At 57.8% G+C, this 55,801-nt stretch carries 60 protein-coding genes (2 of these 60 only partly in view); 26 read left to right on the plus strand and 34 right to left on the minus strand.

Features of this window, described 5'->3' with window-relative positions:
- Both GOW40_RS13685 and GOW40_RS13690 read left to right on the plus strand, forming a co-directional pair.
- Window positions 1-190 carry the final stretch of a sulfite exporter TauE/SafE family protein gene (locus GOW40_RS13685; protein ID WP_171100994.1) on the plus strand. The gene continues 728 nt to the left of window position 1, outside the view, so the window shows 190 of its 918 coding nt (coding positions 729-918); its start codon lies off the left edge, out of view; the stop codon is at window positions 188-190.
- A 2-nt stretch (window positions 191-192) separates the two neighbouring features.
- Entirely contained in the window at window positions 193-957 is a 765-nt protein-coding gene (locus GOW40_RS13690; protein WP_171130857.1) for a TIGR02186 family protein, read from the plus strand.
- Window positions 958-985: 28 nt separating this feature from the next.
- Here GOW40_RS13690 and GOW40_RS13695 read toward each other — a convergent pair whose 3' ends face one another.
- From GOW40_RS13695 to GOW40_RS13720, 6 genes are all read right to left on the minus strand, one after another.
- Window positions 986-2,518: an ATP-dependent RecD-like DNA helicase gene (locus GOW40_RS13695; RefSeq protein WP_171130859.1), complete on the minus strand. Its 1,533-nt coding sequence runs from the start codon at window positions 2,516-2,518 to the stop codon at window positions 986-988.
- Window positions 2,519-2,543: 25 nt separating this feature from the next.
- Window positions 2,544-3,218 (minus strand): acyl-homoserine-lactone synthase, encoded by a 675-nt coding sequence (locus tag GOW40_RS13700; RefSeq protein ID WP_171130861.1) that lies wholly within the window; start codon window positions 3,216-3,218, stop codon window positions 2,544-2,546.
- An 83-nt stretch (window positions 3,219-3,301) separates the two neighbouring features.
- Entirely contained in the window at window positions 3,302-4,021 is a 720-nt protein-coding gene (locus GOW40_RS13705) for a LuxR family transcriptional regulator (RefSeq protein ID WP_171130863.1), read from the minus strand.
- The gene (locus GOW40_RS13710) at window positions 3,960-4,178 is read right to left on the minus strand and encodes a hypothetical protein (RefSeq protein WP_171100726.1); all 219 of its coding nucleotides are present in this window, start codon (window positions 4,176-4,178) and stop codon (window positions 3,960-3,962) included. Before GOW40_RS13710 ends, GOW40_RS13705 begins: the two co-directional genes overlap by 62 nt.
- Before the next feature lie 202 nt (window positions 4,179-4,380).
- Window positions 4,381-5,673 carry a crotonyl-CoA carboxylase/reductase gene (gene ccrA, locus GOW40_RS13715; protein WP_171130865.1) on the minus strand — a complete coding sequence of 431 codons (1,293 nt, stop codon included), beginning with the start codon at window positions 5,671-5,673 and terminating at the stop codon, window positions 4,381-4,383.
- 136 nt (window positions 5,674-5,809) lie between these two features.
- Window positions 5,810-7,168, minus strand: a complete 1,359-nt coding sequence (locus GOW40_RS13720; protein WP_171130867.1) for a 1-acyl-sn-glycerol-3-phosphate acyltransferase — start codon at window positions 7,166-7,168, stop codon at window positions 5,810-5,812.
- 147 nt (window positions 7,169-7,315) lie between these two features.
- Between GOW40_RS13720 and GOW40_RS13725 the strand changes: the two genes are divergently transcribed.
- The 3 genes from GOW40_RS13725 (at window position 7,316) to deoD (ending at window position 10,437) form a co-directional block, all read left to right on the plus strand.
- Window positions 7,316-9,283 carry a protein meaA gene (locus GOW40_RS13725; protein ID WP_171130870.1) on the plus strand — a complete coding sequence of 656 codons (1,968 nt, stop codon included), beginning with the start codon at window positions 7,316-7,318 and terminating at the stop codon, window positions 9,281-9,283.
- A 116-nt stretch (window positions 9,284-9,399) separates the two neighbouring features.
- Window positions 9,400-9,708: an H-NS family nucleoid-associated regulatory protein gene (locus tag GOW40_RS13730; protein WP_171130872.1), complete on the plus strand. Its 309-nt coding sequence runs from the start codon at window positions 9,400-9,402 to the stop codon at window positions 9,706-9,708.
- Window positions 9,709-9,726: 18 nt separating this feature from the next.
- Complete coding sequence (deoD, locus tag GOW40_RS13735; protein ID WP_171130874.1) at window positions 9,727-10,437, plus strand: purine-nucleoside phosphorylase; 711 nt, start codon at window positions 9,727-9,729, stop codon at window positions 10,435-10,437.
- Window positions 10,438-10,461: 24 nt separating this feature from the next.
- On the opposite strand, the gene GOW40_RS13740 is transcribed toward deoD, so the two are convergent.
- From GOW40_RS13740 to GOW40_RS13790, 11 genes are all read right to left on the minus strand, one after another.
- Complete coding sequence (locus GOW40_RS13740; RefSeq protein WP_171130876.1) at window positions 10,462-11,325, minus strand: DUF1989 domain-containing protein; 864 nt, start codon at window positions 11,323-11,325, stop codon at window positions 10,462-10,464.
- A 377-nt stretch (window positions 11,326-11,702) separates the two neighbouring features.
- Entirely contained in the window at window positions 11,703-12,482 is a 780-nt protein-coding gene (locus GOW40_RS13745; protein WP_170414955.1) for a succinate dehydrogenase iron-sulfur subunit, read from the minus strand.
- Window positions 12,483-12,579: 97 nt separating this feature from the next.
- Entirely contained in the window at window positions 12,580-14,238 is a 1,659-nt protein-coding gene (locus GOW40_RS13750; protein ID WP_171130878.1) for a glycosyltransferase, read from the minus strand.
- Between the two features lie 71 nt (window positions 14,239-14,309).
- Window positions 14,310-16,115 carry a succinate dehydrogenase flavoprotein subunit gene (gene sdhA / locus GOW40_RS13755; RefSeq protein ID WP_171136485.1) on the minus strand — a complete coding sequence of 602 codons (1,806 nt, stop codon included), beginning with the start codon at window positions 16,113-16,115 and terminating at the stop codon, window positions 14,310-14,312.
- A gap of 18 nt (window positions 16,116-16,133) precedes the next feature.
- Window positions 16,134-16,505 carry a succinate dehydrogenase, hydrophobic membrane anchor protein gene (sdhD, locus tag GOW40_RS13760; RefSeq protein WP_171130882.1) on the minus strand — a complete coding sequence of 124 codons (372 nt, stop codon included), beginning with the start codon at window positions 16,503-16,505 and terminating at the stop codon, window positions 16,134-16,136.
- A gap of 11 nt (window positions 16,506-16,516) precedes the next feature.
- Window positions 16,517-16,903, minus strand: a complete 387-nt coding sequence (gene sdhC / locus GOW40_RS13765) for a succinate dehydrogenase, cytochrome b556 subunit (RefSeq protein WP_171130884.1) — start codon at window positions 16,901-16,903, stop codon at window positions 16,517-16,519.
- A gap of 215 nt (window positions 16,904-17,118) precedes the next feature.
- Entirely contained in the window at window positions 17,119-17,781 is a 663-nt protein-coding gene (locus GOW40_RS13770) for a DUF1194 domain-containing protein (protein WP_171130886.1), read from the minus strand.
- Between the two features lie 45 nt (window positions 17,782-17,826).
- On the minus strand, window positions 17,827-18,855 hold the full coding sequence (locus GOW40_RS13775; protein WP_171130889.1) for a MaoC family dehydratase: 1,029 nt from the start codon (window positions 18,853-18,855) through the stop codon (window positions 17,827-17,829).
- The gene (locus tag GOW40_RS13780; RefSeq protein WP_171100961.1) at window positions 18,855-19,061 is read right to left on the minus strand and encodes a DUF1737 domain-containing protein; all 207 of its coding nucleotides are present in this window, start codon (window positions 19,059-19,061) and stop codon (window positions 18,855-18,857) included. Before GOW40_RS13780 ends, GOW40_RS13775 begins: the two co-directional genes overlap by 1 nt.
- A gap of 12 nt (window positions 19,062-19,073) precedes the next feature.
- Window positions 19,074-19,628, minus strand: a complete 555-nt coding sequence (locus GOW40_RS13785; protein ID WP_171231055.1) for an NnrU family protein — start codon at window positions 19,626-19,628, stop codon at window positions 19,074-19,076.
- A gap of 6 nt (window positions 19,629-19,634) precedes the next feature.
- On the minus strand, window positions 19,635-20,492 hold the full coding sequence (locus GOW40_RS13790) for a CoA ester lyase (RefSeq protein ID WP_171130893.1): 858 nt from the start codon (window positions 20,490-20,492) through the stop codon (window positions 19,635-19,637).
- A gap of 183 nt (window positions 20,493-20,675) precedes the next feature.
- Between GOW40_RS13790 and GOW40_RS13795 the strand changes: the two genes are divergently transcribed.
- Window positions 20,676-20,969 carry a hypothetical protein gene (locus tag GOW40_RS13795; protein ID WP_171131226.1) on the plus strand — a complete coding sequence of 98 codons (294 nt, stop codon included), beginning with the start codon at window positions 20,676-20,678 and terminating at the stop codon, window positions 20,967-20,969.
- On the opposite strand, the gene GOW40_RS13800 is transcribed toward GOW40_RS13795, so the two are convergent.
- Window positions 20,966-21,721 carry a sulfite exporter TauE/SafE family protein gene (locus GOW40_RS13800; RefSeq protein WP_171100953.1) on the minus strand — a complete coding sequence of 252 codons (756 nt, stop codon included), beginning with the start codon at window positions 21,719-21,721 and terminating at the stop codon, window positions 20,966-20,968. The genes GOW40_RS13795 and GOW40_RS13800 overlap by 4 nt on opposite strands.
- A gap of 161 nt (window positions 21,722-21,882) precedes the next feature.
- Between GOW40_RS13800 and mdh the strand changes: the two genes are divergently transcribed.
- The 10 genes from mdh to lpdA all read left to right on the plus strand — a co-directional run bounded on the left by mdh (window position 21,883) and on the right by lpdA (window position 33,000).
- Window positions 21,883-22,845 (plus strand): malate dehydrogenase, encoded by a 963-nt coding sequence (mdh, locus tag GOW40_RS13805; protein ID WP_171100951.1) that lies wholly within the window; start codon window positions 21,883-21,885, stop codon window positions 22,843-22,845.
- Between the two features lie 318 nt (window positions 22,846-23,163).
- On the plus strand, window positions 23,164-24,357 hold the full coding sequence (sucC, locus tag GOW40_RS13810; RefSeq protein WP_171130895.1) for an ADP-forming succinate--CoA ligase subunit beta: 1,194 nt from the start codon (window positions 23,164-23,166) through the stop codon (window positions 24,355-24,357).
- A gap of 14 nt (window positions 24,358-24,371) precedes the next feature.
- Entirely contained in the window at window positions 24,372-24,596 is a 225-nt protein-coding gene (locus tag GOW40_RS13815; protein WP_171231056.1) for a hypothetical protein, read from the plus strand.
- Between the two features lie 61 nt (window positions 24,597-24,657).
- Window positions 24,658-25,539: a succinate--CoA ligase subunit alpha gene (gene sucD, locus GOW40_RS13820; protein ID WP_171130898.1), complete on the plus strand. Its 882-nt coding sequence runs from the start codon at window positions 24,658-24,660 to the stop codon at window positions 25,537-25,539.
- 3 nt (window positions 25,540-25,542) lie between these two features.
- Window positions 25,543-26,229 (plus strand): hypothetical protein, encoded by a 687-nt coding sequence (locus GOW40_RS13825; protein ID WP_171231057.1) that lies wholly within the window; start codon window positions 25,543-25,545, stop codon window positions 26,227-26,229.
- Window positions 26,226-26,768, plus strand: a complete 543-nt coding sequence (locus GOW40_RS13830) for a DUF805 domain-containing protein (protein ID WP_171130902.1) — start codon at window positions 26,226-26,228, stop codon at window positions 26,766-26,768. The genes GOW40_RS13825 and GOW40_RS13830 overlap by 4 nt, the downstream gene beginning before the upstream one ends.
- Window positions 26,765-29,722, plus strand: a complete 2,958-nt coding sequence (locus GOW40_RS13835) for a 2-oxoglutarate dehydrogenase E1 component (protein WP_171130904.1) — start codon at window positions 26,765-26,767, stop codon at window positions 29,720-29,722. The genes GOW40_RS13830 and GOW40_RS13835 overlap by 4 nt, the downstream gene beginning before the upstream one ends.
- 2 nt (window positions 29,723-29,724) lie before the next feature.
- The gene (gene odhB, locus GOW40_RS13840) at window positions 29,725-31,236 is read left to right on the plus strand and encodes a 2-oxoglutarate dehydrogenase complex dihydrolipoyllysine-residue succinyltransferase (RefSeq protein ID WP_171231058.1); all 1,512 of its coding nucleotides are present in this window, start codon (window positions 29,725-29,727) and stop codon (window positions 31,234-31,236) included.
- 2 nt (window positions 31,237-31,238) lie between these two features.
- Entirely contained in the window at window positions 31,239-31,508 is a 270-nt protein-coding gene (locus tag GOW40_RS13845) for a hypothetical protein (RefSeq protein ID WP_171100940.1), read from the plus strand.
- A gap of 103 nt (window positions 31,509-31,611) precedes the next feature.
- The gene (lpdA, locus tag GOW40_RS13850; RefSeq protein WP_171130908.1) at window positions 31,612-33,000 is read left to right on the plus strand and encodes a dihydrolipoyl dehydrogenase; all 1,389 of its coding nucleotides are present in this window, start codon (window positions 31,612-31,614) and stop codon (window positions 32,998-33,000) included.
- Between the two features lie 20 nt (window positions 33,001-33,020).
- Here the strand turns inward: lpdA and GOW40_RS13855 are convergent, their stop codons facing one another.
- Window positions 33,021-33,599 (minus strand): TetR/AcrR family transcriptional regulator, encoded by a 579-nt coding sequence (locus GOW40_RS13855; RefSeq protein WP_171130910.1) that lies wholly within the window; start codon window positions 33,597-33,599, stop codon window positions 33,021-33,023.
- 101 nt (window positions 33,600-33,700) lie between these two features.
- Here GOW40_RS13855 and GOW40_RS13860 point away from each other — a divergent pair, with 101 nt between their 5' ends.
- Window positions 33,701-34,294: an NAD(P)H-dependent oxidoreductase gene (locus tag GOW40_RS13860; RefSeq protein ID WP_171100933.1), complete on the plus strand. Its 594-nt coding sequence runs from the start codon at window positions 33,701-33,703 to the stop codon at window positions 34,292-34,294.
- A 13-nt stretch (window positions 34,295-34,307) separates the two neighbouring features.
- On the opposite strand, the gene GOW40_RS13865 is transcribed toward GOW40_RS13860, so the two are convergent.
- The 4 genes from GOW40_RS13865 to GOW40_RS13880 are packed head-to-tail and all read right to left on the minus strand — an operon-like array spanning window position 34,308 to window position 37,213.
- Window positions 34,308-34,913 carry a pyridoxamine 5'-phosphate oxidase family protein gene (locus GOW40_RS13865; protein WP_171130912.1) on the minus strand — a complete coding sequence of 202 codons (606 nt, stop codon included), beginning with the start codon at window positions 34,911-34,913 and terminating at the stop codon, window positions 34,308-34,310.
- Window positions 34,900-35,640 (minus strand): 1-acyl-sn-glycerol-3-phosphate acyltransferase, encoded by a 741-nt coding sequence (locus tag GOW40_RS13870; protein WP_171100929.1) that lies wholly within the window; start codon window positions 35,638-35,640, stop codon window positions 34,900-34,902. The genes GOW40_RS13865 and GOW40_RS13870 overlap by 14 nt, the downstream gene beginning before the upstream one ends.
- Window positions 35,640-36,539 carry an ABC transporter permease gene (locus GOW40_RS13875; RefSeq protein ID WP_171130915.1) on the minus strand — a complete coding sequence of 300 codons (900 nt, stop codon included), beginning with the start codon at window positions 36,537-36,539 and terminating at the stop codon, window positions 35,640-35,642. Before GOW40_RS13875 ends, GOW40_RS13870 begins: the two co-directional genes overlap by 1 nt.
- On the minus strand, window positions 36,536-37,213 hold the full coding sequence (locus tag GOW40_RS13880; protein WP_171100925.1) for an ATP-binding cassette domain-containing protein: 678 nt from the start codon (window positions 37,211-37,213) through the stop codon (window positions 36,536-36,538). The genes GOW40_RS13875 and GOW40_RS13880 overlap by 4 nt, the downstream gene beginning before the upstream one ends.
- A gap of 185 nt (window positions 37,214-37,398) precedes the next feature.
- Here GOW40_RS13880 and GOW40_RS13885 point away from each other — a divergent pair, with 185 nt between their 5' ends.
- Window positions 37,399-38,154 (plus strand): zinc-ribbon domain-containing protein, encoded by a 756-nt coding sequence (locus tag GOW40_RS13885; RefSeq protein WP_171130917.1) that lies wholly within the window; start codon window positions 37,399-37,401, stop codon window positions 38,152-38,154.
- A gap of 9 nt (window positions 38,155-38,163) precedes the next feature.
- Here the strand turns inward: GOW40_RS13885 and GOW40_RS13890 are convergent, their stop codons facing one another.
- From GOW40_RS13890 to argH, 5 genes are all read right to left on the minus strand, one after another.
- The gene (locus tag GOW40_RS13890; protein WP_171130919.1) at window positions 38,164-40,704 is read right to left on the minus strand and encodes a TIGR02302 family protein; all 2,541 of its coding nucleotides are present in this window, start codon (window positions 40,702-40,704) and stop codon (window positions 38,164-38,166) included.
- A 36-nt stretch (window positions 40,705-40,740) separates the two neighbouring features.
- A complete protein-coding gene (gene lysA / locus GOW40_RS13895) occupies window positions 40,741-42,006 on the minus strand; it encodes a diaminopimelate decarboxylase (RefSeq protein WP_171100918.1) in 1,266 nt (421 codons plus the stop codon).
- Between the two features lie 68 nt (window positions 42,007-42,074).
- Window positions 42,075-42,224, minus strand: a complete 150-nt coding sequence (locus GOW40_RS13900) for a hypothetical protein (RefSeq protein ID WP_171130921.1) — start codon at window positions 42,222-42,224, stop codon at window positions 42,075-42,077.
- Between the two features lie 22 nt (window positions 42,225-42,246).
- On the minus strand, window positions 42,247-42,429 hold the full coding sequence (locus GOW40_RS13905; RefSeq protein WP_171100915.1) for an argininosuccinate lyase: 183 nt from the start codon (window positions 42,427-42,429) through the stop codon (window positions 42,247-42,249).
- Complete coding sequence (gene argH, locus GOW40_RS13910; protein ID WP_171130923.1) at window positions 42,429-43,817, minus strand: argininosuccinate lyase; 1,389 nt, start codon at window positions 43,815-43,817, stop codon at window positions 42,429-42,431. The genes GOW40_RS13905 and argH overlap by 1 nt, the downstream gene beginning before the upstream one ends.
- A gap of 21 nt (window positions 43,818-43,838) precedes the next feature.
- On the opposite strand from argH, the gene GOW40_RS13915 reads away from it, so the two are divergent.
- The 7 genes from GOW40_RS13915 to GOW40_RS13945 all read left to right on the plus strand — a co-directional run bounded on the left by GOW40_RS13915 (window position 43,839) and on the right by GOW40_RS13945 (window position 50,147).
- Complete coding sequence (locus GOW40_RS13915) at window positions 43,839-44,405, plus strand: TlpA disulfide reductase family protein (protein WP_171130925.1); 567 nt, start codon at window positions 43,839-43,841, stop codon at window positions 44,403-44,405.
- Between the two features lie 230 nt (window positions 44,406-44,635).
- Window positions 44,636-44,827, plus strand: a complete 192-nt coding sequence (locus tag GOW40_RS13920) for a hypothetical protein (protein ID WP_171130927.1) — start codon at window positions 44,636-44,638, stop codon at window positions 44,825-44,827.
- 94 nt (window positions 44,828-44,921) lie between these two features.
- Complete coding sequence (locus GOW40_RS13925) at window positions 44,922-45,755, plus strand: EAL domain-containing protein (RefSeq protein WP_171130929.1); 834 nt, start codon at window positions 44,922-44,924, stop codon at window positions 45,753-45,755.
- A gap of 193 nt (window positions 45,756-45,948) precedes the next feature.
- Window positions 45,949-47,124, plus strand: coding sequence for an acetyl-CoA C-acetyltransferase (locus GOW40_RS13930; protein ID WP_171100906.1), 1,176 nt, complete (start codon window positions 45,949-45,951; stop codon window positions 47,122-47,124).
- A 189-nt stretch (window positions 47,125-47,313) separates the two neighbouring features.
- Window positions 47,314-48,036: an acetoacetyl-CoA reductase gene (gene phbB, locus GOW40_RS13935; RefSeq protein ID WP_170379024.1), complete on the plus strand. Its 723-nt coding sequence runs from the start codon at window positions 47,314-47,316 to the stop codon at window positions 48,034-48,036.
- 303 nt (window positions 48,037-48,339) lie between these two features.
- On the plus strand, window positions 48,340-49,284 hold the full coding sequence (locus GOW40_RS13940; RefSeq protein ID WP_171130931.1) for a transcriptional regulator GcvA: 945 nt from the start codon (window positions 48,340-48,342) through the stop codon (window positions 49,282-49,284).
- Window positions 49,281-50,147, plus strand: a complete 867-nt coding sequence (locus tag GOW40_RS13945) for a DMT family transporter (protein WP_171130933.1) — start codon at window positions 49,281-49,283, stop codon at window positions 50,145-50,147. Before GOW40_RS13940 ends, GOW40_RS13945 begins: the two co-directional genes overlap by 4 nt.
- Here the strand turns inward: GOW40_RS13945 and GOW40_RS13950 are convergent.
- The 3 genes from GOW40_RS13950 to GOW40_RS13960 all read right to left on the minus strand — a co-directional run bounded on the left by GOW40_RS13950 (window position 50,144) and on the right by GOW40_RS13960 (window position 51,415).
- Window positions 50,144-50,308 carry a YdcH family protein gene (locus tag GOW40_RS13950; protein ID WP_170350663.1) on the minus strand — a complete coding sequence of 55 codons (165 nt, stop codon included), beginning with the start codon at window positions 50,306-50,308 and terminating at the stop codon, window positions 50,144-50,146. The genes GOW40_RS13945 and GOW40_RS13950 overlap by 4 nt on opposite strands.
- Window positions 50,309-50,432: 124 nt before the next feature.
- Window positions 50,433-51,203 carry a tRNA1(Val) (adenine(37)-N6)-methyltransferase gene (locus GOW40_RS13955; RefSeq protein WP_171231059.1) on the minus strand — a complete coding sequence of 257 codons (771 nt, stop codon included), beginning with the start codon at window positions 51,201-51,203 and terminating at the stop codon, window positions 50,433-50,435.
- Entirely contained in the window at window positions 51,200-51,415 is a 216-nt protein-coding gene (locus tag GOW40_RS13960; RefSeq protein ID WP_170353555.1) for a DUF2007 domain-containing protein, read from the minus strand. Before GOW40_RS13960 ends, GOW40_RS13955 begins: the two co-directional genes overlap by 4 nt.
- A 56-nt stretch (window positions 51,416-51,471) precedes the next feature.
- On the opposite strand from GOW40_RS13960, the gene GOW40_RS13965 reads away from it, so the two are divergent.
- Window positions 51,472-52,470 carry a polyprenyl synthetase family protein gene (locus GOW40_RS13965; RefSeq protein ID WP_171130938.1) on the plus strand — a complete coding sequence of 333 codons (999 nt, stop codon included), beginning with the start codon at window positions 51,472-51,474 and terminating at the stop codon, window positions 52,468-52,470.
- Here GOW40_RS13965 and GOW40_RS13970 read toward each other — a convergent pair.
- The 3 genes from GOW40_RS13970 to GOW40_RS13980 form a co-directional block, all read right to left on the minus strand.
- Entirely contained in the window at window positions 52,463-53,272 is an 810-nt protein-coding gene (locus GOW40_RS13970; protein WP_171130940.1) for a 4-(cytidine 5'-diphospho)-2-C-methyl-D-erythritol kinase, read from the minus strand. The two genes, GOW40_RS13965 and GOW40_RS13970, sit on opposite strands and share 8 nt — an antisense overlap.
- Window positions 53,262-54,974: a tetratricopeptide repeat protein gene (locus GOW40_RS13975; protein ID WP_171130942.1), complete on the minus strand. Its 1,713-nt coding sequence runs from the start codon at window positions 54,972-54,974 to the stop codon at window positions 53,262-53,264. Before GOW40_RS13975 ends, GOW40_RS13970 begins: the two co-directional genes overlap by 11 nt.
- A gap of 103 nt (window positions 54,975-55,077) precedes the next feature.
- A protein-coding gene (locus GOW40_RS13980; RefSeq protein ID WP_171130944.1) for an electron transfer flavoprotein-ubiquinone oxidoreductase crosses the window boundary here: on the minus strand, window positions 55,078-55,801 show its 3' end. 923 nt of this gene lie beyond the right edge of the window; only the last 724 of its 1,647 coding nucleotides appear in the window; its start codon lies off the right edge, out of view; it ends in the stop codon at window positions 55,078-55,080.

Consider the following 55,801-nt stretch of genomic DNA (forward strand, 5'->3'; position numbering starts at 1 on the left):
GGCTGTGCTTTTGCTGGTTGGTGGCGTGATCGGTGCTCAAATCGGTACCGTGATCGGTGCCAAACTGCCCGCTGAACAGTTGCGGGTGATGCTGGCCGCTCTGGTTTTGGCTGTGTGCATCAAGCTGGGCCTAGACCTTCTTTTGCAACCGACCGAGCTCTATTCGCTCGGTACTGCAGGAGGGCACTAAGCATGTATCGTCTCATCGCCGCCCTATGCCTGTTCTGCTTGCCCGCAGCCGCCGCCCAAGAAGAGGTTGTGCTGGGTCTGAGCCAAGACCGCGTGTCCATCACTGCGGACTTCGACGGATCTGAAATCCTGATTTTCGGCGCTGTCAAACGCGAAGCGCCGATCCCCGAAGGGCCGCCACTTGAAGTTGTGGTCACTGTCGCCGGCCCGTCCGAGCCTGTTATCGTGCGCCGGAAAGAACGGAAGTTCGGTATCTGGGTCAATGCCGACAGTATCGAAGTTGATTCAGCGCCCAGCTTTTATGCTGTTGCAACCTCAGCCCCGTTTCACGACTCGCTGACCAACACCGAAGACTTGCGATACAAAATCTCAGTTGAACGTGCCATCCGTTCCGTTGGTGCCGACATGAATGTGGAAGGTGCTCAGGATTTCGCAGCTGCTGTTATCCGAATTCGCGAGAACGAAGGGCTTTATTCCATCCTTGAAGACACCGTTGCTGTTGACGAACAAACCTTGTTTCGAACGTCAATTCAAATGCCCGCCGACTTGACCGAAGGCGACTATGCGGCGCGTATTTTCCTGACTCGCGGTGGCAAAGTCGTATCGACGTTTGAAACCTCGATCGACGTCCGCAAAGTGGGTTTGGAGCGCTTCTTATACAACATGTCACGCCAGCAACCCATCTGGTACGGGCTTATGTCCCTGGTGATCGCGATCGCCGCTGGTTGGGGTGCATCGACCGTGTTCCGCCTGCTGCGCGAAAACTGACCAAGGTTTTCGCGCGCGCGCGTTGGCGTTAAAGCTCCTCGGCTTCCAACGTAAGCGAAGCCGCTGGAACCTTGCGCAGGTCGTCCACACGCAACGGGTGCGTCGGCTTGGACAGCCGGTTACGCACAACCCAGATCAACCTGTCCTGCGCGCGCGTGATGGCTACATAGGCCAATCGCTTCCACAAAGGCTGCCCGGCCTCAGACCGCCCCATGCGCGCCGCTGCATAGATATCGGGCGCGAACACCTGAACCGTATCCCATTGGGAGCCCTGCGCTTTGTGGATCGTCACCGCCGCCCCGTGCAGAAAAGTTGCGCCCATGCGAGCGGCATAGGGAATAAAGGGCTCTTCCTCATCCGGTTTTTCGATCTGGACAATAGACGCCGCGCTAACCTGTGGGTCTTCTGCCCCCATGACATGCAGCCGCGAAAACCCTGGCTTGCGACCGGGGCCCAGATAGATGACCTGAGCTCCTTTGATCAGCCCGCGCGCTTCTAGATCCAACCGTTTCTTGCGGTGCTTCAACGGCAACTCGATCCCGTCGCAAATCAGCGGTTCACCTTCCAATAGCTCGGTTTCAGGCGCACCGTGGACGTGACGAAACGCCTGGATCAGACGAATACGTGTTGCATTGCGCCAGACCAGAACCGGGCTACGGGCCATCAAGTCAACTTCGACCCGCTGACCCCAGACAACACGGTCATCCTTGCGGGCCGTGTCTTCGACCAAGCGCTCGAATTCCTCGAACCCCATTGCCGGGTCAGCCAAAGCGTGGGCCAAATCCAGAATCGGGTTGTCAGCAGTTTGACGATGCACCCGGTGTAGTGTCAGCTTACGCGGCTCGGGCAAACCCTCGAATACCATAGAGCCGGATTGATTAACCGGTGCCAACTGCGCTGGATCCCCGAACAACAAGAGCGTTGGAAAGATCTCTTTCAGATCTTCGAATTGGCGATCGTCCAGCATGGAAGCTTCGTCGACAAAGCCGATATCCAACGGCTCTTCGCGGCGTTTCCAGCCGGTGATGAAATCCGAACCACGCAGCCCGGCTGCCGCCAAAGCGCCTGGGATGGACTTGTTATTTGCGTAAAACGCCTCTGCCCGGTTCAAAGCTTCGTCGGTCAAACCCTCGATCTCGGGACGTTCTTCGTTACCCGCCAGCCATTCGGCAATACGCTCATATTCGGGGTCGTAGACTGGTGTGTACAAAATGCGGTGGATGGTTGTCGCGGGCACACCGCGTAGACGCAAAACACTGGCGGCTTTGTTGGTCGGTGCCAGAATAGCCAAGCTGCGTTTGTCGCGAGATTTCCGGCTTTCGAAGTCGCCCGATACCAGATTGACACCGGTTTCAGCCAATGCCTTGTAAAGCTCGGCCAGTAGTAGTGTTTTACCAGACCCCGCCTTGCCAATCACGGCCATCACGCCGGATTTCCCAGCCCCTGGCAGCTTGAGCAGCGCGTCATCTTCCAGATCCACACCCGCACTTCGCAGCATTTCTGCAATGCTGTCATAGGCGGCGGCCTGGTCTTCGGAAAAGGTAACCTGGGGCAAGGACATGGCGCGACCCTACAGGGCCGCACCGCTATCGACCAGATGCCGATTTCGCTTTTCTGTGCCTTCTGGCAGACAAGGCGAACCGGTGTTGATTTGCTGCCCCAAAGGCGGTCTTGAACCACAGGCGCGACAGCTCACGCGGGATACCCGCTCGGGCAGCGACGCGATTGCAGTCTTCGGCGGAATAAGGCCACAAACCAACCGAGATCTGATCACGACCCGCCCCTTGCGAACCCAACACAACGGGAGACGATCCGATCATGCGGTAAATCCGGATCATACGCGCATCAAAGACACCTGCAATATGGGTCAACCCAAACCCTTCCATGATCTCACCACCGCTTAGCATTATGGCCCCAGCCGTGTGCGGATTGGCAGTGCGCGACAGGCAAAAGCGAGTGACCTCCCAAATCAGCGGGCTGCGAATCGGGCTGCCTCCGGTCAGGTGGCCAAAGACCTCATTTACCATGACGGGCCCGGTTGTCGGCAGAACCCGCATCGACCCGCCATGCGAGCCATCCGGCTCTTCCCAAATCACATAAAGCGGGTTCAGATCATCATATTGATCCCGTTCTTCCCCTTTTTCATTGACCGAAACGTCCCACCCTAGGCGGGTCTTGAACTGATCGGCACGGTCGCGAAACATCCCCTCAGCCAGCACCGGATATTTGTGCAATTCATCTGCATATACATAACGCAGCATGACGTATTCCCCTTGTCGTCCATGTCTGGAACAAAAGGAGTACGTAAGCTTGGTTAATTAACCATTTGGGCACCGTTCGGTGGTTAAACGACTATTAAACCTCTGGTCAGCGCGGTGGCGATCGCATGGGTCGTATTCTGCGCGCCCAGCTTTGATCGTGCGCTTTCGATATAAGCGCGCAGAGTATGTTCTGAGATTGAAAGCGAATGCGCGACCTGTGCCCGGCTGTATCCAAGCGCCAGCAAAGTCATCGCATCGATTTCGCGCGGAGACAGGTTGCGCGGTGTATCTGGCTGCCGCTCTCGGGCAAATTCCAAGGCCTTACGGTTGATGAAATGGGCAATCAGGATCAGATCGCAGCGATAATCACTGATAAAGCTCTCCCATTCCTCATCGCTGCAACTGTGATTAACGGTGAAAAGGGCAAATTGCCCATTAGGTCCGCGCAATGGGACGGAATAGCCTTGATTACCAACACCATGTTCGCGCGCATCCTGCAAAAACGCCTTTGCGGCCTTGCCTGACCAATCCAACTGTTTCCAGTCGACCGGGTGAAATCGTTGAAAACATCCCAGAATGACCGGATCGATACGGTGATAGTTGCGGGCTCTGTAGCGATCACCCCAAGCCTCGGAGTAGGTGAAAAACCCATATTGGTCACCAGCCCCATCAACCCAGTGATAGATAATATGGTCAAGCTTAAGATTGTCCCGCAGGCGGATCGACGCTTCGGTAAGCTCTTCAAGCGTGCTGGTGTTTTCCAAATCCTCTGGGATCTGGCTCAAGTCGAATTTTCTTCCCATTCGTGGGCGTCCGCGCCTCTTCCTGCATGGACGATATCTCGGCCGCAGCGATCAGCCGTGTATCATTCAGCTGTTCGGCAAGCGCGGTCATACCATTTGCCACCGCAAAGGCGTTGAGATCCGACAACACGTCCAATATCCACTCATTCTGCGCCATCAAGGTGTCCCCGAAATAGTTAACGAAGGGTTAACACAACCATAACATGTATGAGTTAATTCGGCATATTCACTGCTTTCTACTCCCCAAAAATAGTGGGTCATCAAAAAACAAGCCGTTGAAATCGCATCTATCGTGAAAACTGTTGACCGGCCCGCCGCGACAGTCCTCGTCGCGGCGGGCCCAAGGCATGGCACACGCGCTACCCGCGGCCTCCGGCAGCCAGAACTTCTTCCAGCGTGCGCATTCCGGTTTGTGGCGCTTGCACCAAAACCGACATATTGCCCGGCTTATGCTCGTTCCGCATCATCTTCATATGCGCCTCGGGCAAGTCCTTCCAGGTGAAGACCTCGGACATACACGGATCCAAACGGCGCTCTACCATCAGTTGGTTTGCCGCCGAAGCCTGTTTCAGATGGGCAAAATGCGAACCTTGCAGGCGCTTTTGGTGCATCCACATATAACGCACGTCAAAGGTCAGATTATAACCCGTGGTGCCGGCGCAGATCACAACCATGCCTCCCTTTTTCACCACGAATGTGGAAACCGGAAAAGTGCTCTCACCGGGGTGTTCGAACACCATGTCGACATTCACGCCTTTACCGGTAATGTCCCAGATCGCCTTGCCGAACTTGCGGGCTTCTTTGAACCATTCGGCATATTCGGGGGTGTTCACCGTCGGCAGTTGCCCCCAACAATTGAAATCCTTGCGGTTCAGAACACCCTTGGCGCCCAGATCCATCACAAAGTCACGTTTGCTTTCGTCCGAGATCACACCAATGGCATTTGCACCCGCAGTATTGATCAACTGGATCGCGTAAGAGCCCAAACCACCCGAAGCGCCCCAGACCAGAACGTTTTGGCCGGGTTTCAGATCATGCGGCTCGTGCCCGAACAGCATCCGATAGGCCGTCGCAAGCGTCAGAGTGTAACAGGCGCTCTCTTCCCAGGTCAGGTGTTTGGGACGTGGCATAAGCTGCTGGGCCTGCACATTGGTAAACTGTGCAAACGAGCCGTCCGGCGTCTCGTACCCCCAGATCCGCTGGCTCGGGGAATACATCGGGTCACCGCCGTTGCAGTATTCGTCATCGCCGTCGTCCTGGTTGCAATGGATCACAACCTCATCGCCCACTTTCCAGCGTTTGACCTTGTCGCCAACTGCCCAGACGATACCCGATGCGTCAGAACCCGCGATGTGAAACGGCTGACCGTGGCCGTCAAAGGGGCTGATCGGTGTGCCCAGAGACGCCCATACGCCGTTGTAATTGACACCCGCCGCCATCACCAGAACCAGCACCTCATGACTGTCCAGCTGCGGGACATCCACGACCTCAAGCTGCATCGCCGTGTCAGGATTGCCATGGCGCTCACGCCGAATGGCCCATGCATACATTTGTTTGGGCACATATCCCATCGGGGGGATTTCACCCATCTCATAGAGGTCTTTTTCCGGCGCCTCGTACGACGCGATGCCGCTGTCGATGTCCAAAGCCATGCTGGCCTCCTTACATTTTCATCTATTGCCGCGATGCAGAATCGCGCCTTGTGAGACTGGAATATGGATCACAAAGTAATTTTGCAACCTTTTTTGCTGTCAATTTGAAATTTTATAACCCTGCGACCGCAGAAATTCACTCTGCAACTGCAGCATCCGGTCTGGAATTGGTGGTTGCGGCTGATTCTGCGTAGTAGGTAAGCAGGTCTTTTCGCCGGCCCGAGGACCGCAAAACACCACCGTCTCGCACAAGGATGTTGCGCTCAATCAATTGCTCGACAGCGTCGTGAACAGCTTGTTCCGCATTTTGCAGCGTATCCAGCCCCGCCATGGCCGAGACACGCTGGAACAAATCGGCCTCTTTGACTTCGCCATCCTGATGAACGATGTGACATACGGCTGGAAGCGGCGCGAAAGGAACGGCTGATTTGATGCGGGTCATAAGCTCGCGCGCAAGATCGGTGGTCAGGTCGCGACCCGCGTGCTCTCGGAACTCGTGCAACGAGATCGGGCGGCCATAGCGTACTGCAGCAATTCCGAATCTTTTATAGCGCCCAATCAAGCGTCTCCAGATCTGCTTTAGCGTCCACCGCGTGATAACCCCGATCCGTGCATGGAACCGACGCTCCGAGCCAAGCGCGGCGGTTGTCAGAATTGTATCTTCAAGCACCCGGTCGTAATTCAACGCGACCGGCACAAAGACCACGTCGCGATCTTGCGCTTCGGTCGCGTCGATCATGTATTTCAACAATCCAAGCTTGGGGCGCCCAAGCCGCCCTGTCAGGCTAAGACCGCCTTCGGGGAACATCGCCTGGGTGACGCCTGCCTCCGTCGCCAGGCGAACATAGCTGGCCAGCACTTGCCGATAGAGGTCGCTGCCCGACTTTCGCCTTATGAAATAAGCCCCCATGGCACGGATCAAACGGCTAAGCGGCCAAACCCGCGCCCATTCGCCAACCGCGTAAGACAGAGCCGAACGTTGCGCTGCCAAGTAGGTAACAAGCACGTAATCCATATTGCTGCGATGGTTCATGACAAAGACAACCGTCGCGTTGGGGTCGATCGTGTTGATGGCTTTTTCGTCCTGATAGCTGAGCCGGACGTCATAAAACGCGTTACTCAGCATGCGCGCCATTCGGATCGCAAAACTGAAATAGGCAAAGGCAGAAAACGAGGGCACGATCTCGCGCGCATAGCGCCGCGCGGTTTCTGAGGCCACGGCTTCGGGCACATGCTCTTGCTGCGCATAGGCTTGAACGGCCTTGCTGACCTGCGGGTCATAGCGCAGCCGCTGAATCATGTCGTGGCGCCCAGCCAGCTTGAACGGCTGGATTGGGCGTTGCAGCCGCGTATTCAGCCGCGCAACCGCGCGTTCAAGCCGTCTGCGAAAGAACCATCGCACCGAGGGAAATAGGAAATGCGAGGCGAAGGTGACCGCGGCAAACACCAGGATCAGCACAAAGAGCCAAATCGGAAGTTCCACGGTCTGAGTCATGGCGCAACAGTGCCATCAAACGCCGCGACCCACAATCTGAAGAAACACGGCATATGCCGCAACGCAGCGAATTGACATGTTCCGAAAATTACGGTTTAGAAGCATCAAGCGTAATTTTGTTACCCAGACGATCACGAGGTCTCACCCATGACGCAATCGCAGAAAGATCGCCCCTGGCTTATCCGGACCTATGCGGGTCATTCAACCGCGCAGGCATCGAATGCCCTGTACCGCAGCAACCTGGCCAAAGGCCAAACGGGCCTGTCGGTGGCTTTCGATCTGCCAACACAAACCGGCTATGACAGTGATCATACGCTTGCGCGCGGAGAGGTGGGCAAGGTGGGCGTACCGATTTGTCATCTGGGCGACATGCGGGTGCTGTTCGACCAAATTCCGCTCGAACAGATGAACACCTCGATGACCATCAATGCCACTGCGCCTTGGCTTTTGGCACTCTATATAGCTGTCGCCGAGGAACAGGGCGCGGATGTGGCTCAACTGCAAGGCACCGTGCAGAACGACCTGATCAAGGAGTACCTAAGCCGAGGCACGTATGTCTGCCCTCCGAAACCGTCGCTGAAGATGATCGCGGATGTGGCTGAATATTGCTATTCCAACGTGCCGAAGTGGAACCCGATGAACGTGTGTTCCTATCACCTGCAAGAAGCCGGTGCGACGCCCGAACAGGAACTGGCTTATGCGCTGGCCACCGCAATCGCGGTATTGGACGAACTGCGCCCACGTGTCCCTGCCGAAGATTTCCCTGCGCTCTGCGGTCGGATCTCGTTTTTTGTGAATGCAGGCATCCGTTTTGTTACCGAAATGTGCAAAATGCGTGCCTTTGTGGATCTTTGGGATGAAATCCTGCAACAACGATATGGGGTCGAGAACCCCAAGTTCCGCAGGTTCCGCTATGGCGTTCAAGTCAACTCGCTGGGGCTGACTGAACAGCAGCCGGAAAACAACGTCTACCGCATCCTGATCGAGATGCTTGCGGTGACGCTTTCGAAAAATGCACGCGCGCGCGCGGTACAACTGCCAGCCTGGAATGAGGCTTTGGGTCTGCCGCGCCCTTGGGATCAGCAATGGTCGATGCGGATGCAACAGATCCTGGCTTATGAGACCGACCTTCTGGAATATGGCGACCTGTTCGACGGCAATGCCGTGGTCGATGCCAAGGTCGAAGACCTGAAAGAAAGCGCTCGGGCTGAACTGGCCAATCTCGAGTCGATGGGAGGCGCGGTGGCCTCGATCGAATACATGAAATCCCGGCTGGTAGATTCGAACGCGGAACGTCTGAACCGCATCGAGCGGAACGAAACCGTTGTGGTCGGTGTGAACAAATGGACCGAGGGCGAGGCCTCACCCCTTCAGACCGAAGATGGTGGCATAATGGTTGTCGACCCTGCCGTAGAACAGGAGCAGATTAACCGATTGAATGCGTGGCGGTCCGAACGCGACAGCGCGGCGGTTGCCAAAGCGCTGGCCGATCTGCGGGAAACCGCGCGGGCGGGTGGCAATGTCATGCAACCCTCGATCGCGGCGGCCAAAGCCGGGGTAACTACGGGTGAGTGGGCGGAAGAGATGCGTAAGGTCTATGGCACCTATCGGGGGCCAACCGGCGTTTCCGGCTCGGTCTCTAACAAAACCGAAGGGCTGGAAGATCTGCGCGCCGCCGTTGATGCCGTCAGCGACCGGCTGGGACGTCGTCTTAAGTTTATGGTCGGCAAACCGGGACTCGACGGACATTCCAATGGCGCAGAACAGATCGCCTTCAGGGCCCGCGATTGCGGTATGGATATCAGCTATGAGGGCATTCGCCTGACACCCGAGGAAATTGTCGCCGCCGCGCGCGAAGACGATGCCCATGTGATCGGCTTGTCGATTCTGTCAGGAAGCCACCTGCCTCTGGTCCAAGATGTCATGACACATCTTTCCGAAGCGGGGCTCAACCACATTCCGGTTGTTGTTGGCGGCATTATCCCAGACGAAGATGCCGAGGCTTTGCGCGCCATGGGCGTGGCCAAGATATATACACCCAAGAACTTTGAGCTGAATGCTATTATGGGTGATATCATTACCTTGGCCGATCCAAAGGACATGGCAGCAGAATAACCCATATTCCATGTGAGAAAATTGGATTTTATTCCCCTTGAAAAGGGAATAAACGGGTCCAGAATTGCAAGATCCCGATGCCGCCGTATTGGGAATTAACAATCTGGAGAATAAAAATGGCAATCGATCTTGAAAAAATGTCGCGTAAGGAATTGCTGGAATTACGCAATAAGGTCGACAAAGCGCTGAAAACCGCCGAGTTGCGCGACCGGAAAGAAGCATTGAAGGCCGCTGAAAAAGCTGCCGCCGAGTTTGGATTTGCTTTATCCGAACTGGCGCCCGGCACGGGGAAAGCCGTTAAATCCGCTGCCAAATATCGCAATCCGAAGGATGCCGCACAGACCTGGTCGGGGCGCGGGCGCAAGCCGCAATGGGTCCATGATGCGTTGAAATCGGGTGCTGGTCTTGCGGATCTGGAAATCTGACAAAAGGCAGATCGGGTTATGACAATTCATATCGGTGCTGAAAAAGGCGAAATTGCCGAAACGGTTTTATTGCCCGGTGATCCTTATCGGGCGAAATGGGCGGCTGAGACGTTTCTAGATGACGTCAAACAAGTCAATGACGTCCGGGGAATGCTGGGATTTACCGGAACGTGGAACGGAAACCCGGTTACAATTCAGGGCAGCGGCATGGGAATGCCGTCCCTTTCAATTTACGTGAACGAATTGATCCGGGACTACGGCGCAAAGACCCTGATCCGCATCGGCTCTTGCGGCGGGATGCAAGACAGCGTCAACGTTCGCGATGTCATTCTGGCGATGACTGCAAGCACGCTTAGCACCCCGTCGCGCGGGATCATGAAAGAGCTGAATTTTGCCCCTTGCGCTGATTGGAGCCTGCTGCACGCCGCAGCCCAAGCCGCGCAGGCCAAAGGCACGCCAACCCATGTGGGCGGCATTTATTCGTCGGACGTATTCTATGACGAACGCCCTGATCTGAACGAACAGATGGTGCGCCACGGTATTCTTGGGGTCGAGATGGAAGCCGCCGAACTCTATATCCTTGCGGCGCGTCACAAGTGTCGGGCTCTGGCTGTGCTCACCGTATCAGATCACCTGCTGACCGGCGAGGCACTGCCCTGGTCTGATCGCGAGCGCAGTTTCGGAGATATGGTCGAAATCGCACTGCAAGCCGCGTTTCCCAATAACTAAGTTGGCCGGGGCACCCTGCCCCGCCTATCGACCATGGCTGCGGTCATACCCGTTGGGTGGAGGGCTGTCCCAACCAGCCAGATCTTCTTCTACCGGCGCGAAGACTTCGACCAGCAAAGGATAACACGCAGCCGTATCCGAGGAATGCTCACTCGAACAATCGCCGCCAGGGCAGGCGCTGAGATTCCCCAGCAGGTCAATTTCGGCAAAGAATTCAAGGTAGTCCCCGGGCCGCACCGGCGAGGCCTTCATGAAATATTGCCCCGTATCCCGCGTGAACCCGGTGCACATGAAGACGTTCAGGACATCGTGCACGGCAGGCTCGGCCTGATCCAAAGGAATGTCCAAGTGATCGGCCAAGGCACGCGTCAGGTTCGAATGGCAGCAATGGTGGTACTGCGTGTCCGACAACAAATTCCCCGTGTACGGATCACAGCGGGTACCGATTACATCGTGCACAGACCCGCCAAAACCATCGATACCATACCAACCCAACGTATCCGCAGTGATCGTGGCCATTGGACGCAAATGGGGAAAGCTTGACCACATCCTCTCACCCGTCGTCAGATGCGTCCCATGCAGCGCGCGGGTTTTGCCTGAATAAAATCGCTCAGACAAATCGCTCAGGTTCCACAGGTTCAGGTCTCCCACTTGCGGACCCTCGACCGAGGTGATGCGAAAGAAATGACCGGCCGTAACTTCAAAACAGCGCGCGTCGCGCGGCGGCACCAAAACCTCATCCGTCTTGATGGCCCGCTGGCGTATGTCATGCATCCAGCCCAGATCGGGTTTTGGAAGTGATCTATTCGGATAGCAGATCACCGGGGCAACCGCACGGCGGGCTTCGGCGTCTTCTGGAGGGAGGGCTGCAGGCATTAGATCGGTCATGGCCGACAGAGTGGCGCAGAACAGTAGCGCCGCAAAGCGCTAATTAGCGATCTTTTTTCTGCGCACAGGTAAGCGGCTGATCCTTTGCGGCCACGACAGCGCCACAAAAACTGCAATGCCAAGTGCCATGGCTTTTATCCTGCCGCCACCGGCAATCGCGCGTCAGCGAAGACGTGCGCGAACGCCAGATAAAATAGGCAAATACCCCGGCGGCCAATATGAGCAAAAGAACGGGCATGGTTTTGAATCGCGGATTGGCCTGACATTTTCAAGGTCACGCACGCAACCGGTTTGCCTTGGCTGTTCAAACCTGCCCTCCTTTGGTCAAAGGAAGGCAGTGTTCAGCCACAAAGCAACGACTTGATCTTACGCGCCAATCAGACTGCGCGCTCAACCATCATCTTTTTGATCTCGGCAATCGCCTTGGCCGGGTTCAGACCTTTCGGGCAGGTCTTGGCGCAGTTCATGATCGTGTGGCAGCGATAGAGCTTGAACGGGTCTTCCAACTCATCCAGACGCTCACCCGTCGCCTCATCCCGGCTGTCGATGATCCAGCGATAGGCGTGCAGCAATGCGGCGGGCCCCAAATAACGGTCGCCATTCCACCAATAGCTCGGGCAAGAGGTCGAGCAACTGGCGCACATTACGCATTCATAAAGACCGTCCAGTTTCTTGCGGTCTTCGATCGACTGTTTCCACTCTTTCGCCGGGCGGTTGGTCTTGGTTTCCAGCCACGGCATGATGCTTGCATGTTGGGCATAGAAATGCGTCAGGTCAGGGATCAGGTCCTTGACCACCGGCATATGCGGCAGAGGATAGATCTTCACGTCGCCCTTGATCTCATCCATCCCATAGATACAGGCCAGCGTGTTTATCCCGTCGATATTCATCGCACACGACCCGCAGATGCCCTCACGGCAAGAGCGGCGGAAAGTCAGCGTTGGGTCAATCTCATTCTTGATCTTGATCAGCGCGTCCAAAACCATCGGGCCGCAACTGTCCATATCAACGAAATAGGTGTCGACCCGCGGGTTCTGCCCGTCATCGGGATTCCAGCGATAAATCTGGAACTTGCGCACATTTGTGGCGCCTTCGGGCTTGGGCCAGGTTTTGCCGGTGGTAATCCGGGAATTCTTGGGAAGGGTCAGTTGTACCATTTTGAAAATCTCCGGCAAAGCGTCGACAGATTGATGTGGCGATCCGGCCGCAACGAGCCAAACCTTTTGGTGTCACCCCACCGAGGGCATGAGCATTTCATGTGTCGCCTCCATATTGTGGCTCCAGTGCGTAAGACCGATCGAGCGAATTAATGACCTCCAGAATGGTTCGCGCCCGCGCGGCAAAAGAGTGTCGCTCTCGCATTGACCTGGCAAATTCAAGCCGCTCCTTGCGCCGTTTATCTGTTTCAGAAGATGCATCGCTTAGAGCCTTGTCAAAGCTTTCCTGATCTTCAAAGACGTAGACCAATTCCCGAAGGTCTTCCGGCAACCAACTGACCTTGTCGGTTACAGGAACCGCTCCACAAGCTAACGTGTCGAAGATACGGTTCGAAGTTTGGCCGTTTTCGCGCATCTGAGGCGTATGATCGTTCAGTACAACGTCCGCGCTGGAGTATACATCAAGCAGTTGGTTATTTTCGACGCGCTCGCCGCACAGAAATGATTCATATTCTGTGTTCCTCCAACCGGGGCCCCAAATCTTTAGATCACGCCCTGGTTTTGCAGCATAGGCGACCGAAAGACGATCAAACCCAGCCCGATTACGCCCTACGAACACCATACCTTTTCCTCGAAGCTGTTCTCGAGGATAGATGATTTCAGAGTCGAATGCTTGGGGTAGAAGCGACGACTTCTCGGCCATTTCACCGCCAAGCGCTTGCTCGTACATCGTTCCTGACGCCCAAAACACGTGATCCGCCTGAGCATAATTCATCGGTCGAATACCTTTGGAAATCGCCCAATAAAAACAAGTTCTGTCGCGCTGTTTGATAAAATTTGCTCGACCCTTCAACACCAGATCCACACCGCCGGGTCTTGTGTTCGAATACCATTCATCCTGTGGGTCAATGGTTGTGAAATACCCTAACCGAGAAAAAGCTTTCGCCAGGCCCAGGGCAAAGAAATAGTCGCCCCACTCGGTCAATGCATTACGATCGGGCGCTGCAACCTTGATCGCGATGTCTGGTTTGTTTTGCCAGCCAGGGGCCAACTGATGCGGACAGGCAGAATACCATCTGCTCTGCTCAGCCGGTACAAGGTCAAGCTCGTCGAAATAGGTGCTGACGCCGTATTCTTCGATCTTCAGATCAGTATATGATACGCTGATCTCGTCGTAAGAGTCTGACAACGCAGTATTTCGTGGATCAAGTCCTGATACGATCAAAAGCCCGGTTGGAGCGCAATCAACCACTTCTATCTCAAGATCGGGACGATAGTTGCGCAGGATCGGCACAATTTTCCAGACATCTCCTGTCCAATCCTTGGTGATCCTGTCACGTTCCGCGATGTCGCTGTTCCAAGGCACACAATCATGCGTCACAATAACGCTGTCGGGCTTGCAGTGGCGCTCGGTGTTGATGAAATCCCGCAACAGAAATTCGACCAGGTGCATGCCGTCGAGGAAGACCAAATCAAATTCGACACCCATCGCGTTCAGCCGATTAGACGCAAAGAACTTGTCGCTTGTCTCCTGAAAAAGATGAAGTTCGGGTTTGTCCCCAATCAACTCGAGCTGCGCGATGAAGGCCGGATCAACAGAAATCGTTTTTGCGCTACTCAGTCTTAGGCTGGCACCGGTTTGAGTGCCAACCTCGAAATACCACTCCGGCTTCAAAGTCGCATGAAGACGCCTGAGAAACTCCAGGTAATGCAGCCCATCAGCAAGGCCGAAACCTTCTTGGCGCTGTCTGGCCATCCCTAGTTGATCCTCGGCTCAATGCGTTGCGCATTTTTCATGGCTTCGTTCATGCCAAACACAGTACCTTGTTAGAACGTACGGGCCTTGGGCGCGATACGTTTCAGGCTGATGCCGCCTTCGTCTTCAGTTGTCAGCGGATCCGTGATCACAGGGCGATAGCTGAGTTCGACCTTGTTACCTTCAACCCGGCTGACCGTGTGCACGCGCCAGTTTTCATCGTTACGCTCGGTAAAGTCCTCATGCGCGTGGGCACCACGCGATTCCTTGCGGGCCTCAGCGCCAACGATGGTGGCCAGAGCACTGGGCATGAGGTTGGTCAGCTCCAGTGATTCCATCAAGTCGCTGTTCCATACGAGGCTGCGGTCAGACACTTTCAGGTCGTCCATCTTGGCCGCAATCGCGGTCATCTTTTCGACCCCTTCCGCCATGGTTTTGGCGGTGCGGAACACGGCAGCGTCTTCTTGCATTGTGCGCTGCATCTCAAGCCGCAGATCGGCAGTTGGAACTGCGCCGCTTGCATTGCGGACGGCGTCAAACCGGTCAAAGGCTTTGTCAACCGAGGCCTGATTCAGCTCGGGATTCGATGCGGTCGGGTCCACTACTTTGCCTGCGCGGATCGCCGCTGCGCGGCCAAAGACCACCAGGTCGATCAACGAGTTTGACCCCAACCGGTTCGCCCCGTGTACCGAGGCACAGCCAGCCTCACCCACAGCCATTAGGCCGGGGACTACAGCGGTCGGGTTATCGGCGGTAGGGTTCAGAACCTCACCCCAATAGTTGGTCGGGATACCGCCCATGTTGTAATGCACAGTCGGCAGAACCGGGATCGGTTCCTTGGTGACATCAACCCCGGCAAACACGCGCGCCGATTCCGAAATGCCCGGCAGGCGTTCGGCCAAGGCTTCGGCAGGCAGGTGGCTGAGGTTCAGATGGATGTGATCGCCATTGTCACCATGACCACGCCCTTCACGGATCTCCATAGTCATTGAGCGCGAGACATAGTCGCGCGGCGCAAGATCTTTGTACTGAGGCGCATAGCGCTCCATGAAGCGTTCGCCTTCAGAGTTGGTCAGATACCCGCCCTCACCGCGCGCGCCTTCGGTGATCAGACAGCCCGATCCATAGATGCCGGTCGGGTGGAACTGCACAAACTCCATATCTTGAAGCGCCAAACCGGCGCGCGCCACCATACCGCCACCGTCACCGGTGCAGGTATGGGCCGAGGTGGCGCTGAAATAGGCCCGGCCATAGCCGCCCGTTGCCAGAACCACCATCTTGGCGTTGAACACATGCATCGTGCCATCGTCCAGCTTCCAGCAGACAACGCCCTGGCACTGCCCGTCATCGGACATGATCAGGTCGATGGCGAAGTATTCGATATAAAATTCAGCGTTATTCTTCAGCGATTGGCCATAAAGCGTGTGCAGGATCGCGTGGCCGGTGCGGTCGGCGGCTGCACAGGTGCGCTGCACCGCAGGACCTTCCCCAAACTCGGTAGTATGGCCGCCAAAGGGGCGCTGATAGATCTTGCCCTCTTCGGTGCGGCTGAAGGGCACGCCATAATGCTCAAGCTCATAGACCGCCTTGGGGGCTTCACGCGCCAGATACTCCATCGCGTCGGTATCACCCAACCAGTCCGAGCCCTTGACCGTGTCGTACATATGCCATTGCCAGTGATCTGGGCCCATGTTGGACAGCGAAGCGGCAATGCCGCCCTGCGCCGCAACCGTATGCGAGCGGGTCGGGAACACTTTGGTCACACAGGCTGTGCGCAGCCCCTGCTCAGCCATGCCCAGAGTGGCGCGCAGACCTGCACCGCCAGCGCCAACAACGACCACGTCATATTCATGCGTTTCGTATTCGTATGCAGCCATTTCTTTCAGCTCCGGGAATTAAAGGGCAATGCGCGCGATGGCGAAAAGGCCAGCGGCGGCGGCACCGTAAGACAGGCAGGTCACCAGAATGATCAGGACCTTCTCCATCGTGCCGTGAACGTAGTCTTCGATCAGCACCTGCGCGCCTTCGGCAAAGTGCCTGAACCCGACCAGCAGGGTCAGGGCCGCCACAATCGCCGGGAATGGCCGCGCGTAATAGTCCAGCACAACGTCAAAAGGCTGACCCAGGATCGGACCAAAGGTAAAGATGAACAGGGGCACGAGGATCAGCAGAGCAACCGAGCTGACTTTCATGCTCCAGAAATGAGCGGTGCCCGATTTGGCCGAACCCAGGCCAGTCGCGCGCTTGCGGTCTGTCAGATAACGCATGAAAGCCTCCTTTACGCGACGATGAGCAGGGTCAGAAGGGTCAGCACAACCGACCCGATGATAACCGCCCAACCCAGCTTGTAGGCAGTGGGCAAATCCAACCCAAGGGCATTATCCCAGATCAGATGCCGGACGCCGGCAAGCGTATGATACCAGATACCCCACAGCGACAGCGTCATGATCAGATCACCCAGAACCGAAGTCAGCCACCAATTCGCGCGGGCAAACGCCTCGGGCGATGTCGCCGCCGCCAAGAGCCACCAAACGATCAGAAGGGCGGCCAACAGCATGGCGTTTCCTGTGATGCGGGTCAGAATGGATGTGACCGACGTCAGCTGCGGACGATAGATCGACAGATGCGGCGAAAGCGGGCGATTGCCCCGATTTACATCGGCCATGGCGGCTCCTTTTCGGTTGGCTACGGACGGTTTTACTGTTTTTTGCACCTCTGTCACGTGCTGCGCGTGCAAAAACCGCCAAAATCAAGCCAATTTGACAGATTATTTCGTTTCGTGATCACACCAGATGACGTCGTGATCACAGAGCTGCTCCAACCCGGTGTATCTTAGTGTTTTCAACATGCAAGCGATGTGATCACGAATCCCAGAAACACCTATTTCAGACCTGCCGTTTGCTGCGTCACTTCGCGCAAAAGCTTTTTTCGAATTTTCTCGGGGTAATCAGCAAAGCCAGAGGCCGAAACGACAAAAGCCGCCTCTCCTACGATTACATTCTCAAAGAAATAGGCTGTGAGGTCTGGCTCGCTTTCCTCGATGGCAATCGCATTGACGGTTACGCCGTGAGCCCGCATCAAGCCATGCGTGTCTGTCGGCTCAACACCTTCGTTCGAAATCCCGTCACCCGAAATATCAATCAAATGCCGCGAGCAGTCGGACACCTCGTCGAAACTGGTCAGCGTCGTTTCCAGCGCCTCACCAATCGCCGTCGAGAAGTTTCGCCATATCCGAGGATCCGCTGCCACCTGATCTGCAAAGCGTTCGACCGCGGTGAAGCTGTCGATCTTCGTCCAGGGGATGGTGACTTGTTGGCGAGACGCACCGGTCCACTGCACCAGCATCAGACGCGCCTGCCCACGCACCAGCGCCTCGGACACAATGGGGTCGCGCAAACCGGCGGCCAGCCCGTCCATTTGAATGCGGTATTCCTCGGAATCCACTGACCCAGACACATCCACCGCCAAGGCCAAAGCAAGATCGCAGGCCCAAGCCGGAGGGCTCAGGCACAGGCAAGTGACAAAGGCGCGCGCAAACAGCATTGCGCTAAGCTAGCACGGTTTTGCCCGCAGGCGATCACATCACCGTCAGATTGGCATCAACGCCCAATAGTCCAGATCCAGCAGCACATCGGCTTTGTACTTTCCATCCGGCCCGCGCAGTTCAAACGGTGCACCGCCTTTGGTGGCCACAAGACGCAGGCGCAGGGCCCCAACGCCGGGAACGCCAGTTTCTGCCTTATCCAGAACCTCGGACCACGCCTTGATCGTATCCTCAGCAAAGCAGGGGTTGGCATGGGCACCACCGTTCAATCCGACGATCATCTGCGCATTGGCGAGCCCGTTGAACGACAAAGCCCGCGCCATCGAGATCACATGCCCGCCATAGATCAGCCGACCCTCGGGCCGGAATGTCAGGTCGAAATGCACCTTGGCCGTGTTCTGCCAAAGGCGTGTGGCCAACATATGCTCGGCCTCTTCCACGGTGACACCATCCACGTGATCGATGGTCTCGCCGACCTCATAGTCGCCCCAGCGATGGGGTTCGCCAGCCAGGGCGAAATCATAGTCCGAAAAATCCAACCCCTGCGGGATCACCAGATCATCGATGGAAAGCGCCTGTTTCAAATCCGGCACGACGGTATCTGGCGCCGGAGTATCCAGGTTCGACTTACGAACCATGACCCATCGGACATAGTCGAGCACAACCTCATCCCGCTGGTTCAGCCCTTTGGTCCGAACCCAAACCACGCCCGTTTTTCCGTTCGAATTCTGCTTGACCCCGATCACCTCAGAAACCGAACGCAGCGTGTCACCCGGATAAACCGGCTTCAACCAACGCCCCTCGGCATAGCCAAGATTGGCAACCGCGTTCAATGAGACATCCGGTACCGTCTTGCCAAACACCACATGAAAGGCCGCCAGATCATCAACCGGGCTTTGTGGCAAACCACTGGCCTGCGCAAATGCGTCCGAGGAATAGAGCGCGTGACGCGCAGGATAGAGCGCATGGTACAAAGCGCGCTCTCCGGTGGTCACAGTACGCGGCACGGCGTGGTGCAACACTTGCCCCACCGCATAATCCTCGAAGAACCGGCCCGGGTTGGTTTTGGCCATTATTGCTGCCCCAGTTTCATATCCGGCTCATAGTCGCCCTCAATCTCTTTTGTGACCGCCTGCGCACAGCGCATCTGGCTGGTCGCGGGATCAAAGGCGTAAGCGGGCGAGCCGTGCAAGTCCCAGCCCTTGGCCAACGCGTCCGAGACCTTGTGGCAGAAGGCCGAGGAATCCTCGGACGTCAATAGGCGGTAGAGTTTTGCCATGAGTTCAATTCCTTACGAGGTAAAGGGGGATGGGCCGACCAGCCCGTGAATATATCCAATGACGCCCAGCAGAACGATCGACGCGACAAAGAAAATCGCATCTTTGCCATAAGTGCCAGGCTCGGATGGGGTCCATTCGGGTTCGGACTTGTTGATCACGATGACCTCGACCACCGCCCAGGCCAGCAATCCGCCGAACAGGATGATCGACGCCAGATCACCATTCACCAGCAGATGCGCAAAGGCCCAAAGCTTGAACCCGCCCAACATCGGGTGGCGCACACCGTTCAATAGCCGCCCCTTGGTGCCTGCAGGGCTCATCAGAAAGATCGCAATCAGAACCAGCAGATTGTTGATATGCACCATGAAGATCGGTGGTGCCCAGACATGGATGAAATCGGTCATCCGATAGCCAAAGATCATCAGCAGAATCGACACGACCAGCGCAAGCGCCACCGCGCCTTTTCCGGCATCGCCCATCGCCGCGCGCCGTTCCGGCATCACACGTTTGAACAAATGCGCCGCCCACCACAGCGCCACACCCAAAATCAGAAGTAGAAAGCCCATGCTGGCTTACCCCGCTTGCAAAGCTAATATCGCCTCTGCTTTTGCCAGAATTTCACGTGCAGTTACAACGTGCAGGTTTTCGACGATCTTTCCATCCACGACCGCGACCCCCTGCCCCTGGGCTTCGGTTTCTTCAAACGCCACGATTTGGCGGCGTGCCAGATCGATTTCGACCTCGGACGGAGCGAAGGCTGCGTTGGTCACATCAATCTGCGCCGGGTGTATCAGTGTTTTGCCGTCAAACCCCATATCGCGCCCCTGTGCGCATTCTGCGGCCAACCCTTCAGTGTCTTTGAACGCGTTATAGACCCCATCAACAATGATTAGTCCTTGGGCCTTGGCCGCCAGCAGGCACAGGCCCAGCGAGGTCATCAAGGGCAGGCGATCCGGGCGGAACCGGGTCTGAAGCTCTTTGGCCAGATCATTTGTGCCCATGACGAAGCCCGCCATCAGCGGGTGCGCTGCGATTTCGGCCGCGTTCAACATGCCACGCGGCGTTTCCATCATCGCCCAGATCGGCAAATCCCCGGTGATCGCGGCCAATGCGTCAACATCTGACGCCGCATTCACCTTGGGCAACAACACCACATCGGCATCCATATCGCGCACCGCTTGGGCATCCGCCTGCCCCCAAGGCGTGTCCAGCCCGTTGATTCGCACGATTTTGACACGTGCGCCATATCCCCCGACCGACAGCGCTTGCTTCAGTGTGTCGCGCGCGTTCTCCTTTTCGTCGGCTGCCACAGCATCCTCAAGGTCAAAGATGATCGCATCCACCGGCAACGATCGCGCCTTGTCCAACGCGCGCTCTTTCGAGCCAGGGATATAAAGAACCGACCGATAGGGGCGCTGACGAGGATCCATGGCGTTCTCCTTGAAATATTGTTGCGCGGAATGAGCCATTTTTTTCAATTTAGTTCAAGCCCAAAATCGCCGCGGCGCAGCAATTGCTGTTTCCAAGAGCGCAACGCGCGTTGGTTTAACCCGATTTAGACGTCCTCTCTTCAGGTTAACGACACGGGTTATTTGGGGATTCAAATGAACAAGATGACGAAAGCGACTATGGAGATGGGGTTGTTGGTAATGGCCGCCCAGCAATTGAATGCGCAACCTCGCCAATGTGCACCGCGTGCTGATGTGGTGCAGCAACTGGAAGAAAACTACGGAGAGACGCGCCGGGGTCTCGGCCTTGCCCGGCAAGGCGCGGTGATGGAGGTCTTTGCCTCCAGCACGAGCGGTAGTTGGACCATTACGGTGACTCTTCCCGATGGCCGGACGTGCCTGATTGCGTCTGGTGAAAGCTATGAACCTCTGACCGAAGCGCTTCCACCCAACACCTAGGTCAATGCGTCCCAAATCAGCTTGCTGCCTGTGATGGTCAGCAAGACATAGGTGATCCCAAAGAACAGGCGTTCGGACATCATTACGTGCGCCCGAACGCCCAGCCAGGCCCCAAAAATCGCGAAAGGGGTCAGCAACAGGTCGGCCAAGGCCGTGTGCCAGGTGAACAGGCCCAAATAGGCATAGGGTATGAACTTCGCGATGTTGATAACCCAGAAGACAAGAACGGTTGAGGCCTGAAACTCGGTCTTCGACAGGCGCTGCGACAGCAGGTACACAGCAGCGGGTGGACCACCAGCGTGACTGACAAAGCTGGTGAAGCCCGCCACAAGCCCGGCAACCACCCCGGCAATAGGTGGTAAACGATTGGCAAATCCTCGGATCCAGCCTTTGCTCTGCGCGATGTGCCAGATCACAAATCCGACCGAAATCGCTCCTATCAGCAAACGCAACAGATCATCATCCGTGGCGCGATACAGCCATGCGCCCAATGCGACACCCGGTACTGCGCCCAGGATCAGAAGCCACGAATCTCGCCAGCTCCAGCGCTTCCAATAGGGTCCCAAAGTGGCCACATCAATCACCATGAGGATCGGCAGCATCAACGCCAACGCCTGCCCCGGTGTCAGGATCAGCGCCAGAATCGATGAGGACGCAAAGGCCACGCCCGAGCCGAACCCACCCTTCGAGATGCCCGCAAAGATCACCGCCGGGATCGCTACGGCAAAAAACATCAGGTTCATCTCGAACATTTTATTTCCCGGAAATAGACATGAGTCACAGGCGGTTTAGCGCAACCGGCCAGGGGCGCGCAAACAGTATGCGGTGGCATGCCGCGCCGCAGAACACTTGCACGACGCCGCATTTACGACTAGCAAAACCGCGATTTCAAAACCCATCGGAGATATTCCAAATGGCCAGACCCAAGATCGCGCTGATCGGCGCAGGTCAGATCGGCGGTACGCTCGCCCACCTCGCAGCAATGAAAGAACTGGGTGATGTTGTCCTGTTCGACATCGCCGAAGGCACCCCGGAAGGCAAGGCGCTGGATATCGCCGAATCCGGCCCGTCGGAAGGTTTCGACGCCAAGCTCAAAGGCACCCAGTCTTACGAGGATATCGCAGGCGCCGACGTCTGCATCGTCACTGCAGGTGTTCCGCGCAAACCCGGTATGAGCCGTGACGATTTGCTGGGCATCAACCTCAAGGTCATGAAGTCGGTGGGCGAAGGCATCGCCGCCAACGCGCCCGATGCATTTGTCATCTGCATCACCAACCCGCTGGACGCGATGGTTTGGGCCCTGCGCGAATTCTCGGGCCTGCCCCACAACAAGGTCTGCGGCATGGCTGGCGTTCTTGACTCGGGCCGTTTCGCTCATTTCCTGTCGGAAGAGTTCAACGTGTCCATGCGCGACGTCACCGCCTTTGTTCTGGGTGGTCACGGTGACACCATGGTTCCCTCGGTACGCTATTCTACCGTGGCCGGTATCCCTCTGCCCGATCTGGTCGAGATGGGTTGGACCACGCAAGAGAAACTGGACGCCATCGTTCAGCGCACCCGCGACGGCGGGGCCGAGATCGTCGGCCTGCTGAAAACCGGTTCGGCTTTCTATGCGCCGGCAACATCGGCGATCGAAATGGCCGAGGCCTATCTGAAAGACCAAAAACGCGTCCTGCCCTGCGCCGCCTATTGCGACGGCGAGTTGGGTGTCAAAGGCATGTATGTGGGCGTCCCCACAGTGATCGGCGCTGGTGGTGTCGAGCGTGTGGTCAACATCAAGCTCAACGAAGAAGAGCAAGCTGGTTTCGACAACTCGGTCAATGCGGTCAAAGGCCTGATCGAGGCCTGCAAAGGCATCGACAGCTCGCTGGCATAAGGTCAGTTTGACACTCAGAACACCGGCCCTCAACATGGGTCGGTGCTCCATCAAAGACCTTCGGTCTCAAAATTATGGGCTAGTCACCTGTTGGCGCAAACCCCGCAAACACCTTTTTCGAAACTGTTTTCCTGGTTCCGCGTGGTGAATCGAATCAAGCCAACCTACGCAGCTAAATTTGTGATCACACCCCAAAATGCTGTGATCACAAATAGTGAAAATCTTCGTGAAAAAGCTCTTCAACGTCAAAAAAGCCTTTAACCTTGCCCGCTAGACACCCCTATAACAGGGGAATTACAGTCAGACGGGACAAATTCGATGAACATTCACGAATATCAGGCCAAAGCGCTTCTTCGCAGCTATGGCGCTCCGGTCTCCGACGGTCGCGCCGTTCTGCGCGCCGAGGAAGCCAAAACCGCAGCCGGTGAGTTGGATGGACCCTTGTGGGTTGTCAAAGCACAGATCCATGCGGGCGGACGCGGGAAAGGCTCATTCAAAGAGGCTGACGCAGGTGAAAAGGGCGGTGTCCGTCTGACCAAATCGGTGGAAGAAGCCGCCGAAGAAGCCAAAAAGATGCTGGGCCGGACGCTGGTCACGCATCAGACCGGCCCGGCGGGCAAGCAGGTCAACCGCATCTATATCGAAGCCGGTTCTGGCATCGAGCGCGAGCTTTATCTCGCCCTGCTGGTCGATCGTCAGACCAGCCGCATCTCGTTCGTCTGCTCGACCGAAGGCGGCATGGACATCGAAGAAGTGGCCGCAGAAACGCCCGAGAAAATCCTGTCCTTCTCGGTTGATCCAGCCACGGGGTATCAACCCTATCACGGCCGCCGCATCGCCTTTTCGCTGGGTCTGCAGGGCGCGCAGATCAAGCAATGCGTCAAACTGATGAGCCAGCTTTATACAGCCTTTGTCGAAAAAGACATGGAGATGCTGGAGATCAACCCGCTGATCGTCTCGGACAGCGGTGACCTCAAGGTGCTGGATGCCAAGGTCGGCTTCGACGGCAACGCGGTCTACCGCCACCCTGACATCGCCGAACTGCGCGACGAGACCGAAGAAGACCCCAAAGAGTTGGAAGCCTCGAAATACGACCTGAACTATATCGCTCTGGATGGTGAGATCGGGTGCATGGTCAACGGCGCCGGTCTGGCGATGGCGACGATGGACATCATCAAGCTTTACGGGGCCGAGCCTGCCAACTTCCTCGACGTCGGTGGTGGTGCGACCAAAGAGAAAGTAACCGAAGCGTTCAAGATCATCACCTCGGACGAAAACGTCAAAGGCATCCTGGTCAACATCTTCGGCGGCATCATGCGCTGTGACGTCATCGCCGAGGGCGTTGTCGCCGCCGTGAAAGAGGTCGGCCTGAAAGTGCCTCTGGTCGTGCGTCTGGAAGGCACGAATGTCGAGAAAGGCAAAGAGATCATCAACACCTCAGGCCTGGACGTGATCGCAGCGGACAACCTGAAAGACGGTGCTGAGAAGATCGTGAAGGCGGTTAAGGGTTGATGGTAAGGCCAGTCTTGGTTCTGAGCTTTTTGGCAATGGCAAGCTGCGCCGAAGAAGCCGGCAAAGGCAATGCGGTTAGCACGGAAGCTAATTTTTCGCGCGATCCAATTGTGTTCGACTGCCCTGACGGCCCGGACGTGGATGCGATGAGCAAACAATCGACCGCCACAGGCCGCCCGGTATCTTGCGACGACGGTGAGTTCACTTGGACCATCGATGCTCAACAAGAAGCCACCTAGCCTAATGTACTGAACCCGCCGTATGGCGAGTGAAACGACAATTTGTAAGGAGACGCCCCAAATGGCAGTCCTCATCGACGAAAATACCAAAGTGATCTGTCAGGGCTTTACCGGCTCGCAGGGCACATTCCACTCGGAACAGGCCATCGCCTATGGCACCAAGATGGTCGGCGGTGTGACCCCCGGCAAAGGCGGGATGACCCATCTTGACCTGCCCGTGTTCAACTCGGTTCACGAGGCCAAGCATGTGACCGAGGCCAATGCTTCGGTGATCTACGTGCCGCCACCCTTTGCCGCAGACTCGATCCTTGAAGCGATTGATGCCGAGATGGGGGTGATCGTAGCGATCACCGAAGGCATCCCGGTTCTGGATATGATGAAGGTGAAACGCGCGCTGGAAGGCAGCAATTCGCGCCTGATCGGGCCGAACTGCCCCGGTGTCATCACCCCGGATGCCTGCAAGATCGGCATCATGCCCGGCCACATCCACAAACGCGGCTCGGTCGGTGTTGTGTCGCGTTCGGGCACGCTGACCTATGAGGCCGTCAAACAGACCACCGATGTGGGTCTGGGCCAGTCCACCTGTGTCGGCATTGGCGGCGACCCGATCAAAGGCACCGAGCATATCGACGTGCTGGAATGGTTCCTGGCCGATGACGAAACCCACTCGATCATCATGATCGGTGAGATCGGTGGTTCCGCCGAGGAAGAAGCCGCGCAGTTCCTGGCCGATGAGGCCAAGAAGGGCCGCAAAAAGCCGGTCGCTGGTTTCATCGCTGGCCGCACCGCCCCTCCGGGCCGCCGCATGGGCCACGCGGGCGCGATTGTCGCTGGTGGCAAAGGCGGAGCCGAGGACAAGATCGAAGCCATGCGCTCGGCCGGTATCGTCGTGGCGGAAAGCCCCGCGACGCTGGGTGAGGCTGTGTTGGAAGCGATTGGGTAAGTCGTGATCCGAGGCCGTCAATCCTTATTTGGCTTAGTGGCTGCCCTCTTGGCAGTCACATCCGCACCTGCTGGTGCGGAAAACTATGATCTGGCCTCAGAAACCATCAGTGCATGTCAGTCAGAAACCGATCTGGCCATACTGACAGATGCGCTTATTCAAGTTGGGTGGACGCCCAAGGTGCCTGCAAATCTTGATGACAGGGCAATCCGGTCTTATGCAGCCACCTATCTGCCAAATCACTTCGGCACTGGCGACTATTCAGACACGCGCATCGCAAGCACCTGGGAGTTAGCTCTTAAAAATGCGACAGGTGCGCGCAACTTGAAGATAGTTGATGGTTCTCAGAAAAAGGACAGATGGTTTGTTCGTGACCAAACCGGAAGCGTTTTGCGAGTCGATAGCTACAAGAATGGAGAGTTCGAACAAACCAGCTGTGTTCTGGCATTCAAAGAAGAAGACTCTCCAATTACTTTTGAAAAGTTGCTAGAGGACTCCGACCGCAACCCCAAATCCCTTCCGCCAGTTCTTCATCTTCGGTCACAGTCTTCCGAAGATGAAGAACTAAAAAGAAGCATGAACGGCGCGATCTTGAACATACATCGAATGCAATCCGCCTCGGACCCAGAATTTGATGTTTCGTCAGTTTTTACAACTGTTACAACAAAGCGACCGGAGAAGTCAGAATGACCTTCTCAGACGCCATCCGCACCTGTTTCTCCAAGTTCTTCACCTTCTCGGGTCGTGCCGCGCGGCCCGAATACTGGTTCTTTTTCCTGTTCATCGTGATCTGGAACATCATCGCCGGGATCATCGACTGGCAGTTTTTCACGCAGGTTTCGACCTCGCAAACCGACAGCAGCACAAGCGTTACGGCCACGTCCAGCCAACCGGTGCAATCCATCGTTGGCCTGATCGTCTTTTTCCCGCATCTGGCCGTCGCGTGGCGGCGGATGCATGATACAGGGCGCAGCGGGCTTTTTGCCCTTCTGCCGATCCTGTTGATCCTCGGGGCCTTTGCAGTCTTGATTTTCGGCATCGGCCTTGCCTCAAGTTTCCAGCACGGCGGCAGCCTGGACATCCTGTTCACCCGCGCCACGTTGCTGATCGTCATTCCGACACTGATCGTCCTGTTTGTGTCGCCCCTTCTGGTTCTGTGGTGGCTGACCCGCCCCAGTCAGCCAGGCCCCAATAAATACGGTCCCAACCCATATGAGGTACTCCCATGACCGAACATACGCCCAACACTGCCTTTCATGCCTCTAGCTTCATGCAAGGCCACAATGCCGAATATCTGGAGCAGCTTTACGCCCAGTACACCAAGAACCCGGGCGCGGTAGATGCGGCCTGGGCCGAATTCTTCAAGGCGATGGGCGATGCCACACCGGATGTGCAGCGCGAGGCTGAAGGCCCGTCCTGGGCGCGGACCGACTGGCCGCCAATGCCCGCCGATGACCTGACGGGCGCGCTGACCGGGGAATGGGCCGAGATCGACGCCAAGGCAGCGGGCAAAAAGATCAAGGACAAAGCCGCGGACAAGGGTGTTGAGGTCAGCGACGATCAGATCAAACGCGCGGTTCTGGACAGTCTGCGCGCGCTGATGCTGATCCGGGCCTATCGGATCCGGGGCCATCTGGCCGCCGATTTGGACCCGTTGGGGATGCGTGCGGCCAGCACTCACCCCGAGCTGGATCCGAAAACCTATGGGTTCACCGAAGCGGATATGGATCGTCCGATCTTTATCGACAACGTTTTGGGCCTTCAGGTCGCCTCGATGCGGCAGATCGTCGAGATCGTAAAGCGGACCTATTGCGGCACTTTCGCGCTTCAATACATGCATATCTCGAACCCCGAAGAGGCCGCCTGGCTGAAAGAGCGGATCGAGGGCTATGGCAAGGAAATCGCCTTCACCAAGGAAGGCCGCAAGGCAATCCTGAACAAGATGGTCGAGGCTGAGGGATTCGAGAAGTTCCTGCATGTCAAATACATGGGCACCAAGCGGTTCGGTCTCGATGGCGGTGAAGCGCTGATCCCGGCGATGGAGCAGATCATCAAGCGTGGCGGTGCGCTGGGGCTGAGCGACATCGTAATCGGGATGCCGCACCGGGGGCGTCTGAATATACTGGCTAACGTGATGGGCAAGCCATACCGCGCGATTTTCAACGAGTTTCAGGGTGGCAGCTTCAAACCCGAAGACGTCGATGGCTCGGGCGATGTGAAGTATCACCTGGGCGCGTCCAGCGACCGCGAGTTTGATGGCAACAGTGTCCACCTGTCGCTGACCGCCAACCCCTCGCACCTTGAGGCGGTGAACCCGGTGGTGCTGGGTAAGGTCCGTGCCAAGCAGGATCAGTTGAACGACACCGACCGCACACGGGCGATGGGCATCCTGCTGCACGGCGATGCGGCCTTTGCGGGTCAGGGCGTGGTCGCCGAAGGCTTTGGCCTGTCGGGACTGCGCGGGCACAAGACTGGCGGCACGATGCATATCGTGGTGAACAACCAGATCGGCTTTACCACTGCACCGCACTTCTCACGCTCCAGCCCGTACCCGACGGATATCGCGCTGATGGTCGAGGCGCCGATCTTCCACGTCAATGGTGATGACCCCGAGGCTGTGGTTCATGCGGCCAAAGTCGCAACTGAGTTCCGTCAGAAGTTCCACAAGGACGTGGTGATCGACATCTTCTGCTATCGCCGCTTTGGTCACAACGAGGGCGACGAGCCCATGTTCACCAACCCAGTCATGTACAAGCGGATCAAGACGCATAAGACCACGCTGTCCTTGTATACCGAACGTCTGGTCAAGGACGGCCTGATCCCCGAAGGTGAGATCGAGGATATGAAAGCCGCGTTCCAGGCGCATCTGAATGATGAGTTTGAGGCAGGCAAAGACTATAAGCCGAACAAGGCCGATTGGCTCGATGGCCGCTGGTCACATCTGGACAAGAACAAGGACGAATACGTCCGCGGTGAAACCGCAATCTCGCCCGAGACGCTGGCCGAAGTCGGCAACGCTCTGACCCGCGCGCCTGACGGCTTTGCGCTGCACAAGACCGTTGGCCGCCTGCTTGAGCACAAAAAGAAGATGTTCGAAACCGGTACGGGTTTTGACTGGGCCACCGGCGAAGCGCTGGCCTTTGGCTCGCTACTGACCGAAGGCTATCCGGTCCGTCTGTCGGGGCAAGACGCCACGCGCGGGACGTTCAGCCAGCGTCATTCAGGTTTTGTGCATCAGGAAACCGAAGAGCGGTATTATCCGCTGAACAATATCCGCGCCGGGCAATCGCACTACGAAGTGATCGACTCGATGCTCAGCGAATATGCCGTTCTGGGCTTTGAGTATGGTTACTCACTGGCCGAACCCAACGCCCTGACCCTGTGGGAAGCGCAGTTTGGTGACTTTGCCAACGGCGCGCAGATCATGTTCGATCAGTTCATCAGCTCGGGCGAAAGCAAATGGCTGCGGATGTCCGGTCTGGTCACGCTGCTGCCACACGGGTTCGAAGGCCAGGGCCCCGAACACTCATCTGCGCGGCTGGAGCGGTTCCTGCAGATGTGCGGTCAGGACAACTGGATCGTGGCGAACTGTACGACGCCTGCGAACTATTTCCACATCCTGCGCCGTCAGTTGCACCGCACCTTCCGTAAGCCGCTGATCATGGTCACGCCGAAATCGCTGCTGCGCCATAAGCTCGCGGTCAGCACAGCTGATCAGTTCACCACCGGGTCCAGCTTCCACCGGGTGTTGTGGGATGACGCTCAGCACGGCAACTCTGACACCAAACTGGTGGCCGACGACAAGATCAAACGGGTCGTTCTGTGCTCGGGCAAGGTTTACTACGACCTGCTCGAGGAACGCGACGCGCGCGGTATTGATGACGTCTATCTGCTGCGGATCGAGCAATATTATCCCTTCCCGGCCCATTCCCTGATCAACGAGCTTGAGCGGTTCAAAGGGGCCGAAATGGTCTGGTGTCAGGAAGAGCCCAAGAACCAGGGCGCCTGGACCTTTATCGAGCCCAATATCGAATGGGTCCTGACCCGTATCGGGGCCAAGCACACTCGCCCGGTCTATGCCGGACGCGCAACCTCGGCCTCGCCCGCGACGGGTCTGGCCAGCCAACACAAAGCCCAACAAGAAGCGCTGGTGAACGAAGCGCTGAGCATTGAAGGAAAGTAATGATGTCCATTGAAGTTCGTGTTCCCACGTTGGGCGAGTCGGTCACCGAGGCGACGGTTGCAACCTGGTTCAAGAAGCCCGGCGATGCGGTCGCCGTGGATGAAATGCTGTGCGAGCTGGAAACCGACAAGGTAACGGTCGAGGTCCCCTCACCCGCCGCTGGCGTGATGGGCGAAATCGTCGCTGCCGAAGGCGAAACCGTTGGTGTGGATGCACTGCTGGCGACAATTGCCGCCGGTGAAGGTGCAGCACCCGCGCCCGCCGCCCCAGCTGCTGAAGCCCCCGCAGCGGCTCCTGCTGCTTCAGGCGGTTCGGTCGATGTGATGGTGCCCACTCTGGGTGAATCTGTGACCGAAGCGACCGTTTCGACGTGGTTCAAACAGGTCGGCGACAGTGTCGCGCAGGATGAGATGCTTTGCGAGCTGGAAACCGACAAGGTCTCGGTCGAGGTTCCGGCCCCCGCCGCGGGCGTTCTGGCCGAAATCACGGCCCCCGAGGGCACGACCGTGGACGCCAGCGCCAAGCTGGCGGTGATCTCTGGCTCGGCAACCGGGGCAACCCCTGCACCTGCGGCAGCCGCCGCAGCACCGGCTGCGGCAAGCACCGGCAAAGACGTAGCCAACGCTCCGTCCGCTGAAAAAGCCATGGCCGAGGCCGGGCTGTCAGCCGATCAGGTCACCGGCACCGGGCGCGATGGCCGCATCATGAAAGAAGATGTGGCCAAAGCCGTCGCCGCAGCAGCTGCCCCAGCACCTGCAGCAACCCCTGCCCCTGCGGCCCAGGCGCCACGTGCGCCAGTTGTCGCCGAAGATGCCTCGCGCGAGGAACGGGTCCGCATGACCCGTCTGCGCCAGACCATCGCCAAGCGCCTGAAAGACGCGCAGAACACTGCCGCGATCCTGACCACCTACAATGAGGTGGACATGACCGAGGTAATGGCGCTGCGCAACCAGTACAAAGACCAGTTCGAAAAGAAACACGGTGTGCGTCTGGGCTTTATGTCCTTCTTTACCAAGGCCTGCTGTCACGCGCTGAAAGAAGTGCCCGAAGTGAATGCCGAGATCGATGGCAACGACATCGTCTACAAGAACTTCGTGCATATGGGCGTGGCCGCCGGTACGCCACAAGGGCTGGTGGTTCCGGTGATCCGTGATGCAGATAGCATGTCCTTTGCTGCAATCGAAAAGGCCATCGCCGAAAAAGGCAAACGCGCGCGCGACGGCAAGCTGTCGATGGCCGAGATGCAGGGCGGTACCTTCACCATCTCGAACGGGGGTGTCTATGGCTCGCTGATGTCCTCGCCGATCCTGAACCCGCCGCAATCGGGTATTCTGGGGATGCACAAGATCCAGGACCGTCCGATGGTTATCAACGGAGAGATCAAGATCCGCCCAATGATGTATCTGGCTCTGTCCTACGACCACCGGATCGTCGACGGCAAAGGCGCGGTCACCTTCCTTGTGCGCGTCAAAGAAGCGCTCGAAGATCCACGCCGCCTGCTGATGGACCTGTGACCATGGCGACCCATGTTCTGTGGCAGGCCGATGTGGCAGATTTCGATGTCTGGCTGAAAGTGTTCCGCGAAGACAAAAAGATGAGAGAGGCTGCGGGGATCCGCGACCTCCATATCTGGCAGGACCCTGCGCAAAAAGACCACGCGGTTGCGCTGTTCGAAATCACTAATCTGAACCGGGCCGAGAATTTCCTGCAATCCGAAGAACTGGCGATGCATCACGAACGCGGCGGTGTGGCCCATATTCAAATCAAGGTGTTGGAGCCTGTCTAGGCAAGCGGGCCGCCCCTCACCTTTTCTAAAATACTCCGGGGGACGCCCGGATCGGGCCGGGGGCAAAGCCCCCTTCCCCGAAAACCCATAAAGGACCTGAGATATGGCAAATTATGACGTCATCGTAATCGGAGCCGGCCCGGGCGGCTATGTCTGTGCCATCCGCTGTGCCCAACTGGGCCTGAAAACCGCCGTTGTCGAAGGGCGTGAGACGCTGGGTGGCACCTGCCTGAACGTCGGCTGTATCCCGTCCAAGGCGCTGCTGCATGCCAGTCATCAATTGCATGAGGCCGAGCATAACTTTGCAAAAATGGGCCTGAAAGGCAAAAGCCCCTCGGTCGATTGGAAGCAGATGCAGGCCTATAAGGATGAGGTCATCGAAGGCAACACCAAGGGCATCGAGTTTCTGTTCAAGAAGAACAAGATCGACTGGCTGAAAGGCTGGGGCTCGATCCCTGCTGCGGGTCAGGTCAAAGTGGGGGACGAGGTTCACGAGACCAAGAACATCATCATTGCCTCGGGCTCTGAACCTGCATCGCTGCCCGGGGTCGAGGTGGACGAAAAGGTTGTTGTTACATCGACTGGCGCGCTGTCGCTGGGCAAGATCCCGAAAAAGATGGTGGTGATTGGCGCCGGTGTCATCGGGCTGGAACTAGGCTCTGTCTATAGCCGCTTGGGCGCCGAGGTCACGGTGATCGAATACCTCAAAGAGATCACACCGGGCATGGACCCGGAGGTGCAAAAGACCTTCCAACGGATCCTCAAGAAACAGGGGCTGACTTTCGTTATGGGTGCTGCGGTGCAAAAGACCGAAGCAACAAAAACCAAGGCCAAGGTCACCTATAAGCTGCTGAAAGATGACAGCGAGCATGTGATCGATGCCGATACCGTGCTGGTCGCTACCGGGCGCAAGCCTTACTCCGATGGTCTGGGACTGGACGCTCTGGGCGTCGAGATGACGCCGCGCGGTCAGATCAAAGTGGGCAGCGATTGGCAAACCAACGTGCCCGGCATCTACGCCATTGGCGATGTGACCGAAGGCCCGATGCTGGCGCACAAAGCCGAAGACGAAGGCATGGCCGCCGCTGAGCAGGTCGCGGGCAAACATGGCCACGTGAACTATGGCGTCATCCCCGGGGTGATCTACACCTGGCCCGAGGTTGCCAATGTGGGCGAAACCGAAGCCACGCTGAAAGAGCAAGGCCGCGCCTATAAGGTCGGCAAGTTCATGTTCATGGGCAATGGGCGCGCCAAGGCGAATTTCGCATCAGACGGGTTTGTCAAAATCCTGGCCGACAAGGAAACGGATCGCATCCTTGGTGCGCATATCATCGGTCCGGCCGCCGGAGACCTGATCCACGAGGTGTGTGTGGCAATGGAATTTGGCGCATCCGCCGAAGATCTGGCGCTGACCTGCCACGCGCATCCCACCTACTCCGAGGCCGTGCGCGAGGCCGCCTTGGCCTGTGGCGACGGCCCGATCCACAGCTAAGACCAAAGCCCCGGCGGCGATCACGCCGCTGGGGTCAACCACGCCTTCAGGTAGATGTCTAACCTGTCCTGAAAGCGCTCTGACCCGTGCAGGGCACAGAAGGTCAGTGCCATGGCCTGAATTGCAAAGGCCTGCACCCCTTCGGCCAGCAATTCCGACGTCACGTCGCGACGTGCAGGGACCGTGTTCAGCCAGGTTTCCACGACACGGACATAGCGTTCGAAACAACGGGCGATAGGCCCAATTTCGGTGATAGCCGCGGCTCCTGAATACCGGATCAACAGGTCGAACACATACCGCTCGGATGTCATGAAGTCATGCACCGGAGCCAGGGCTTGAATAAGTTCGGCAACTGAACCAGGCACGGGATCTTGTTCAACCTGATCAAAGATCGCGGCCAGCTTTTCGCCGATCAGGTGTGCCATCAAAGCGTCTTTGTCCTTGAAATGCGCAAAGAACGTACCTTTGGCGACTCCCGCAGATTTTACCACATCTTCAACACGTAAAGCCTCGTACCCGCCTTGGCTTACAAGTTCAGTCGCCGCGTCCAGTAGCCGGGCACGGGTCTTGAGCGTTCTTTTTTGAACAGTCTTTTGCATTGCCCCAGATTGCATGTTTTTTGACCGTGGTCAAATTTAATATTGACCGCGGTCATTTTTTGATTCTAATAAATGACCACGGTCATTTTTGGAGAATCACCATGCCGCGTAAAAAGATCCTGATCCTTGACGGTCATCCCGCAGAAAGCAGCTTGTCCCGGACATTCGCGCAAACCTACGCAGACGCCGCACGTCAAAACGGCCACGACGTTCGCATGATTCACTTGTGCGACTTGCAGTTCGACCAAGATTTCGGCCAGGGCAGTTACGACGACTTCAAACCCCTAGAGCCTGCACTTGAGAAGGTCTTGCAGGACTTTGAATGGAGCGATCATCTGGTTCTGACCACGCCCATGTGGTGGGGCGGCCTTCCGGCGAAACTCAAGGGGCTGATCGACCGCATGTTCATTCCGGGGCGCACTTTTGACACGCGCAATACAACCAAGCTTGGTTTCCCGGCACCTATCCTGACGGGTCGTACCGCGCGGGTTATCCTGACATCCGACACGCCGGGTTGGTTCATGCGACTGGTGTATCGCCAAGCCCTGATCCGTCAGGTCCGAGATCAGGTGCTGGGGTTTGTCGGCTTCAAACCCACACGGTTCACCTATTTTGCGGGGGCCAGCTATCCCAAGCCCGGACATGTCGACCGATGGATCAGCAAGGTCGCAAAGATCGGTGCGGCGGCTGTCTGACAGCTATGGGCACCTACCACATTGTCTTGGCGGCGCGCGGTCCCCAGTCTTTATCATATTGCGCGCCACCCTCTTCCCCGGATGAGGCTTCGGCCAGCAGCTGACCCACGCTGGGCAAGTTTGCGCTTTCATCCTCTGCGGACCAGGTGCCGGAGCGCATCAACGCGCGGGCGCATTGCGAGTAGATCTCGGTGATCGAAATCACGATGACCGTTGCGGGATGTTTTCCGTTCTTGTCAAACCGCGCGCGCAAAGCCTCGTCCGCGGTCACGCGTGCCGATCCGTTCACGCGCACAACATTGTTCGAGCCTGGCACCATAAACATCAATGAAACCCTGGGGTCGCGGACTATATTGCGCAGGCTATCCAACCGGTTGTTCCCGCGCCAATCCGGCAAGGCCAGCGTTTTCGGGTCAAGTTCCAACACAACCGGGCCATCATCGCCCCTGGGACTGCCATCAACGCCTTCCGGTCCTACGGTGCTGAGGACGCACAGCCGTGAGGACATGATCCACTGACGATAGAGCGGCGTCAGATGATCAACGACCTTGCGCAACGACGGCGCCACCGGGGCACCATAAAGAGCGGTCAGCGCCTCGATATCTTCAATGAACTCCATCCGGATCAAACCCCACTTCGCGCATCAAACTGTTCGAGCGTGTCTCGACCATCTCTTCCAAACGTTTCAGGAATAAGTCTTTTGGAACACCGGGCTCGATCGGATCAAGAAAATCGACAATCGCCAGCCCCGGTTTGCGCAGGATCCCGGTGCGCGGCCAGAACACGCCCGCGTTGGTCGCCACGGGGATACAGGGAAACGCAAGACCCTCGTACAGCACCGCCGTGCCCACTTTATATGGCTTCTTTACGCCCGGCGCGACTCGCGTGCCCTGCGGGTAGATCACCAACTGCCCGGGCTCGCTGAACTCTTTGGCCACATCTTTGACCATCTTCGCCACAGCTGCGCCTTTGCGCCCGCGATTGACGGGGATGCAGCCCAAGCGTTTCGCATAAAGACCGATGATCGGTGTCCACAGCAGCTCTCGCTTCATGATGAACTTGCCATGCGGCACCGCGTTGAAGATCATTATGATGTCCAGAAACGACTGGTGCTTGGCCCCCACAACAACTTCGCCGGTTGGAACACTGCCGCGCACTTCGCATCTGATGCCAACCATCCAGCGCGCCATCCACATGGTTGTTCGTGCATAGGTCTTGCAGGCCCGCAACGCGCCTTGTTTGGCAAACAGCGCATAGGGCGCAAAGACGATGCCCAGGATAAGCATCCAGGCATAGATCACGATCATGAAGATCAGTGACCGGATCCATTGAAAGGCCGTGGCCATCACGAAAGCTCCTTCAACTTGCGCCGCGCGGCGGCCCATGTGGCCACAAAGGCAACGGCTGCGCCCAACAGGGGGATCAGAGCGGGCAGCAGCCATCCGATGCCCTGAAAGCCCAGCCCGGTCAGGAAACCACCTGCATCCGAGGCCTCGGGCAGCAACAAAACACCGGACATCCCGAACAGTGTCCCAACCGCAGCCCCAAACAGAGCGCGCAGGGTGAAGCGGCGTACAAAGGCACCTGCGATGAACCGGTCCCGCGCGCCGATCTGACGCAAAACCTCGATGATCTGCGCATTGGCCGCAAGGGAAGCGTTGGCCGCAAGCGTGATCATCGCTGCGGTGGCCCCGCCGATCAGCAGGATCGAGATCCAACCAAGGCGCCTCAGTGACACCGCAGCCTCTACCAAAGGTTCACGCCAACGGGAATGGTCATCCAGCACAGCACCCGGCACCTCCGCACCCAATCGCAGGCGCAATCCGGTGGCGTCCAGGCCCGGCTCTCCCTCGACGATTTCGATCAGCTGCGGCACTGGCAAACTGTCAAGCGGCAGATCAGGCCCGAACCAGGGGGCAAGCAGGGCGACCTGCTCTTCTGTGGTCAGCGCTCGGGCAGACGCCACGCCGGGCGTCTGGCTCAGCACGGCCAAGGCGGCCTCGGTCTGCGCGGCGCGCTGATCTGCCGGCGCGTTGATCCGCAATGTAGCAGCACCTGCCAGTTCCGAGGCCCAACGATCGGCCAATCGGCCAGAGGCCAACGACAGCGCCAGCGCAAAAACCGCCAAAAACGCCATCGCGCCAGAGACGAACAGGGTCAGTTGAGCGGTATAACCGGTGGGCGGCACCACACGGTCGGCGCTGCGGTCGCGTTGCAGCAGGGCGCGCAGGTCATCCTTGATCATAGATCCGCTCCTGCCAGTTGCAGCCCATGCTGCGAAATTCGCAGAACGCGCGCCTGAACCTGACTTTTGGCGGCGCGGATCAGGCTGAGGTCATGGGTGGCGATCAGAACAGTCTTGCCCATCCGGTTCAGTTCGACCAACAGGCGCAGCAACCGCTGCGACATTTCCCAGTCGACATTGCCCGTCGGCTCATCCGCCAGAACGACATCCGGTGACAGGATCACAGCCCGTGCCAAAGCGGCACGCTGGCGTTCACCACCCGACAGCTCGGGCGGGTACGCATCGCGACGCGTGCCAAGGCCAACCCAATCCAAAAGCTCGCCAAGATTTGCATCTTCCGTCTCGGCGGCGCGCCCTGACACCATCAGCGGCAAGGCGACGTTTTCGGCCACGGTCAGGTGGTCCAAAAACCGACAATCCTGATGTACTACGCCGACCCTTCGACGCAACAAGGCCATTTGATCCCGATCCTGCCGGGCGACATCGTCGCCGAAGACAGACAGTCGCCCAGCGCTTGCCTGCAACGCGCCGTAGCAGAGCTTGAGAAAGGTGGTTTTACCAGCGCCGGAGGGGCCCGTTAGAAAATGGAACGAGCCGGGCTGCAATTGCAGCGTAACATCGCTCAGCAACTCACCATCACCATAGCTGTAGCTGAGATTTTCCAGCTCGATCACAGCTGTCCCCTTTATCTTTTATGCACTGTGTCTTGCCCGAGAGTTGCGACGGTTTCAATGCTTCATCGGTTCCATTTTGGATACAGTTGCACCCCCTGATCGAAAACACGCTTTGCGGTAGCCTCGTATCGGAATATAAGTTTTGAAAAAAGGATGACCGGCCAGTAGGCGGGCCAGGAGGCAGAATGCGGATTACATGCCCGAATTGCGGTGCCCAATATGAAGTCCCTGACGAGGTTATTCCCGAGGGCGGGCGCGACGTGCAGTGTTCAAACTGTGAAAAAACGTGGTTTCAGGGAAAGAGCGACGAGGTAGAGGTGCCAGAGGCCGCCGAAGACACGGTCGTGACCCCAAAGCCCGAGCCTGTTCCCGAGCCCGAGGCCGAACCAGCCGCGTCTGAGGCCACTACCGACGTTCCGGCAGAACCCGAACCGGTTGCAGAAGCAAAGCCCGAGACCAAGAAGTCCAGCAATCTGGACCCTTCAATCAGCAGCATTCTGCAGGAAGAAGCCGCGCGCGAGTCGGAGTTGCGAGCCAAAGAAAGTGGAAGCCTGGAAAGCCAGCCGGACTTCGCTCTGGATCCCCCACCGGTTCCAGCGAAAGTGGCGCCAAAACGGCCACCGGCGACTCAGACCGCAAGCGATGCCGGCAAGAAAAAAGAGCTGCCAGATGTCGAAGCGATCAATTCCGGGCTGCGCAGCGCGACGGTCGGCGATCTGAACGACACGCCACCGGTGGCACGCAAATCCAACGGGTTTCTGCGGGGTTTTGCGCTGATTGTCATCATCGGTGTGATCCTGCTGCTGATCTACAGCAACGCCAACCAGATCAGCGAGGCGGTACCGCAAGCGGATCCCGTGTTGCAATCTTATGTATCCATGGTCGATCAGGCCCGTTTGTGGTTGCAAGCGCAATCAGATGCGGGCGCAGCGCAGAACTGACCCTTCGGGTCAGAACCGCTCCAACAGCCGTTTGAGATAGTCTAGCTCGACTTGGGGCCGATCCGTATCGCCGGTACGGCGGCGGATTTCGTCCAGCAACTCGCGGGCGCGGCGATAGACGTCTTCGCCCTGCAACAGATTCTCATCGGTCGAGATTGATCCATTGGCGCCAGCATTCCGGCCCAAGGGGTCACGATTGCTGGCTTGTGCCTCCCCTTCCTGCGTTCCCTGTCCCGGTTGGTTCTGCTGGTTCTGAGCCATCGCCTCGCCCAAGGATCGCATACCTTCCCGCAGCGCTTCCATCGCCTCGGACTGGCGGTCAATCGCTTCGGCCAGATCATCCCCGCGCAAAGCGTCTTCGGCCTGATCCATGGCGCGACCGGCCCGATCCAGCGCATCCCGCGCGGCGTCACCTTCAGGTGTACCACCACCGGGCAGGCCCTGTTGCTGACGGCTCAACTCGTTGCGCAAAGCTTGCTGACGATCCGCCAGCGATTGCTGCTGGCCGGATTGGCCCTCACCTTCGCCATCAGGCGTTCCCTGGCCTTGGCCTTCGTGGCTTTCGCCCCGGCCTGAGCCGCCATTGCGCCCTTCATTGCCCTGACTGTCACCAGCCTGCGCGCCGGGATTGAACTGTTCTTGCAGATCACGAAAAGCCTGATCACTAAGCCCTTGCTGTTCGCGCAGCGTCTCGGCCAGTCCTTCCATGGCCTGCTGGCCCTCGGATTGACCGCCTTGGCCCTGGCCTTGGGTGACCCGCATATTCTCCATCATCTGCTGGAACTCCTCAAGCGCCTGCTGCGCTTCGGCCATACGGCCCTGTTCCATCAGTTCCTGAATGCGATCCATCATGCGTTGCAGATCATCTTGAGACATCTGCATCGATTCACCGTTTTGACCCTGCTGCTGCTCGCCACCCTCACCGTTTTCCTGTGCCAGGCGTTGAAGTTGTTGCAGATAGTCCTGAGTGGCCTCGCGCAGCTCCTGCATCAACTCGGCAATCTCTTCGTCGCTTGCACCATTCTGCATCGCTTCGGTAAGGCGCTCTTGTGCACGACGCATCCGTTCGAGCGCATCCGCAAGCGTGCCATCTTCGATCAGAATCGCCAGATCCCACAACGCTTGCGCTATCTCTTCCTGCTGCTTGTCCTTCAACCCGTATTTGTCGAACGCCTCAAGCCGGCGCAGGGTCACGCGAAGGCGCAAATAAGCGGTCTCGGACCGGAACACGCCATCCGGCAGATGGGACACAGCCCGCAAAACCTGCGACACGCGAAGCGCGTTTTCCTTGGACCACAGCAAGTCACGGCGCTGTTCGATGATCGCTGCTGCAAGCGGGTCAAAGAACCTGCGTGCGGGCAGATCGGTCTGGTAGATCTCGGATGTCACCACCTGCTCTGCAGCGTCCTGCGCAGAGAGCGTGATCTTGACCGGCAAATGCGCCCAGGGATGTTCCGAGAAATCTTCGATCAGGTCTTCGGTGAATTCACTGCGATCTCCGGTGATCGGCATCGGCAGGTCAACGGTAATCAACTCGCGCGGTTCCGGGTCGGTGGCCAGACCATAGCGGCGGTCGACATTGTCCAAATCCAGCTCAATCCGGGCCGTGCCCGAGATCACGCCGTAATCATCCGCCGCATCAAAGGGCAGTTTCATCTGGCCGCCTGCCTCGGCCTCGGCCCGACCCGAAACTGCGATCTGCGGAGCAGTGTCGGCAACGATCTGAACCGCCCATTCCTGAGCAGCAGGACCTTCGATCTTCAACTGGCCCGAGGTTTCGGCCACAAAATCCTGTTCCGGCTCGGTCGCCAGTTCGGCCCCGGTGGGTGATGTCGTCTCGGTCAGTGTATGGGCGCCGATCTCGCCGTAGAACCGCAAAGTGATGCGGCTGCCTTGCGGCACCACCAGCGACGGACCACTTTGATCGGCCAGATAGAGCGTCGGCAATCCGGTATAGCGCGGGGGCTCGACCCAGCCCTCCCATGTCGCTCCCGGCCCGGCCTGTGCCGTACCCGGCGCCATCTCGGCCACGGACCCAATCCGCCAGAATGATCCGAACACCAGACCCACAACCAAGGCCAGCATCGCCGCATAGCGTAGGGCAAACGGGTCGCGCGAGGCGAGCCGAAGGTCAGGCGAAACAGGTTCGGCCTGGGCTGCGCGTGCTGCCATGCGTGCCTGATGGGCCTGCCACAGGGCAACGGAATCTGCGTCCATCGCACCAATCGCCTGATCATCCAGCAGCGCCTGTATAGGACGGCCCGGCAATGTCTCATCCAAACGGATCAAAGCTTCGGCCCGGGACGGTATGTGAACGCGCCGGACCCCGTAAACAGCTGTCACAACCAATGCGACAACCGCCACCACGGCGGCGCCCCAAACGGTTTCGACAGCGACAAGATCGTGCAGGCCCAGCAACAAAGCGGCCATAACCAGCATCAGTACCGAGAAGAACGGCCAAAAGGCGCGCAAAACCTGCTCGGCCAGCAAACCCGCATGGGTCAGCCACAAGGACAGTCTAGGAACGGGCAGCTTCGAGTTGTCGCGCAAGGCGGGCCTCCTGATTGGGCCCGCGCGACCACCGCGTCAAAGCCACGTAGGTATGGTATCGCGGTTTATGATTTCGTCAAAGCTTGGGCGTTCACGAATTACGGCAAATTGATCCCCGTTCACCAAAACTTCGGGGATCAGAGGGCGCGTATTGTATTCGCTGGACATTACCGCGCCATATGCGCCTGCGCTGCGAAAGGCGATCAGATCACCGGATTGCAAGGGCGGCATGTTACGCTGCTTGGCAAAAGTGTCCCCGGATTCGCAAACCGGGCCAACGATGTCATAGGGCTGTGGCTCGACACCGGCCTCAGGTTCCTGAACCGCAATGATGTCGTGATGCGCTTCATACATTGCGGGCCGGATCAAATCGTTCATAGCCCCGTCAATGATCAGAAAATCGCGGCCTTCGCCGGACTTCACATAGATCACCTTGCTGACCATCAAACCAGCATTGCCCGCAATCAGTCGCCCCGGTTCAATCTCGATCTCGCACCCCAAATGTCCAAGCGTTTTCTTGACCATAGCCCCGTATTCAACCGGCAAAGGTGGTGCCTCGTTCGAGCGGGTATAGGGAATGCCCAGCCCGCCACCCAAATCCAAACGGCGGATATTGTGGCCCTCGGCACGCAACTGCGCGGTCAGATCGGCGACTTTGTTATAGGCCAGCTCGAACGGGGCCAGATCGGTCAATTGCGACCCGATATGAACGTCGATCCCGATCACCTCAAGTCCCGGAAGGCTGGCCGCGCGGGCGTAGACCTCGGACGCGCGTGAGATCGGAATACCAAACTTGTTCTCGGATTTACCCGTGGCAATCTTGGCGTGGGTTTTCGCATCCACATCTGGGTTCACCCGCACGGTAATCGGCGCGATTACGCCCAATTCCTGGGCAACCGCATTGATCACTTCCATCTCGGGTTCGGATTCCACGTTGAACTGACGAATTCCACCGGTCAGCGCCGTGCGAATCTCATCTGCCGTTTTACCGACGCCCGAGAAAACGATCTTGTCGCCGGGCACGCCAGCCGCCTTGGCACGCATGTACTCACCGCCCGAGACGACATCCATCCCCGCCCCCACCTGCGCCAACGTCTTCAGGATCGCCTGATTGCTGGCCGCTTTCATCGCATAGCAGACAAGGTGGTCCGTGCCTTCCAGCGCGTCGTCAAACAGCTTGAAATGACGCTGCAACGTCGCTGTCGAATAGACATAGAACGGCGTTCCGACCGCGGCTGCGATCTCGGAAATCGGGACATCCTCGGCGAAAAGCGCGCCGTCGCGGTAGAGAAAATGATCCATAAAGCGCGCTTAGACCAAAAAAGGCCTGTGGATCAATGGAGTCTGGCGGATTTACACGCCGAACAAAGTCAAAAGGACGTTGAGCCACCCACACGCCCATATCCCGAGATCGAGATACCCGAAGACTTGGGCTCGGGCGTCGGCTCGGGGCGCGGCTGAGACGTAGGTTCACAAGCGGCCAAAGCCGCAAGCAGAAGAAACGGGGTCAATAATTTCATGATATCTTCTTTTCTAAAGGCCTCAGAACCCGACAAACAGGCTTATCGGGCCGCGTGTCGCGCCAACGCCAGCCGCCACATAGGTCCCGCTGGAGCCTACGCCAACGCTGGCATTCATTGTCGGTTGCAGCGGTTCACCATCTGCGCCGCAGCCTGCCAACACCGCACAGGTAGCTACCAAGATCGTTGCGCGCAGCAGAGTCATCAGACCATCGCTTTCCATCTTTGAACCTGGGCCCGCACCCGATCCGGTGCGGTGCCACCGTAGGACTGACGCGAGTTTACCGAATTTTCGACCGTAAGAACAGAATAGACATCTTCGGTGATGTCACCATGGACCGATTGCATATCGGCAAGGCTCAGATCAGGCAGGTCACAGCCTTTGTTTTCGGCCATCGCAACCAACGAGCCGGTGACATGGTGCGCATCCCGAAACGGCAGCCCGGGCACACGCACCAGCCAATCGGCCAGGTCCGTCGCGGTTGAAAAGCCTGACCCTGCAGCAGCGGCAAGACTGTTGCGATTGGCAGTCATGTCCTTGACCATGCCTTCCATCGCCGCCAGCGCCAACATCCAGTTGTCGGCGGCATCAAATACCTGCTCTTTGTCTTCCTGCATGTCTTTGGAATAGGCCAAGGGCAGGCCCTTCATCACTATCATCAGCGCAGTATTGGCGCCAAAGATGCGCCCCACCTTGGCCCGGATCAGCTCGGCCGCATCCGGGTTTTTCTTTTGCGGCATGATCGAGGATCCAGTGGAAAAGCGATCAGACAAGGTGACAAAGCGGAACTGGGCCGAGGACCAGATCACCAGCTCTTCGGCAAAGCGCGACAGGTGGACAGCGCAGATTGACGCGGTGGACAGGAATTCCAGCGCGAAATCGCGGTCGCTGACGGCGTCCAACGAGTTGGCGGCAGGTCGATCAAACCCAAGCGCCTTGGCAGTCATATCGCGGTCGATGGGGAATGAGGTTCCGGCCAGCGCCGCAGCACCCAAGGGGGACTCGTTCATCCTGGCGCGCGCATCGCGGACGCGCGACAGATCGCGGCCAAACATCTCGACATAGGCCATCATATGATGCCCCCAAGTGACCGGCTGCGCGGTTTGTAGATGGGTAAAGCCCGGCATCACCCAATCGGCCCCGGCCTCGGCCTGCGCCAAAAGCGCACGGATCAAAGCCAGCAAACCCGTTTCAGCCGCATCCAGCTGATCACGCACCCACAGTTTGAAATCGGTAGCGACCTGATCGTTGCGCGATCGGCCTGTGTGCAAGCGGCCTGCGGGCTCTCCGATAACCTCTTTCAGGCGCGCTTCGACGTTCATGTGGATGTCTTCCAGTGCGGCCGAGAACTGAAACTCACCCTTCTGGATTTCTGACAAAACGGTGAGCAGCCCTTCCCGAATGGCCTCGGCATCACTATCACTAATGACGCCTGTCGCAGCCAGCATGGCGGCATGGGCGCGCGAGCCTGCAATGTCCTGGGCTGCCATCCGCTGATCGAACCCGATCGAGGCGTTGATCGCCTCCATGATCGCGTCTGGACCGGCGGCAAAGCGGCCGCCCCACATCTGGTTCGAGGATTGATCGGTCATGAATGAAAACCCGGAGTTGATATGCGCCTGTTACGTCTGTTCCCCCTTTATATGGCCCTTGCGTTGGGTGCAAACGCAGCTTTGGCAACGGATGCCGAAACGCTGGCACCCTTGCGGGATGGCTCTCTGAAACGGCTGATCTTGCATAGCGAACCCAAAGAGGCCAAGACCATCGAGTTCCAATTGGAAGATGACGGCGGCGTTGGCACGCTGGAAGACTATGCCGGCAAATACGTGCTGGTGAATTTCTGGGCCACTTGGTGTGCACCTTGTCGCAAAGAGATGCCTCAGATTGCCGAGCTGCAAGAGGAATTTGGCGGCGACAAGTTCGAGGTTCTGACCCTGGCCACAGGCCGCAACTCTCCTGCCGGGATCAAGAAATTTTTTGACGACAATGGCATCACGGGCTTACCGCGCCACCAAGACCAAAGCTCGTCCGCCGCGCGTGAATTCGGTGTCGTTGCCCTGCCGATCACTTTGATCCTGAACCCCGAAGGCCAGGAAATTGCACGTTTGATCGGAGACGCGGAATGGAATTCCGACAGCGCCAAAGCGATCATCTCGACCTTGGTGGGCGCCGAAAGCTGACCCCTGCGGTCAACGTGAGACACGGAACCTTCGGGCGCCTGTAACGCCCGAGGGTAGTTTCATTTAGTCGGGCTTGGGCCATTTTATGCCCTGATTTCAAGCTTTCGGCACCAAACCGCTCAAGAAAGCGGCACCTGCGTCGGCAGAACCCAAAGCCGAAGCGACCCATATTGAAACGCCGATATTGGTTGCCACATGGATAACAGAAGACCGAAGCACCCGAGGACCGCATGACCCGTATCACATCCATCTCGACCTATATCGGACTGCTGGGCCTTGTTTTGTCGATGGTTGCCGCTTTGGCAGAAACGGTGTCCCCTGCGGCTTTGCTTTTTGGCTTTGTCCTGATGCTGACCGGTATGTTTGGCGCGATTATCGCCGCTGCGGCCTCGTGGTCCTTTGAGCGCGCCCGATCAAACTGATCGATATTCTGAAACGTCTTAACCGCAGATTCATCTGTTTGCCCTGAAATCATGACCAACAGGGTTTGGCCATGACTGAAGGATCGTCACGGATATGCGGAACAAGAGGCTTGCGGACCTGCCGGAAGGGGCGGACAGCCCGCTGGACGCTGCGGTTTCGGCGCGGGATCGTTCAGCGGTTCAGATGGCGACCGAAGCGGTGAAACACAAGCAATGCAAGCTGGCGTTTCAGCCGGTCATGCAATCGCGCCCACCCCAGGGCGTCGCTTTTTACGAGGGGTTCATCCGCGTGTTGGATGAAACCGGGCGCGCCATTCCCGCGCGTGAGTTCATGCCGCAGGTTGAAAACACACCTGTGGGTCGCGATCTGGATTGCGTCGCGCTGGAAATGGGTATGCGGACTTTGATCCGAAACCCCGGCATCCGCCTGTCGATCAACATGTCCGCCCGTTCGATTGGCTATGCGCGCTGGTCGCGCCTGCTTGAGAAATTTCTCAAACGCGACGCGACACTGGGTGAGCGGTTGATCCTTGAGATCTCGGAAAGCTCGGCGATGCAGGTGCCGGAACTGGTGGTCGATTTCATGGATCGGCTGCAATCGCGGGGCATCGCCTTTGCTTTGGACGATTTTGGCGCCAGCAATTTCAGCTTTCGCCATTTTCGCGAGTTTCTTTTTGACGCGGCCAAGATCGACGGACAGTTCATTCGTGGCATCAGCCGCGACCCCGACAACCAGGCATTGGTGCGCGCACTGATCGCAGTCGCACGCGAGTTTGAGATCTTGGTAACCGCCGAATCGGTCGAAACACCCGAAGATGCCGAATTTCTTGTCGCCAATGGGGTCGACTGCCTTCAGGGGTTTCTGTTTGGCGCACCGACAGTCTCCCCACCCTGGATCGGGAAAACCAAAGAAAAAACCGGAACTTGATGCCCGTTTTCAGTGATCTGCCCAAATCAAACTTACGCTGAGACAAGCTGTCCGTTGCTGCAATTGCAGCATTGGGGTATTTCAGGCAGAGTTGAGCGGGGGAACATGAGGCGCTCTGACTCTGGCAGAGCGAAGCTTTGCAACTTGCGCCGTCAGATTTCCCACAGGACCATGACGGTAAAGGACTGATCAAATGACCAACGTAGTAATCGCATCCGCCGCACGCACAGGCGTCGGCAGCTTTAGCGGTTCGTTTGCGAACACCCCTGCACATGACCTGGGCGCCGCCGTACTCGAAGCGGTTGTCGAGCGCGCCGGGATCGACAAAGGCGAAGTCAGCGAAACCATCATGGGTCAGGTTCTGACCGCGGCTCAGGGCCAGAACCCCGCACGTCAGGCGCATATCAATGCGGGCCTGCCGCAGGAAAGCGCGGCCTGGGGCATCAACCAGGTCTGCGGCTCGGGCCTGCGCGCTGTTGCGCTGGGTGCGCAGCATATCCAACTCGGGGATGCTGACATCGTGGCCGCCGGTGGCCAGGAAAACATGACCCTTTCGCCCCACGCTGCCGCTCTGCGCGCCGGTCACAAGATGGGCGACATGAAATACATCGACACGATGATCCGTGACGGCCTGTGGGACGCATTCAACGGCTACCACATGGGCCAGACTGCCGAAAACGTTGCCGAGAAATGGCAGATCAGCCGCGATATGCAGGACGAATTCGCCGTTGCCTCGCAGAACAAGGCAGAAGCCGCGCAGAAGGCCGGTAAATTCGACGACGAGATCGTGCCCTTCACCATCAAGACCCGCAAGGGCGACATCGTGATGGACAAGGACGAATACATCCGCCACGGCGCGACCATCGAAGCCATGGGCAAACTGCGCCCAGCCTTCACCAAAGAGGGTTCGGTTACGGCCGCCAACGCGTCAGGCCTGAATGATGGCGCGGCCGCGACGCTGCTAATGTCGGCTGAAAACGCTGAAAAACGCGGGATCGAGCCTCTGGCCCGGATTGCATCGTACGCAACGGCTGGTCTGGACCCGTCTATCATGGGTGTTGGCCCGATCTATGCGTCCCGCAAGGCACTTGAGAAAGCGGGCTGGTCGGTTGACGACCTGGACCTGGTTGAAGCCAACGAAGCTTTCGCCGCGCAAGCCTGTGCCGTCAACAAGGACATGGGCTGGGACCCTTCGATCGTAAACGTCAACGGTGGCGCCATCGCCATTGGTCACCCAATCGGAGCCTCCGGTTGCCGCGTTCTGAACACGTTGCTGTTCGAAATGAAGCGCCGCGATGCCAAAAAGGGTCTGGCCACCCTCTGCATCGGTGGCGGCATGGGCGTTGCGCTCTGCGTGGAGCGCGACTAAGTGCCTTGACATCTAAATAGAAAAGGGCGTCCACTGGACGCCCTTTTTTGTTACAATCGAGCATTACCCAAACAGATGCGACAATATCGCCGGACAGAAAGAGACAATCGATCGCGAAACGATATTGCGAAATACATACTCTCAGAGTAACAGAATTACCCAAGACGACCAAAATTGGAGGAGTCATCAATGGCACGTACAGCACTCGTTACCGGCGGATCTCGCGGCATCGGCGCAGCAATTTCCAAGGCGCTCAAGGCCGAAGGATACAACGTTGCGGCGACCTATGCGGGGAACGATGAAGCGGCGGCGAAGTTCACCGAAGAAACCGGCATTGCCACGTATAAATGGAACGTTGCCGATTATGACGAATCCAAAGCGGGTATCGAAAAAGTAGAGGCCGAGGTTGGCCCGATTGATATCGTCGTCGCCAATGCCGGTATCACGCGTGACGCGCCATTTCACAAGATGACACCCGAGCAGTGGCATCAGGTGATCGACACCAACCTGACCGGTGTGTTCAACACCGTCCACCCTGTGTGGCCCGGCATGCGCGAGCGCAAGTTCGGGCGGGTGATCGTCATCAGCTCGATCAACGGCCAGAAAGGCCAGTTCGCTCAGGTGAACTATGCTGCGACCAAAGCGGGTGATCTGGGCATCGTAAAATCACTGGCACAAGAAGGCGCACGCGCAGGCATCACCGCCAACGCAATCTGCCCCGGCTATATCGCCACCGAGATGGTGATGGCGGTGCCGGAAAAGGTACGCGAATCCATCATTGGCCAAATCCCCGCGGGTCGTCTGGGTGAACCGGAAGAGATTGCGCGCTGTGTGGCTTTCCTGGCCTCGGATGATTCCCAGTTCATCAACGGTTCGACGATTTCGGCGAACGGTGCACAGTTCTTTGTCTAAGCCAAGCCGAGCTTGAAACGAATTGGGCCGGCCCCAAACAGGCCGGCCCTTTTGCATCCCGTAAGAACGCGCGCGCTGCGTTCAGTGGAAACTAAATACTTTCTTCAGCATCGCAATAATTGCCGTGCCCCGTGCTTCATGTGCGCGGTGAAAGGCGCGGCGGGCGGCTGGATTTGTGGTCATCTCGATCATCTTCGCGGTCCTTTCAGAACAGTTTCATTTGACTTGATCTGAATATGACCCTTAATTTCGAAAGCGACAAACGAGTAATTCTCGCATTTCAGTTAAGAAAAATTTGACCGCATGCCAGACAGTTTACCCCCGCTCACAGCCCTACGCGCCTTTGACGCTGCCGCCCGGCACATGTCTTTCGCCAAGGCCGCCGACGAGTTGCACGTGACCCCTGCTGCGCTGTCTTTTCAGATAAAATCGCTTGAGGAGCATTTAGGCCGCCCCCTGTTTCGCCGCCTGAACCGAGCCGTCGAGCTGACCGAAGCCGGTCGAACCCTTGCACCCGGTGCAGCAGATGGGTTCGCTACTCTTCAGGCCGCATGGCAAGCGGTACGCCGACAAGGAGACGATACCAGCCTGACCGTGACAGCCGGACCCGCCCTGACCGCCAAGTGGCTTGCTCCGCGCCTCTACGAATTCGCACGCGCACATCCGGAAATCGATTTGAAGTTCTCGGCGACTTTGCGAAACATGGACCTTGAACGGGATGACGTCGATGTTGCCATCCGGTTTGGCTATGGGCCTGACGAAGAGCTCTATTCTCTGCCGGTTCGCAAAGAGTGGCTGACCCCGGTGATGACCCCCGAACTGGCCGAGCAGTATCCAACAGTTGAAAGCTTACAAAAAGCACCGCTGATCCACGACGATTCGATCGCATTTCTGAAACCCCCCGCAAACTGGGCGACATGGTTCCGCTCGGTGGGCGTAGATTTTGAGCCCAAACACGGCGCCAGTTTCTCACATGCCGATCACACAATTGACGCGGCGGTGGCCGGTATGGGGGTCGCGCTTGGGCGACGTTCGATGATCATCAAGGACCTGACCGAAGGGCTGTTGGTCGCCCCTTTCAAAGTTGCGATCGAAACACAGGGGCGATTTCGCTTTCTCTGTCTGCCAGGTGCCGAGAAACGACCTCAGATCGCAGCATTCAGGGATTGGTTTGTCGCAGAGATCGAAAAGACCGCACATATCTCGGACGCGTTTCAGATCATCCCGGTCGAGGACATTGCCGCATGACTCGATCCCGCGCGACCAGTATCGGTTTTGTTGCCGTACTTCTGTGGTCTCTGCTTGCCCTGTTTACAGTTGGGTCAGCACCAACCCCGCCTTTGTTGCTGAACGCGATCTGCTTCAGTCTTGGTGGGACGTTGGGGCTGATCTGGACATGGCGTACGGGCGGCATCGCGCAGCTGCGTACGGTCCGGTGGCCCATCTACATGTTCGGAACAGTCGGACTGTTTGGCTATCACGCGCTGTATTTCTCGGCGCTGCGGATGGCGCCAGCGGCCGAGGCCGGGCTAATTGCCTACCTCTGGCCGCTGCTGATCGTTTTGCTTTCGGGTCTGCTGCCAGGTGAGCATCTGCGCGCAGGACACCTGATTGGCGCCTGTCTGGGCTTTGCGGGGGCTGCACTGATCATCTTGGGTGGAGGTGGAGCAGGCTTTCAATCGGATCACCTGCCCGGCTATGGCCTGGCCCTGCTGTGCGCTTTGACATGGTCGGGCTATTCCGTTTTGTCCCGCCGTTTGGGCGATACGCCCACAAATTCTGTCGCAGTGTTTTGCGTGCTAACTGCTATTGCCTCTTGGATATTGCATTTCACGCTTGAGGACACGATCTGGCCCGACACGGCCGTCAGCTGGGCCTCTGTTCTTGCTCTTGGGCTCGGACCGGTTGGGCTGGCGTTTTACGTCTGGGATATCGGGGTCAAACAGGGCGACATTCAGATGCTTGGAACCAGCTCTTATGCTGCGCCGCTATTGTCGACTCTGGTTCTGATCCTGGCCGGGATCGCCGCCCCAACCTGGGGTCTGGCGATCGCGGCGGTTTTGATTACCGGTGGCGCGGTACTTGCAGCCCGCGCCAGCTTTGCGAATTAGGCCGACAGGCGCTCGATCTCTTCTTTCAGTTTCAATTTCTGCTTTTTGAGCTGGGCGATGTGGAGATCGTCGATGCCTGGCGAGCGCTGAGCTTGTTCTACTTCAAGACCGAGAGTTTCGTGTTTTTTCTTCAGTTCCGTCAGATGTGCGCTAACGCTCATGGCGATCCTCCTTGGTGGGTATACAAATAGTACGTGTGAAGTTGACCACATCAATTCAACCCTGTCACGCCGCAGCTGCACAGAATCTGTCACAAATCCTAGGAATTCGGCTGATCAATGCCGACTAGGGATCAAACCCGGCCAAGCTTGCACCGTTGCGCAGCACCGCGCTCAGTTCGGGGGCATAACTATCACCGTCCCGCTCGTGCCGAACGCCTTGATGCAGAATCACCGGTGGATGCAGCTTGAAAGCGGCCCGCCTGCCCTTGCGCGCGCGCAGGATCACAAGTTCGGCATCGCGACCAACCCGCGCCGCCAGAGGCAGCACCTCGACCGAGCCCAGATGGCCCGTGCAGGCCACCAGCATGTCCGGAAGCCGGTCAGCTTTCTGGATCATGCTTAAATAGCCTTTTGGGGCCAGCCGTTTTGCCGCGACCTCAACCCATAGGGCAAGCGGCGTCTGTTCGCCCAAAGCGATGCTTCGCCCGGTGTCTCGCGCTGTGCTGTGCGCGCCTGGTTTGTAATAGGGCGGGTTTGCAATCACGTGATCGAATTGCCTTTGCCGCAGATCGGCGGGCATTGCTGTCAGGTCTGCCTGGACAACATCCAGATCAACCGCATTCTCTTGCGCATTCCTGCGCGCCAAATGCGCGTATTCTTCCTGCAATTCGACCCCGGTGAGCTGCAATCCGGGCACCCGCGCCGACAGGCAAAAACTGGCCGCTCCCGCGCCGCAGCCAAGCTCCAGCACCGACTGCCCCGGTGACGCGGGGACCGATGCGGCCAGAAGAACAGGATCAACTCCGGCACGATAACCTGCCTTGGGTTGCCACAGCCGAACACGACCACCCAGAAAGTCATTGCATGTCAGGTCGCTGTCATCACGCGCAGTCATCGACCCAAAGGTATGTCATTGTCGTGCATCACACGTTCTGCCCGGGTCAGATCATCGGCACGCACCATCAGCCGGCGAGGGAAGATTCCAATGCCGCCTTCGAGGATGCTCATATTTACGTCCATCTGAAAGCAGTCTATATCCTCGCCCTCAAGGAGAGCGGATGCAAAAGCCAGAATTGTTGGATCGGTGCTGCGCAAAAGTTCTTTCATGGGGATGGATGTAAGGGCAAGGCAAGGCGGAAGTCGAGCCTTGTATCAGGAGTGTGATGAATATCAGCACGATCTCGAAACCGCATGAGCGACTGGCCGGAATTCTGACCGAGGAAATGGCGGCGGTAAATGTATTGATCCGCACGCGGATGGCCTCGGATCACGCCCCGCGCATTCCCGAAGTGACAGCACATCTGGTCGAGGCTGGTGGCAAGCGGCTGCGTCCGATGCTCACTTTGGCAGCGGCCAACCTTTTTGGTTATGCCGGCGACCACCATGTGCGGCTGGCGGCGACGGTTGAGTTTATTCACACAGCCACGTTGCTGCACGACGATGTAGTGGACGAAAGCGGTCAGCGCCGCGGTCGGCCTACAGCGAACCTGCTCTGGGACAACAAATCCAGCGTGTTGGTGGGTGACTACCTGTTTTCGCGCAGTTTTCAGTTGATGGTCGAAACCGGATCCCTGCGGGTTCTGGACATTCTCTCCAACGCATCGGCCACCATTGCCGAAGGCGAAGTGCTACAGATGACCGCCGCGACGGATCTGCGCACGGATGAATCGGTTTATCTGCAAGTTGTGCGCGGCAAGACCGCGGCCCTGTTTTCTGCGGCCACCGAAGTGGGGGCGGTGATTGCCGGGGCATCGGACGCGCAGGTTCAGGCCCTATTTGATTATGGCGATGCATTGGGTATCGCGTTCCAGATTGCCGACGACCTGCTGGATTATCAGGGCGACAGCAAGGCGACGGGCAAAAACGTTGGCGATGATTTCCGTGAACGCAAATTGACTTTGCCGGTGATCAAAGCCGTCGCACAGGCCACACCTGAAGAACGCGCTTTCTGGCAACGCACTATCGAGAAGGGCCGCCAGGAAGATGGCGATCTGGATCACGCTCTGGCGCTGATGCACAAATACGGCACGTTGGACGCCACCCGCACCGACGCATTTGGATGGGCAACAAAGGCCAAAGCTGCGCTGGAAGGCCTGCCCGATCACGAATTGCGCAACCTGCTGCGCGACCTGGCCGATTACGTGGTCTCGCGCCTTAACTGAGCGTTGTCGCCCGCACCCACCAGTCCGGCTGGGCCGCGCCGATCTCATAGGCCGCAAAATGCGCCGCTTTCATCGTCGGATAGAGTGCAAAGCAGGTCGAACCCGACCCCGACATGCGGGCCAGCAAAACATCGCGGGTGTCGCCCAGCGCGTCCAGCACATCGATGATCTGCGGCGCAACCGAGCACGCCGGGATTTGTAGATCATTGCGTTGGGTGCTCAGCCATTCGGCGCAGGCGGTGACACTGTCGAAAACGCCTATGTCGGCTGGCATCGCCGGGTTATCCTTGCGATCCAGCGCCTGAAAAACCGGCCCGGTGGGCACCGAAATACCGGGGTTGACCAGCAGCGCTGGCAAAGGCGGCAAGACGGCTGGGCTCAGGTCCTCTCCGATACCCTGCATCCGCGTGGCCTTGCCCCGACCACAGACCGGAACATCGGCACCCAGTGACAGCGCCACAGCGGCATCTGCGCTCCCAAATGCCCGCAAGGTTGCCGCCGCATCCGAAGAACCACCCCCGATGCCGCCACCATGCGGCAGAGCCTTATTCAGGGTAATTTGCCCCGTCCAATCCATTGCCTGCGCAGCACGCCACACAAGGTTGCGATCGTCGGTCGGAACGCCTTGGGCAAACTCACCGCTGACCTCGATCGACAGCACTGGACCAGGGTGAAAGGTCAAGTGATCCCCAACATCGGCAAAAACAACCAAAGAATCCAACAGGTGATACCCGTCCGAGCGCTGGCCGGTCACATGCAGTGTCAGGTTGATCTTGGCCGGCGCGAAGGCCTCAGCCGTCATTGGCTACTTTCAACGGGTCAGCGCCTTCTTCTTCCAGAACCACGTCCAGACCAACCTCTAGCTTGCGCCGAATGCGGTCCGGGTCGGCCTCGCCATCGCTGTCTTCGGGGTCAATGAAGGACAAGGCGCGCTTCCATTGGAATTCAGCCTCGCGATAGCGGCCAACCGCCCAATAGACATCGCCCAAATGGTCATGCACCACCGGATCAACGGCCATCAACTCGGCCGCGCGTTCCATATGTTCGACCGCTTCATCATAGCGTCCAAGACGGAACAAGACCCATCCCAAACTGTCTACGATATACCCGCTGTCTGGTCGTGCCGCGACCGCGCGTTCGATCATGTCCAGCGCCTCATCCAGCTTTTCCCGCCGCTCCACAAGAGAATATCCCAGGTAATTCAGCACCTGCGGCTGATCCGGGTTCAGTTCAAGCGCTTTGCGAAAATCGGCCTCGGCCTTGTCCCAGTCTTTGAGACGCTCATGGGATATCCCGCGCGCATAGTGCAAGAACCAGCTCGCATCGGCCCCTTGCGCCGTCAGATCAATCGCCGTGTCGTATGAGGTGACAGCTGCGGCATAGTTTTCCTGTTGCCGCTGCAAATCTGCCAGAGCCACATGCACGGCAGGCAAACCCGGCTGTTGAACAGCAAGGCTTTCCAGAACTTCGACCGCAGCATCCTCTTTGCCAGACCGGCGCAGAACTTCAGCCCGACCAAGCTCGGCCACGTGGTAATCCAGACTGTCGACAGGAACCTGTCGATAGGCCTCGACCGCCAGGTCAAACTGACCCAGATTTTCCAGCAACTCGGCGCTCATTAAAACAGCATCAATATGATCGGGACGCAGGTAGCTGGCGATGCGGGCATAAAGCAGAACATAGTCCTGCGCCGCCTCGTTGTTCAACGCTGCACCGACCGAATGGAATACTTCGGCTACGCCATCCTTGACGTTGCCAACATGGGTGAACGGAAGCGTTTCGCCCGCTGAAAGCCGCGCCTTGTAGTCATCGATAAATGGGTCGCTCCCTGCCGAAAATACGTCTTCGATGAATTGCAACGCGTCATCGTTACGATCCAATTGCGAAAGCACTTCGACCCGAGAAAGCGCGGCCCGGCGCGACAGACGCGACGCTGCTGCATCGCCCTCAGAGAACACTTCTTCTGCGCCCTCAAAGTCCCCGACCGAGGCCAGCGCAAGAGCCTTATGGTACATCGCGAACGAGCGCAGACCCTCTTGCTCGGCAACGGTATCGAACTGCTCCATCGCCTTGGTCATAGCGCCCTGACCGATCTGCACCCAGGCAATCATCAAGCCATCAACCAGCGGACCAATGCCTTGGCTTTCCGGATCAAGCGCTAGAAACTCCTCGAATTGCTCGTTTGCGATCATCGTGGCCGCGATGGTCATATTCGCAGCCTGCGCCTGCCCATCATATTCGGCCACCGTCTCAGCGATGGGCAATGCGCCCTCGATATTGCCCAGCGCAATCCGCGCCAACAACACGCTTTCCAGAAGTCGGCGATCTTCGGGGTTTGAACGTAAAGCGCGCGAATAGTAACGCTCAGCCGCTTTGTAGTCGCTTTCATAGATCGCTTGCCGACCGGCAAGATAAGAGCCCGCGCCGACATCCGCTAAACCAGGAAGCGCAACAGAAGAAGAAAGAACCACAGCAAGCGCTGTGCGACGGATCAAGGAAAACACCGGAAAACTGCCTTGTTGCCTATTATCAGGAACAAGCTAGGGCCTCTGACCTCCAGAGGCAATGGCCGGACCATCACGACCCCGCCATTGTCTGCATTTCTGCCTACATATTGGGGTAGTTCGGCCCGTCGCCGCCTTGTGGCGTTGTCCAGGTGATATTCTGGCTGGGATCCTTGATGTCACATGTTTTGCAGTGCACGCAATTCTGAAAGTTGATGACAAAACGCGGCCCGTTTTCGTCCTCGACCACCTCATAGACGCCTGCCGGGCAATAACGCTGCGCTGGCTCGTCGAACTCGGGCAGGTTCACCTTGACCGGGATATCCGGGTCGGCCAGCCGCAAGTGACACGGCTGGCTTTCCTCATGGTTGGTCGCCGCGAAGGATACGTTGGTCAGACGGTCGAATGACAGCACTCCATCGGGCTTGGGATAATCGATAGGCTGATGCTTGCTGGCATCTTCGGTCGATTCAGCATCGTTTTTGCCGTGACCCAGGGTGCCCAGCAGCGAAAAGCCAAGCGTGTTGGTCCACATGTCCATTCCACCCAGCGCAAGACTGGCAGTCAGACCGTATTTCGACCACAGCGGCTTGACGTTGCGCACTTTCTTCAGATCGCTGCCGATCGCGCCGTCCCGCACGTTGGTCTCATAGGCGGTCAGCTCGTCGCCCGAGCGTTCAGCTTTTATCGCGTCATAAGCGGCCTCGGCCGCGGCCTTGCCAGACAGCATCGCATTGTGGTTGCCCTTGATACGCGGCACGTTCACCATACCCGCCGAACAGCCCAACAAAGCCACGCCCGGAGCCACCAGCTTGGGCATCGACTGA

The sequence above is a fragment of the Ruegeria sp. HKCCA6707 genome (assembly GCF_013033515.1).
Lineage (GTDB): Bacteria > Pseudomonadota > Alphaproteobacteria > Rhodobacterales > Rhodobacteraceae > Ruegeria.

Coding starts and splice junctions, on each gene's coding strand:
- GOW40_RS13870 (WP_171100929.1), bottom strand. CDS start 35,640: ATGGCCACGGCCTTTCAATGGATCCGGTCACTGATCTTCATGATCGTG.
- phbB (WP_170379024.1), top strand. CDS start 47,314: ATGGCACGTACAGCACTCGTTACCGGCGGATCTCGCGGCATCGGCGCA.
- sucD (WP_171130898.1), top strand. CDS start 24,658: ATGGCAGTCCTCATCGACGAAAATACCAAAGTGATCTGTCAGGGCTTT.
- GOW40_RS13950 (WP_170350663.1), bottom strand. CDS start 50,308: ATGAGCGTTAGCGCACATCTGACGGAACTGAAGAAAAAACACGAAACT.
- GOW40_RS13915 (WP_171130925.1), top strand. CDS start 43,839: ATGCGCCTGTTACGTCTGTTCCCCCTTTATATGGCCCTTGCGTTGGGT.
- GOW40_RS13955 (WP_171231059.1), bottom strand. CDS start 51,203: ATGACTGCGCGTGATGACAGCGACCTGACATGCAATGACTTTCTGGGT.
- GOW40_RS13710 (WP_171100726.1), bottom strand. CDS start 4,178: ATGGCGCAGAATGAGTGGATATTGGACGTGTTGTCGGATCTCAACGCC.
- GOW40_RS13775 (WP_171130889.1), bottom strand. CDS start 18,855: ATGGCCAAAACCAACCCGGGCCGGTTCTTCGAGGATTATGCGGTGGGG.
- GOW40_RS13700 (WP_171130861.1), bottom strand. CDS start 3,218: ATGCTGCGTTATGTATATGCAGATGAATTGCACAAATATCCGGTGCTG.
- lpdA (WP_171130908.1), top strand. CDS start 31,612: ATGGCAAATTATGACGTCATCGTAATCGGAGCCGGCCCGGGCGGCTAT.
- odhB (WP_171231058.1), top strand. CDS start 29,725: ATGTCCATTGAAGTTCGTGTTCCCACGTTGGGCGAGTCGGTCACCGAG.
- GOW40_RS13740 (WP_171130876.1), bottom strand. CDS start 11,325: ATGACCGATCTAATGCCTGCAGCCCTCCCTCCAGAAGACGCCGAAGCC.
- GOW40_RS13945 (WP_171130933.1), top strand. CDS start 49,281: ATGACTCGATCCCGCGCGACCAGTATCGGTTTTGTTGCCGTACTTCTG.
- GOW40_RS13930 (WP_171100906.1), top strand. CDS start 45,949: ATGACCAACGTAGTAATCGCATCCGCCGCACGCACAGGCGTCGGCAGC.
- GOW40_RS13900 (WP_171130921.1), bottom strand. CDS start 42,224: ATGAAATTATTGACCCCGTTTCTTCTGCTTGCGGCTTTGGCCGCTTGT.
- GOW40_RS13790 (WP_171130893.1), bottom strand. CDS start 20,492: ATGGATCCTCGTCAGCGCCCCTATCGGTCGGTTCTTTATATCCCTGGC.
- GOW40_RS13795 (WP_171131226.1), top strand. CDS start 20,676: ATGACGAAAGCGACTATGGAGATGGGGTTGTTGGTAATGGCCGCCCAG.
- GOW40_RS13750 (WP_171130878.1), bottom strand. CDS start 14,238: ATGGCCAGACAGCGCCAAGAAGGTTTCGGCCTTGCTGATGGGCTGCAT.
- GOW40_RS13885 (WP_171130917.1), top strand. CDS start 37,399: ATGCGGATTACATGCCCGAATTGCGGTGCCCAATATGAAGTCCCTGAC.
- sucC (WP_171130895.1), top strand. CDS start 23,164: ATGAACATTCACGAATATCAGGCCAAAGCGCTTCTTCGCAGCTATGGC.
- GOW40_RS13925 (WP_171130929.1), top strand. CDS start 44,922: ATGCGGAACAAGAGGCTTGCGGACCTGCCGGAAGGGGCGGACAGCCCG.
- GOW40_RS13725 (WP_171130870.1), top strand. CDS start 7,316: ATGACGCAATCGCAGAAAGATCGCCCCTGGCTTATCCGGACCTATGCG.
- GOW40_RS13865 (WP_171130912.1), bottom strand. CDS start 34,913: ATGGAGTTCATTGAAGATATCGAGGCGCTGACCGCTCTTTATGGTGCC.
- GOW40_RS13770 (WP_171130886.1), bottom strand. CDS start 17,781: ATGCTGTTTGCGCGCGCCTTTGTCACTTGCCTGTGCCTGAGCCCTCCG.
- GOW40_RS13845 (WP_171100940.1), top strand. CDS start 31,239: ATGGCGACCCATGTTCTGTGGCAGGCCGATGTGGCAGATTTCGATGTC.
- argH (WP_171130923.1), bottom strand. CDS start 43,817: ATGACCGATCAATCCTCGAACCAGATGTGGGGCGGCCGCTTTGCCGCC.
- GOW40_RS13855 (WP_171130910.1), bottom strand. CDS start 33,599: ATGCAAAAGACTGTTCAAAAAAGAACGCTCAAGACCCGTGCCCGGCTA.
- GOW40_RS13960 (WP_170353555.1), bottom strand. CDS start 51,415: ATGAAAGAACTTTTGCGCAGCACCGATCCAACAATTCTGGCTTTTGCA.
- sdhD (WP_171130882.1), bottom strand. CDS start 16,505: ATGCGTTATCTGACAGACCGCAAGCGCGCGACTGGCCTGGGTTCGGCC.
- sdhA (WP_171136485.1), bottom strand. CDS start 16,115: ATGGCTGCATACGAATACGAAACGCATGAATATGACGTGGTCGTTGTT.
- GOW40_RS13835 (WP_171130904.1), top strand. CDS start 26,765: ATGACCGAACATACGCCCAACACTGCCTTTCATGCCTCTAGCTTCATG.
- GOW40_RS13920 (WP_171130927.1), top strand. CDS start 44,636: ATGACCCGTATCACATCCATCTCGACCTATATCGGACTGCTGGGCCTT.
- GOW40_RS13695 (WP_171130859.1), bottom strand. CDS start 2,518: ATGTCCTTGCCCCAGGTTACCTTTTCCGAAGACCAGGCCGCCGCCTAT.
- GOW40_RS13970 (WP_171130940.1), bottom strand. CDS start 53,272: ATGACGGCTGAGGCCTTCGCGCCGGCCAAGATCAACCTGACACTGCAT.
- GOW40_RS13730 (WP_171130872.1), top strand. CDS start 9,400: ATGGCAATCGATCTTGAAAAAATGTCGCGTAAGGAATTGCTGGAATTA.
- mdh (WP_171100951.1), top strand. CDS start 21,883: ATGGCCAGACCCAAGATCGCGCTGATCGGCGCAGGTCAGATCGGCGGT.
- GOW40_RS13875 (WP_171130915.1), bottom strand. CDS start 36,539: ATGATCAAGGATGACCTGCGCGCCCTGCTGCAACGCGACCGCAGCGCC.
- GOW40_RS13720 (WP_171130867.1), bottom strand. CDS start 7,168: ATGACTCAGACCGTGGAACTTCCGATTTGGCTCTTTGTGCTGATCCTG.
- GOW40_RS13745 (WP_170414955.1), bottom strand. CDS start 12,482: ATGGTACAACTGACCCTTCCCAAGAATTCCCGGATTACCACCGGCAAA.
- GOW40_RS13690 (WP_171130857.1), top strand. CDS start 193: ATGTATCGTCTCATCGCCGCCCTATGCCTGTTCTGCTTGCCCGCAGCC.
- GOW40_RS13705 (WP_171130863.1), bottom strand. CDS start 4,021: ATGGGAAGAAAATTCGACTTGAGCCAGATCCCAGAGGATTTGGAAAAC.
- GOW40_RS13800 (WP_171100953.1), bottom strand. CDS start 21,721: ATGTTCGAGATGAACCTGATGTTTTTTGCCGTAGCGATCCCGGCGGTG.
- ccrA (WP_171130865.1), bottom strand. CDS start 5,673: ATGGCTTTGGACATCGACAGCGGCATCGCGTCGTACGAGGCGCCGGAA.
- GOW40_RS13780 (WP_171100961.1), bottom strand. CDS start 19,061: ATGGCAAAACTCTACCGCCTATTGACGTCCGAGGATTCCTCGGCCTTC.
- GOW40_RS13940 (WP_171130931.1), top strand. CDS start 48,340: ATGCCAGACAGTTTACCCCCGCTCACAGCCCTACGCGCCTTTGACGCT.
- lysA (WP_171100918.1), bottom strand. CDS start 42,006: ATGGATCATTTTCTCTACCGCGACGGCGCGCTTTTCGCCGAGGATGTC.
- GOW40_RS13785 (WP_171231055.1), bottom strand. CDS start 19,628: ATGGGCTTTCTACTTCTGATTTTGGGTGTGGCGCTGTGGTGGGCGGCG.
- GOW40_RS13860 (WP_171100933.1), top strand. CDS start 33,701: ATGCCGCGTAAAAAGATCCTGATCCTTGACGGTCATCCCGCAGAAAGC.
- GOW40_RS13965 (WP_171130938.1), top strand. CDS start 51,472: ATGAATATCAGCACGATCTCGAAACCGCATGAGCGACTGGCCGGAATT.
- sdhC (WP_171130884.1), bottom strand. CDS start 16,903: ATGGCCGATGTAAATCGGGGCAATCGCCCGCTTTCGCCGCATCTGTCG.
- GOW40_RS13830 (WP_171130902.1), top strand. CDS start 26,226: ATGACCTTCTCAGACGCCATCCGCACCTGTTTCTCCAAGTTCTTCACC.
- deoD (WP_171130874.1), top strand. CDS start 9,727: ATGACAATTCATATCGGTGCTGAAAAAGGCGAAATTGCCGAAACGGTT.
- GOW40_RS13905 (WP_171100915.1), bottom strand. CDS start 42,429: ATGACTCTGCTGCGCGCAACGATCTTGGTAGCTACCTGTGCGGTGTTG.